The organism is Desulfovibrio diazotrophicus (genome assembly GCF_902498985.2).
In the GTDB taxonomy this organism is placed as follows: Bacteria; Desulfobacterota; Desulfovibrionia; order Desulfovibrionales; family Desulfovibrionaceae; genus Desulfovibrio; species Desulfovibrio legallii.
Window position 1 is genome coordinate 2,808,836 of sequence record NZ_OX346397.1, and the last position, 56,819, is coordinate 2,865,654.

Annotated in this window: 49 protein-coding genes (2 of these 49 running past the window's edge); 25 read left to right on the top strand and 24 right to left on the bottom strand. The window is 63.2% G+C overall.

The features are described from left to right. From J7I12_RS12130 to J7I12_RS12165, 8 genes are all read left to right on the top strand, one after another. A protein-coding gene (locus J7I12_RS12130) for an ABC transporter permease (RefSeq protein ID WP_498793764.1) crosses the window boundary here: on the top strand, positions 1-474 show its 3' portion. The gene continues 708 nt to the left of window position 1, outside the view; the window shows 474 of its 1,182 coding nt (coding positions 709-1,182); its start codon lies beyond the left edge, outside the window; its stop codon occupies positions 472-474. Between the two features lie 75 nt (positions 475-549). Beyond that, on the top strand, positions 550-2,499 hold the full coding sequence (locus J7I12_RS12135) for a glycosyltransferase (RefSeq protein ID WP_118230457.1): 1,950 nt from the start codon (positions 550-552) through the stop codon (positions 2,497-2,499). Positions 2,500-2,754: 255 nt separating this feature from the next. Next, complete coding sequence (gene rfaE2 / locus J7I12_RS12140) at positions 2,755-4,224, top strand: D-glycero-beta-D-manno-heptose 1-phosphate adenylyltransferase (protein WP_118230456.1); 1,470 nt, start codon at positions 2,755-2,757, stop codon at positions 4,222-4,224. Next, positions 4,224-5,207 (top strand): glucokinase, encoded by a 984-nt coding sequence (locus J7I12_RS12145; RefSeq protein ID WP_288907398.1) that lies wholly within the window; start codon positions 4,224-4,226, stop codon positions 5,205-5,207. Before rfaE2 ends, J7I12_RS12145 begins: the two co-directional genes overlap by 1 nt. Before the next feature lie 423 nt (positions 5,208-5,630). Then, positions 5,631-6,077 carry a Fur family transcriptional regulator gene (locus tag J7I12_RS12150; RefSeq protein ID WP_118230454.1) on the top strand — a complete coding sequence of 149 codons (447 nt, stop codon included), beginning with the start codon at positions 5,631-5,633 and terminating at the stop codon, positions 6,075-6,077. A 152-nt stretch (positions 6,078-6,229) separates the two neighbouring features. Continuing rightward, entirely contained in the window at positions 6,230-6,769 is a 540-nt protein-coding gene (locus tag J7I12_RS12155; RefSeq protein WP_118230453.1) for a bacterioferritin, read from the top strand. 22 nt (positions 6,770-6,791) lie between these two features. Next, entirely contained in the window at positions 6,792-6,977 is a 186-nt protein-coding gene (locus J7I12_RS12160; protein WP_118230452.1) for a rubredoxin, read from the top strand. A gap of 154 nt (positions 6,978-7,131) precedes the next feature. Beyond that, positions 7,132-7,902, top strand: coding sequence for a class I SAM-dependent methyltransferase (locus J7I12_RS12165; protein ID WP_302149062.1), 771 nt, complete (start codon positions 7,132-7,134; stop codon positions 7,900-7,902). Between the two features lie 321 nt (positions 7,903-8,223). Here the strand turns inward: J7I12_RS12165 and J7I12_RS12170 are convergent, their stop codons facing one another. Genes J7I12_RS12170 through J7I12_RS12180 form a run of 3 tightly spaced genes read right to left on the bottom strand, consistent with a single transcriptional unit; the run spans position 8,224 to position 10,771 of the window. After that, complete coding sequence (locus J7I12_RS12170; RefSeq protein ID WP_118230450.1) at positions 8,224-8,727, bottom strand: cob(I)yrinic acid a,c-diamide adenosyltransferase; 504 nt, start codon at positions 8,725-8,727, stop codon at positions 8,224-8,226. Continuing rightward, positions 8,724-9,728 carry an AmmeMemoRadiSam system radical SAM enzyme gene (amrS, locus tag J7I12_RS12175; protein WP_118230449.1) on the bottom strand — a complete coding sequence of 335 codons (1,005 nt, stop codon included), beginning with the start codon at positions 9,726-9,728 and terminating at the stop codon, positions 8,724-8,726. Before amrS ends, J7I12_RS12170 begins: the two co-directional genes overlap by 4 nt. A 23-nt stretch (positions 9,729-9,751) precedes the next feature. Beyond that, entirely contained in the window at positions 9,752-10,771 is a 1,020-nt protein-coding gene (locus J7I12_RS12180) for a hypothetical protein (RefSeq protein ID WP_288907400.1), read from the bottom strand. Between the two features lie 140 nt (positions 10,772-10,911). Here J7I12_RS12180 and purM point away from each other — a divergent pair, with 140 nt between their 5' ends. Beyond that, positions 10,912-11,964, top strand: a complete 1,053-nt coding sequence (gene purM / locus J7I12_RS12185) for a phosphoribosylformylglycinamidine cyclo-ligase (RefSeq protein ID WP_302413251.1) — start codon at positions 10,912-10,914, stop codon at positions 11,962-11,964. Positions 11,965-12,321: 357 nt separating this feature from the next. Here the strand turns inward: purM and J7I12_RS12190 are convergent, their stop codons facing one another. The 3 genes from J7I12_RS12190 to J7I12_RS12200 form a co-directional block, all read right to left on the bottom strand. After that, the gene (locus J7I12_RS12190) at positions 12,322-12,642 is read right to left on the bottom strand and encodes a DsrE family protein (protein ID WP_288907402.1); all 321 of its coding nucleotides are present in this window, start codon (positions 12,640-12,642) and stop codon (positions 12,322-12,324) included. Positions 12,643-12,931: 289 nt separating this feature from the next. Continuing rightward, complete coding sequence (hflX, locus tag J7I12_RS12195; protein ID WP_118230445.1) at positions 12,932-14,581, bottom strand: GTPase HflX; 1,650 nt, start codon at positions 14,579-14,581, stop codon at positions 12,932-12,934. 86 nt (positions 14,582-14,667) lie between these two features. After that, positions 14,668-15,258: an IMP cyclohydrolase gene (locus J7I12_RS12200; protein ID WP_118230444.1), complete on the bottom strand. Its 591-nt coding sequence runs from the start codon at positions 15,256-15,258 to the stop codon at positions 14,668-14,670. 108 nt (positions 15,259-15,366) lie between these two features. On the opposite strand from J7I12_RS12200, the gene J7I12_RS12205 reads away from it, so the two are divergent. Next, positions 15,367-16,173, top strand: a complete 807-nt coding sequence (locus tag J7I12_RS12205; protein ID WP_303193255.1) for an exodeoxyribonuclease III — start codon at positions 15,367-15,369, stop codon at positions 16,171-16,173. A gap of 414 nt (positions 16,174-16,587) precedes the next feature. Here the strand turns inward: J7I12_RS12205 and J7I12_RS12210 are convergent, their stop codons facing one another. Continuing rightward, positions 16,588-16,893, bottom strand: a complete 306-nt coding sequence (locus tag J7I12_RS12210; protein ID WP_118230442.1) for a pseudouridine synthase — start codon at positions 16,891-16,893, stop codon at positions 16,588-16,590. A gap of 270 nt (positions 16,894-17,163) precedes the next feature. Here J7I12_RS12210 and speA point away from each other — a divergent pair, with 270 nt between their 5' ends. Then, on the top strand, positions 17,164-19,080 hold the full coding sequence (gene speA / locus J7I12_RS12215; RefSeq protein WP_130958133.1) for a biosynthetic arginine decarboxylase: 1,917 nt from the start codon (positions 17,164-17,166) through the stop codon (positions 19,078-19,080). A gap of 280 nt (positions 19,081-19,360) precedes the next feature. On the opposite strand, the gene gap is transcribed toward speA, so the two are convergent. From gap to J7I12_RS12230, 3 genes are all read right to left on the bottom strand, one after another. Beyond that, positions 19,361-20,377 carry a type I glyceraldehyde-3-phosphate dehydrogenase gene (gene gap, locus J7I12_RS12220; protein ID WP_118230392.1) on the bottom strand — a complete coding sequence of 339 codons (1,017 nt, stop codon included), beginning with the start codon at positions 20,375-20,377 and terminating at the stop codon, positions 19,361-19,363. Positions 20,378-20,439: 62 nt separating this feature from the next. Beyond that, positions 20,440-20,994: a GAF domain-containing protein gene (locus J7I12_RS12225; RefSeq protein ID WP_118230391.1), complete on the bottom strand. Its 555-nt coding sequence runs from the start codon at positions 20,992-20,994 to the stop codon at positions 20,440-20,442. Positions 20,995-21,390: 396 nt separating this feature from the next. Continuing rightward, positions 21,391-22,473: an MltA domain-containing protein gene (locus tag J7I12_RS12230; RefSeq protein WP_242621259.1), complete on the bottom strand. Its 1,083-nt coding sequence runs from the start codon at positions 22,471-22,473 to the stop codon at positions 21,391-21,393. Between the two features lie 60 nt (positions 22,474-22,533). On the opposite strand from J7I12_RS12230, the gene J7I12_RS12235 reads away from it, so the two are divergent. Beyond that, a complete protein-coding gene (locus tag J7I12_RS12235; RefSeq protein WP_118230389.1) occupies positions 22,534-22,959 on the top strand; it encodes an acyl-CoA thioesterase in 426 nt (141 codons plus the stop codon). Positions 22,960-23,117: 158 nt separating this feature from the next. On the opposite strand, the gene J7I12_RS12240 is transcribed toward J7I12_RS12235, so the two are convergent. The 7 genes from J7I12_RS12240 to J7I12_RS12270 all read right to left on the bottom strand — a co-directional run bounded on the left by J7I12_RS12240 (position 23,118) and on the right by J7I12_RS12270 (position 32,059). Further along, the gene (locus J7I12_RS12240) at positions 23,118-23,786 is read right to left on the bottom strand and encodes a translation initiation factor IF-2 (protein ID WP_207287359.1); all 669 of its coding nucleotides are present in this window, start codon (positions 23,784-23,786) and stop codon (positions 23,118-23,120) included. A 34-nt stretch (positions 23,787-23,820) separates the two neighbouring features. Further along, complete coding sequence (locus J7I12_RS12245; RefSeq protein ID WP_118230388.1) at positions 23,821-24,309, bottom strand: pyridoxamine 5'-phosphate oxidase family protein; 489 nt, start codon at positions 24,307-24,309, stop codon at positions 23,821-23,823. Between the two features lie 516 nt (positions 24,310-24,825). Continuing rightward, positions 24,826-26,760, bottom strand: coding sequence for an asparagine synthase (glutamine-hydrolyzing) (asnB, locus tag J7I12_RS12250; RefSeq protein ID WP_302148750.1), 1,935 nt, complete (start codon positions 26,758-26,760; stop codon positions 24,826-24,828). Beyond that, positions 26,748-28,085 (bottom strand): glycosyltransferase family 4 protein, encoded by a 1,338-nt coding sequence (locus J7I12_RS12255; RefSeq protein ID WP_118230386.1) that lies wholly within the window; start codon positions 28,083-28,085, stop codon positions 26,748-26,750. Before J7I12_RS12255 ends, asnB begins: the two co-directional genes overlap by 13 nt. Positions 28,086-28,271: 186 nt before the next feature. After that, positions 28,272-29,291: a polysaccharide deacetylase family protein gene (locus J7I12_RS12260; RefSeq protein WP_118230385.1), complete on the bottom strand. Its 1,020-nt coding sequence runs from the start codon at positions 29,289-29,291 to the stop codon at positions 28,272-28,274. Beyond that, complete coding sequence (locus tag J7I12_RS12265; protein ID WP_270229128.1) at positions 29,288-30,535, bottom strand: glycosyltransferase; 1,248 nt, start codon at positions 30,533-30,535, stop codon at positions 29,288-29,290. The genes J7I12_RS12260 and J7I12_RS12265 overlap by 4 nt, the downstream gene beginning before the upstream one ends. Before the next feature lie 207 nt (positions 30,536-30,742). Further along, positions 30,743-32,059 (bottom strand): aminotransferase class I/II-fold pyridoxal phosphate-dependent enzyme, encoded by a 1,317-nt coding sequence (locus tag J7I12_RS12270; protein WP_118230383.1) that lies wholly within the window; start codon positions 32,057-32,059, stop codon positions 30,743-30,745. 314 nt (positions 32,060-32,373) lie between these two features. Between J7I12_RS12270 and J7I12_RS12275 the strand changes: the two genes are divergently transcribed. From J7I12_RS12275 to J7I12_RS12295, 5 genes are all read left to right on the top strand, one after another. Next, positions 32,374-34,335, top strand: coding sequence for an acyltransferase domain-containing protein (locus J7I12_RS12275; RefSeq protein WP_498793771.1), 1,962 nt, complete (start codon positions 32,374-32,376; stop codon positions 34,333-34,335). Further along, positions 34,332-35,810, top strand: coding sequence for a hypothetical protein (locus J7I12_RS12280; protein ID WP_498793773.1), 1,479 nt, complete (start codon positions 34,332-34,334; stop codon positions 35,808-35,810). The genes J7I12_RS12275 and J7I12_RS12280 overlap by 4 nt, the downstream gene beginning before the upstream one ends. 128 nt (positions 35,811-35,938) lie before the next feature. Beyond that, positions 35,939-37,405 (top strand): TolC family protein, encoded by a 1,467-nt coding sequence (locus J7I12_RS12285; RefSeq protein WP_118230381.1) that lies wholly within the window; start codon positions 35,939-35,941, stop codon positions 37,403-37,405. Continuing rightward, positions 37,405-38,403, top strand: coding sequence for an HlyD family secretion protein (locus J7I12_RS12290; RefSeq protein ID WP_118230380.1), 999 nt, complete (start codon positions 37,405-37,407; stop codon positions 38,401-38,403). Before J7I12_RS12285 ends, J7I12_RS12290 begins: the two co-directional genes overlap by 1 nt. A 9-nt stretch (positions 38,404-38,412) precedes the next feature. Beyond that, complete coding sequence (locus J7I12_RS12295) at positions 38,413-39,813, top strand: oligosaccharide flippase family protein (protein ID WP_118230379.1); 1,401 nt, start codon at positions 38,413-38,415, stop codon at positions 39,811-39,813. Between the two features lie 404 nt (positions 39,814-40,217). On the opposite strand, the gene J7I12_RS12300 is transcribed toward J7I12_RS12295, so the two are convergent. From J7I12_RS12300 to J7I12_RS12315, 4 genes are all read right to left on the bottom strand, one after another. Continuing rightward, positions 40,218-40,544: a hypothetical protein gene (locus J7I12_RS12300; RefSeq protein ID WP_302548478.1), complete on the bottom strand. Its 327-nt coding sequence runs from the start codon at positions 40,542-40,544 to the stop codon at positions 40,218-40,220. Next, positions 40,541-40,999, bottom strand: coding sequence for an MOSC domain-containing protein (locus J7I12_RS12305; RefSeq protein WP_118230377.1), 459 nt, complete (start codon positions 40,997-40,999; stop codon positions 40,541-40,543). The genes J7I12_RS12300 and J7I12_RS12305 overlap by 4 nt, the downstream gene beginning before the upstream one ends. 433 nt (positions 41,000-41,432) lie before the next feature. Then, complete coding sequence (locus J7I12_RS12310) at positions 41,433-42,860, bottom strand: sodium:proton antiporter (protein ID WP_302548479.1); 1,428 nt, start codon at positions 42,858-42,860, stop codon at positions 41,433-41,435. Positions 42,861-43,014: 154 nt separating this feature from the next. After that, positions 43,015-43,467, bottom strand: coding sequence for a universal stress protein (locus J7I12_RS12315; RefSeq protein WP_118230375.1), 453 nt, complete (start codon positions 43,465-43,467; stop codon positions 43,015-43,017). A gap of 555 nt (positions 43,468-44,022) precedes the next feature. Between J7I12_RS12315 and J7I12_RS12320 the strand changes: the two genes are divergently transcribed. The 8 genes from J7I12_RS12320 (at position 44,023) to J7I12_RS12355 (ending at position 52,600) form a co-directional block, all read left to right on the top strand. Beyond that, positions 44,023-45,372: an SLC13 family permease gene (locus J7I12_RS12320; protein WP_118230374.1), complete on the top strand. Its 1,350-nt coding sequence runs from the start codon at positions 44,023-44,025 to the stop codon at positions 45,370-45,372. A 75-nt stretch (positions 45,373-45,447) separates the two neighbouring features. Continuing rightward, the gene (locus tag J7I12_RS12325) at positions 45,448-46,293 is read left to right on the top strand and encodes a fumarate hydratase (protein WP_118230373.1); all 846 of its coding nucleotides are present in this window, start codon (positions 45,448-45,450) and stop codon (positions 46,291-46,293) included. Positions 46,294-46,302: 9 nt separating this feature from the next. Then, positions 46,303-46,863, top strand: a complete 561-nt coding sequence (locus J7I12_RS12330; protein WP_118230372.1) for a Fe-S-containing hydro-lyase — start codon at positions 46,303-46,305, stop codon at positions 46,861-46,863. A 58-nt stretch (positions 46,864-46,921) separates the two neighbouring features. After that, complete coding sequence (locus tag J7I12_RS12335) at positions 46,922-47,551, top strand: succinate dehydrogenase/fumarate reductase transmembrane subunit (protein WP_118230371.1); 630 nt, start codon at positions 46,922-46,924, stop codon at positions 47,549-47,551. An 11-nt stretch (positions 47,552-47,562) separates the two neighbouring features. Then, positions 47,563-49,419, top strand: a complete 1,857-nt coding sequence (locus tag J7I12_RS12340; RefSeq protein ID WP_130958147.1) for a fumarate reductase flavoprotein subunit — start codon at positions 47,563-47,565, stop codon at positions 49,417-49,419. Positions 49,420-49,433: 14 nt separating this feature from the next. Continuing rightward, entirely contained in the window at positions 49,434-50,222 is a 789-nt protein-coding gene (locus J7I12_RS12345) for a fumarate reductase iron-sulfur subunit (RefSeq protein ID WP_118230369.1), read from the top strand. Positions 50,223-50,419: 197 nt separating this feature from the next. Then, the gene (locus J7I12_RS12350; RefSeq protein ID WP_118230368.1) at positions 50,420-51,109 is read left to right on the top strand and encodes a CBS and ACT domain-containing protein; all 690 of its coding nucleotides are present in this window, start codon (positions 50,420-50,422) and stop codon (positions 51,107-51,109) included. Between the two features lie 225 nt (positions 51,110-51,334). Then, positions 51,335-52,600 (top strand): NAD(P)-dependent malic enzyme, encoded by a 1,266-nt coding sequence (locus J7I12_RS12355; protein ID WP_118230367.1) that lies wholly within the window; start codon positions 51,335-51,337, stop codon positions 52,598-52,600. A 389-nt stretch (positions 52,601-52,989) separates the two neighbouring features. Here J7I12_RS12355 and J7I12_RS12360 read toward each other — a convergent pair whose 3' ends face one another. The 3 genes from J7I12_RS12360 to nifJ form a co-directional block, all read right to left on the bottom strand. After that, on the bottom strand, positions 52,990-54,201 hold the full coding sequence (locus J7I12_RS12360; RefSeq protein WP_118230366.1) for an acetate kinase: 1,212 nt from the start codon (positions 54,199-54,201) through the stop codon (positions 52,990-52,992). A gap of 152 nt (positions 54,202-54,353) precedes the next feature. Beyond that, entirely contained in the window at positions 54,354-56,465 is a 2,112-nt protein-coding gene (gene pta, locus J7I12_RS12365; protein ID WP_130958148.1) for a phosphate acetyltransferase, read from the bottom strand. 235 nt (positions 56,466-56,700) lie between these two features. After that, positions 56,701-56,819: the end of a pyruvate:ferredoxin (flavodoxin) oxidoreductase gene (gene nifJ, locus J7I12_RS12370; protein ID WP_498793781.1), read on the bottom strand. Its footprint extends 3,418 nt past the window's final position; only the last 119 of its 3,537 coding nucleotides appear in the window; its start codon lies beyond the right edge, outside the window — the gene reads right to left on this strand; the stop codon is at positions 56,701-56,703.

Below are 56,819 nucleotides of genomic sequence, written 5' to 3' on the forward strand. Positions count from 1 at the left end.
GTGCGCGCGCACCAGGATGCGCCCTATCTGGTGATCCGCACCCAGGAAGATCAGCTCTCGCGCATCAAGACCACCTTTATGTGGGTGGAGGCTCTGCTCTGGCTGGGCATCGCCGCTTCCCTCATGCTGGGAGGCTTCGGCATCTGGTACGGCACGTTTGCCGCCGTGCGCGCCCGCACGCGCGAAGTGGGGCTCAAAAAAGCCATGGGCGGTTCGGATGCGGACATCCTGGCCCAGTTTCTGGCCGAAGCCTTGTGCAAGTCCGTAGCCGGCGGCATACTGGGCATTGCCATCGGCCTGTTGCTGGTAAAAATCGGCTCGTGGAGTCTGGGCACGGATATTTCCTACCCCTTGCTGCTGGTCAGCAGTGTGGGCAGCATTGTGTTTTCTGCGGTCCTCGGCGTGGCCGGCGGTTTGTACCCGGCCGTTCAGGCCAGTCGCATGGATGTGGTCACCGCCCTGCGGTTTGAGTAATTGCGTGTTGCGCCCGCAGGCGTTTTGCATGGCGGACGGCCGTGCGGAACCGTCAATGGCGGACAAGGTTGGAGCATGCCACCGGTAATCGTCGCCCAAAACCTGTATAAACGCTACGAAGGCTTTCCGCCGGTGCTGCGCGGGGTCAACATCACTGTGGAGCCCGGCGAGATGGTGGCCATCATGGGGCCTTCCGGCTGTGGCAAATCCACCATGCTGCACGTGCTGGGCATGCTCCACGCGCCTGACGCCGGCAGCCTGGAGATCCTCGGCGCCGACGTACTGGCCTTCAACCGGGAGCAGACAGCAGCCTTCCGGCGCGGCAACATGGGCTTCATCATGCAGGCCAGCAACCTGTTTGACCACTCCACTGTGTTCGAGAATGTGGAGTTCCCCCTCATCTATGAGCAGGTGCCGCCGCAGGAACGCTGGGAACGCGTCATCCGCGCCCTGGAGCTGGTGCGCCTCTCGGCCAGGGTCCATTACCGCAGCAACCGTCTTTCGGGGGGCGAACAGCAGCGCGTGGCCATCGCCCGCGCTATGGTCAACAATCCGCGCATCCTCCTGGCCGACGAGCCCACGGGCGCGCTGGACGCCAAAACCAGCCGTCTGATCATGGAAAATTTTCGCAACCTCTGCCACACGGGCGGCGTGGCCTTGGTTATGGTGACCCACGACCCTAAGATGGCTGAGTACTGCGACAGCATCTACACCCTTGAAGACGGCGTGCTGCAGTGCCGTCGCCACGAACCGCCGCCCCTGCCGCCTCAGGACGCGCACAATCTGCTGCAGGGCCCCGCGCCTGTGGTGCGCGGCGCGCTGGTGGCCGCACGCTTTCCCGAAGCCGCCGGTCAAGGGCTCATGTACGCGGCCCATCGTCTGCACGCGGCCGGTCTGCTCTCGCGCATCTACGCCCTGAGCGAAAGCGGCTTTCTGAGCAGTCCTGAAGGCTACGCCCTGCCTCTGGCCGTGCGCCGCATGGGTCGGCTGCGCTGCCTTGGGGCCTTTGCGGGCATGCTGCGGCATATGCGCGACACCTCGGCACAGGTCTGGGAGCTTTGGCGACAACGGCCCGGCCGGGACGGCCGCGGCTGGTGGGCGCAGCTGCAGGCCTTTTGCGCCGGGGCCCTGCTGGCCCGCTGGGGCGTGCAGGACGGCATCCAGTTTTTTTACGCGGCTGAGGCCCGTGGGCCTTCTACTGCCAGTTGGGTAGCCGCGCGCCTCATGCGGGCGCCCTTTGCCTTTGCCGTCCGGGCGCGGGATCTGGCCGCCCCCGGCAGCGACTGGGCGGCCATGGTGCACGATGCGGCCTTTGTACGCTGTGATACCGAGGCCACCCGCGCGGCTCTGATCGGGCTGCTGCCCGAAGCCGAAGGCAAGGCCATTGTGCTGCGTGACCCTCTGACCCTCACCCCGCCGGAAGACGACGCGGATATGCCCGTTGCGGGCCGTAGGGACGTCAATCTGCTGGCCGTGGGCACCCTGGCCCGGCGCAAGGGCTACGATGTGCTGCTGCGGGCCTGCGCCTTGCTGGCGGAGCGCAAGGTGCCCTTTCAGCTGGAAGTGGTGGGGCAGGGGCCGGAGCGCATGGCCCTGCGTCGGCTGGCCCGGCGGCTGGGTCTGCGTGGCCGGGTGCGCTTTGTGCCCCGTGTGCCTCACGAGAATATGCCCGACGTTTATGGCAGGGCGGATATTTTTGTGGCGCCTGGCCGCCGGACGCCTCAGGGCGATGTGGACGGCCTGCCCTCGGCCCTGGTAGAGGCCCTGGCCAGCGGCCTGGCCGTGGTGGTCAGCGATCTGCCCGGTCAACTGGAGGCCGTGCGGCAGGGAGAAAACGGCCTGGTGACGCCTCAGGAAGACGTGGAGGCTCTGGCGGGGGCGCTGGAGACCTTGGCCGCTTCGGAGGAAGAACGGCGGCGGCTCGGGCGGGCGGCCCGGCAGGCCTTGCCGGCCCTGCTGGACGGCGAGGCCACGGAAGCCCGTTTTGTGCAGCTGTTCAAATCTGCCTGCGCTGTGCAGAGGTAAGACGTTTTTCAGACCAATGATACTTTTCAGGGCAAGCGCACTGTGAAATTGTTCTGGCGGCCGCACAGACAGATCCCCGTTGCGGCGGGGCGGCAGGCGTACTGTATTTGTTCTGTTCAACACCGAAGTGAGCGTAGTAAAAACGTTGAGAATGGCTGTTCTCAGCGCTGAAAGGCCCTGGGGCAATGCTTTGTCGGAGCCTTTTCGGCGTGGCGTGCGGCAGAAGCTGTCTGAAATTGTAGTGTAGAGGTAGGTATGGATTTTAACGGCGTGCGCGTTCTGGTGGTGGGCGATGTGATGCTGGATCGCTACGTTTCCGGCGGCGCACGGCGCATTTCGCCGGAAGCTCCGGTGCCGGTGGTGGCTGTGGGGCGGCGCTGGTCCGCCCCCGGCGGTGCGGCCAACGTGGCCCGCAACCTGGCGCGTCTGGGGGTTGTGGCGGATCTGGTGGGCCTGGCCGGACGGGACGCGGATGGCGAAGAACTGCGCACGGCCCTGGCGGCCGAGGGGCTGGACGACTGCCTGATTTACTCTGCGGCGCGGCGCACCACCTGCAAAACGCGGATTCTGGCCCAGGGGCAGCAGATGCTGCGCCTGGACGAAGAAGTCTGCGCCCCTCCGCAGGCAGACGAACTGGCCCGGCTGCGGGGGCGTGTGCTGGACCTGCTGCCCCGCTGCGGGGCCGTGGTGCTTTCAGATTACGCCAAGGGCGTGCTGCTGGCCGACGCGGAAGGGGCAAGCCTTTGCGCGGCGGTGACGGCGGCGGCCGCCGTCAGAGGGATACCCGTGCTGGCGGACCCCAAGGGCGGGCAGTGGGGGCGCTACAGGGGCGCACAGTGCGTTACGCCCAACAGTGCGGAATTTGTGCGCGCCGGGGGCGAGGACGGCGGCGCGGAGCCGGACGCGGCGCAACGCGCGGCCCTGGCTGCCCGGCTTTGCGCGGACTATGGGCTGGAACGGGTGCTGCTGACCCGTGGGGCCAAGGGCATGGAGCTGTACGCGGGGCAGGGGCTGCTCTGCCGCTGCGCGGCGCGGGCGAGGGAAGTGGCGGACGTTTCGGGCGCGGGCGATACGGTGGCGGCGGTGCTGGCGGCCTGCGTGGCTAAGGGGCTCGCCTGGGAAGAGAGCGTGCGCGTGGCCAATACGGCAGCGGGCGTGGTGGTGGGCAAAATGGGCACCGCCCCCGTGACCCTGGCTGAACTGCGCGCCGCCCTGCGCGAAAATGCAGAAAATCCTAAACTCTACGCCCTGCCGGATTTACTGGAAAAAGTGGAGGACTGGCGGCGCAAAAGCGAAACCGTTGTCTTTACCAACGGCTGCTTCGATTTACTGCATCCAGGGCATGTTTCCCTGCTGCGGCAGAGCGCGGCTCAGGGCGACCACCTCATTGTGGGGCTCAACAGCGACGCTTCGGTACGCCGGCTCAAAGGTCCCAGCCGTCCCATTCAGGACGAGCGCAGTCGGGCGCAGCTGCTGGCCGCCCTGTACGGGGTGGAGGCGGTGGTGCTGTTTGACGCGGACACGCCCCTGGAGCTCATTACGGCCATCCGGCCCGACGTGCTGGTCAAGGGCAGCGACTATACCGAAGCCGCCGTGGTGGGGGCCGACGTGGTGCGGGCCGCCGGGGGCCGCGTGTTTCTGGCCGCTTTGACGCCCGGCTGCAGCACCACCGGCATTGTGCGTAAAATCGACGATGGATCCCATGCCGGGGGGCCGCGGCGCTGATGGCCGGACAGCGCATCCTGGCGGCCGACATCGGCGGCACCAACGCCCGATTCGGCTGTTTTTTTGTGGAGGACGGCCAGTTGCGCCTGGAGCGCGTGTCCTGGATGCCTTCGTCCGGTCTGCGGGATACGGAAGCTGTGTTGCGGACCTTGCAGCACCGCCTGGACCTGGAGCTCAGTCCCCAGGATGTGCTGGCCTTGGCCCTGGCGGGACCGGTGGCCGCCGAACGGGGCAGGCTGACCAACGGGTCCCTGCAATTGGACTTGGCCGTGGCGCGGCAAAGGTTCGGCTTGCGTCGCTGCCTGTTGTGCAATGATTTTGCCGCGGCGGCTCTGGCCACCCTCACCCCGGCAGGAGAAGACGCCCGGCTGGTGGCCGGAGACCGCTTGGCGGAAGGCGCAGGGCCGGAAGGCCGTGCCGCGCGGGCCGTGCTGGGGGCAGGTACGGGGCTGGGCGCGGCGCTGCTGGTCTGGACAGGGCGGCGCTGGCTGCCCGTACCTTCGGAGGCGGGGCATGCGGCCTTCCCCTTTTCTGGACGTCCGGAGCACGATTTTGAGCGATTTTTGCAAAGGGATCTGGGGCAGAGCTGGATCAGCGCCGAAGATGTGCTTTCTGGTCAGGGGCTCAGCCAGCTGCATTTTTTTCTCAGCGGCGAGTACTTGTTCCCCCCGGTGGTGGGCGCGCGGGCATTGCAGTCGGAAACGACCACTTTGCAGTGGTACGCCCGTTTTCTGGCCCGGTTTTGCCGCAACTGGATGTATGCGGCCTTGAGTCTGGGGGGACTGTGGGTCTGCGGCGGCATTGCCGCCCGTAACCCTCTGTGTCTGACCTGCGCCCAATTCGGCGAAGAATTGCAGCGCGCCAATCCCCTGCGCGCGCTGTTCGCGCCTGTGCCAGTGCGTCTTATGGAGAATGAAAACAGTGGGTTGTGGGGTGTGGCCCGCGCCGGGCAAAACCTTGTCGAAAAGGGCGGTCGGGCCTAGCGTCGATTACTTTTGAGAATAGGTAGCCTCAAAGGTTACGGCATGTTCGTTCCGGCGCAGGGGCGTGCAACTACACAGCGGTGCTGTCTTTATCCGTAGCTGGCGCTGTTGTCTTTGCCCGTAACGTCCTTTGTCGTAACGGGCCAAGCTCCTGCAGCGCACCGGCTGAAGTTACGCTTGCGCCACCATGGCGGGTGGCTGCTTACGCAGCCGCCAGGGCACTACAACGTGCAATGCCCCGGAGCCCTGTGAGGACGCCGTTTCCGGGCGGGACGGCGCGGGGGCGCAGGGGGCGTGCAAAAGCTGCAGCTTGTCCTGCCGCGCCGGTAAAAAAGTTTCAAAAAAAAATCGTTACCGCAGCCGGGGCTTGACAAACATTCTGTAGTAACGATAATGTTTATTACAAATCAGTGGAGAAGAGCTATGGCCCAAGTACAAACCCGAATGACGCGGCAACGGGCGGTAATTCTGGAAGAGCTGCGCAAAACCGCCACTCACCCTACGGCGGACGAGCTGTACAGCATTGTCCGGCGGCGTCTGCCGCGGATAAGTCTGGGTACCGTGTACCGCAATCTGGATTTTCTGGCAGACAGCGGCGAGATCCGCCGTCTGGAAACCGCCGGCAGCATCAAACGCTTTGACGGCGACATGTCCCCGCACCAGCATGTGCGCTGCGTTTTCTGCGGCCATATCGGCGACGTGATGGAAACCAGCGCAGCACCTTCGGTGGAAGGCATGCGGGTGGAGGGCTTTGCCCACATTCTCAATTCGCGCGTGGAGTACGACGGCATTTGCGAGGCCTGCGCCCGTCAGCGCGCTGTTGACGCCGCTGCGGAGCGGGGGGATGACGACGCCCGACGCACGGCTTGAGTCTTTGCGCCGACAAGGGTATGCAAAAAGGCATGCGCGGCCTCGTGGACAGCGCCGCCCGGCGGCGTTGTCCGGCGGCGCGTCCGGTCTGACTCAGGCGTGCCGTTGTACAGAATGAGGCAGCCCGCCCCATAACCACCAAGGAGAAGATCATGGCAGAAAGCAGGGAAAGCCGGAAAGAAAAAGTCGTTGAAGTGCTCAACAAGGCCCGGGCCATGGAGCTTTTCGCCATCCACCAGTACATGAACCAGCACTACAGCCTGGACGACATGGATTACGGCGAACTTGCCGCCAACATGAAGCTCATCGCCATTGATGAAATGCGCCATGCCGAGGCCTTTGCCGAACGCATCAAGGAGCTGGGCGGCGAGCCCACCACCCAGAAAGACGGCAAGGTGGCCACCGGGCAGGACGTGCCCGCCATCTATCGGGCCGACAGCGCCCAGGAAGACCATACCATTGAGGCGTACAGCCAGTTTCTGCAGGTCTGTAAGGAGCAGGGCGACATTGTTTCCGCCCGGCTGTTTGAGCGCATTATTGACGAAGAGCAGGCCCACCTGACCTACTATGACAACATCGCCGGCCACATCGAGCGCCTGGGCGATACGTACCTTGCCAAGATCGCCGGCACGCCTTCCAGCACCGGCACGTCTTCCAAGGGCTTTGTGACCGGAACCGCCGCTGCGGAATAAAAAGCGGCAAGTGAGGCAAGCTATGGCCGATACCAAGGATATGTGGCGCTGTCAGACGGTCAACTGCGGCTATGTGTATGATCCCGACCGCGGCGATCGCAGGCACAAGATACCCGCTGGAACCAAGTTTGAAGATCTGCCGGACGACTGGCGCTGTCCCGTGTGCGGGGCGGGCAAAAAGATGTTCCGTCCCCTGAGCGAAGGCTAGTTTCGGCTTACCCCTTTCCCGGCCCCGACCGCTCCAAGGCTGTCGGGGCCTTTTCGTTGGGCCTGGTTGATTGCACCCATGGCCGTCTTGGCGTATGCTGCAACAAGCAGGAGCGAGGGCGCGCGGCGCGGGCCCGCTTCCGGGAGGCGCAACAGTGCGGCGTTTTTATCAGGAAAGTTGGCAAGGCATTCCCTTTACCTCATTCTCGCATATCTCCTTTTTTCACTTGGCCGAACCCAAGTTCTACGCTGTGTTTTATGAAGAATTGTTCCGCCGTTACAAGGATTGGGACGATCTGCCCGCCCAGTGGCGCGAAAACAAGCGTAAGGACGCCCGTTGGTTGGTGGGGCAGTTGCGCGCCAAGCTGGTTCAGGAGCCGTCGGGCCGCACCGAGCCCGTGCGCGTGCTCTCCATCGGCAGCGGCGTGGGCTATATGGAAAACGTTTTACTGGACGAGATGCCCGATCTGGAGCTGCACGTCAACGAACCCAGCACCGTGAGCATGCGCTGGCTGCGGCAGCGCGTGCCCAACGAGCGTATCTACATCGGCCTGCCGCCCGCCTGTCTGCCCGCGGACGTGCGCTATGACATGATCTATCTTTCCACGGTAGATTACGGCATTCCCACGCGGGAATTCGCTCATCTGCTGAGTGAACTGCGCGCCCAGCTGCTGCCCGGCGGGGAGATCATCCTGCTTTCCGCTTCGCTTCTGGAAGAGGATTCGTTCATCGGCAGCTTTGTCAACGCCATCAAGATTTTCATCCGGGGGGCTCTGCATTTTCTGGGCATCCGGCGGCAGCAGTTCTGGGGCTGGCGGCGCACCCGCAAGGAATACCGCGATCTGTTCAAACAGGCGGGCTGCGCCAACGTGCAGGACGGTTGGCTGGAAGACGGCTTTGAAACCTACTGGATACGCGGCAGCTAGAGTATTTAACACTTGAAATGCTCGCTTACGGCAGGCAAAAGCCTGCCTTCTCGCATTTCGTGGCAAGGATTTTCAAGAAAATCCTTGCAGAGCAATTAACTCATTTCATTCGTAAACTGCTCTAGCGCACTTTCAGCCTGAAAGCGCGCTAAAAATCCTTTGCCCCCAGGTCACAGGGCTCGCCCTCTGCCGTTCTGCGTGGAAGCAGCGGTTTTTGCGGCCTGGAAGTTGTGATAATTCATTATATTTCAGAAAATTATCTGTCGAGGACGGGCCTTCTCGTTACGGACAGGCGGGGCTATACGCCTGCACCGCCGGGCCCTAATACTCAATTCCGGCCGCGGCAGTGACGCCGGTGCGCCAGGGGTGTTTGATTTCGGTCATGGAAGTGACCAGATCTGCCGTATCCACCAGCCAGTCCGGGGCGTTGCGGCCGGAGAGGACCAAATGCCGCCCGCGCGCGCGGGCCAGGGCAATCAGTTCTTCCACTTCTTCGCGGGTGAGCACGCCGGCTTTGAGCGCGTAGAGGGTTTCGTCCAGCACCAGCAGGTCCACGTTTTCCAGTTGCTTCTGAGCCCACTGCAGCACGCGCAGGGCGGCTTCGCGGTGGGCGGGGCGGTCTTCCTCCCGCCGCAGAAAGCCCGGCCCGCCGGCCATAAAGCGCGGTCCCAGCCATTGCGCCAGCATGGCCTGTTCGCCGGCCTGACCGTCGCGTTTCATAAACTGCCCAAAGGCCACAGCCAGATTTTGCCCCAAGGCGCGCACGGCCTGCCCTATGCAGGCGCTGGTCTTGCCTTTGCCGTCGCCGGTATAAACAAGGATCATGACCACACCCCAGCCAGATGCGCACCGCAGGCCGGGCACAGCCCGTTGCGCCCGTGCAGGCGCACGGCGTAGCCCGCGCGTTCCACCACGAGCGCGCCGCAGTGCGGGCAGAAGGTATTGGCGCCCACGGCGCTGGCGGCGTTGCCGATGTAGACGTAGTTGAGGCCGGTTTGGCGGCCCAGACGCCAGGCCTGCTCCAAGGTTGCGAGGGGTGTGGAAGGATGGTCGGCCATGAGGTAGGCTCCATGAAAGCCAGAAATGTGCCAGGGCGTGTCCGGTCCCAGTTCGTCGTGGATAAAGGCGGCCAGGCGGCCTAGTTCGTCGGGGCTGTCATTGACGCCGGGGATGACCAGGGTGGTCACCTCCAGCCACCAGCCCATCTCCTTTATTCTTTTGCAGGAATCCAGCACGGGCTGCAGGCGGGCATGGCAGTAGTGGCGGTAGAAGCGGTCGCTGAAGCTCTTGATGTCGATATTGGCGGCGCAGATGCGGTGCTCCAGAGCACGCAGGCAGTCCTGCGACATGAATCCGTTGCTCACCAGCAGGCAGCGCAGGCCGCGGTCCACGGCCAAGCCTGCCGTGGCGTAGACCAGCTCGAAAAAAACTGTGGGTTCATTGTAGGTAAAGGCCATGCTGGGCGTGCCGTATTCGCGCGCCAAGGCCACCAGGTCTTCGGGCATGGCCCGCTTGCCGGGTATGCGGCCATCGGCGGGCAGTTGGGAAATGCCGTCGTTCTGGCAGAAGCGACAGGAAAAATTGCAGCCTGCGCTGCCTGCGGAAAAGGTGCGCGTGCCGGGCAAAAAGTGGTAGAGAGGCTTTTTTTCCATGGGGTCGAGGCTCACGGAGGTGACCACATCGCCCACCAGCGTAACCATGCCCCCATCACGGTTGACCCGCACGCCGCAAAGGCCCTTTTCGCCCGGTTTGAGGCGACAGGCCTGGGCGCAGAGGCGGCAAACCACGGATTTGTCCGGTCGGCCTTCCCAAAGCAGTGCCTGCATATATTTCTCCTCCATGCCGGTGGTTATTGCCGCAGGGAACCCTGGGGGGGCGGCCGGTGGCGCGTGGACGACCACGGGCGGCGGTCTTCGTGTTGGCTGGGGCCGTTGTAGCCGCCGTGTGCCGCGCCGCTGTTCCCGCCGGGGCGGTCAGCGCCGAAGTTCCGGTATCCGGAGTCCTGGCCCGCGCCCTTGTGGCCGGGACCGCCCTGTGGCCGGGAAGACGACGGGTCGCCGGGCCGGGCGTGAGGTACAAAACCCTGTGCGTCATGGCCGTAGAAACCGCCGCCTTGGGGGCCCGCGCCATGGCCCGGCACTCTGTGCCGGTTCGGGCCGTTGTGGCCGGGGCCGCCGGGTCGGCCGGAATGCCCCGGCGCGTTCCATCCGGGCGGAAGGGGCTGGGGCCTCTGGCCGTCTGGGCCGTAAGGCATTTGCGGGTAGATCTGCGGCGCGATGAACAGAAAGTTGGGGTTCTGCTGCTGCGGCTGGTGGGGCGGCGTCACTGAGGTGATGCTGTCCCCGCTTTGCGGATCACGCCACTGGCGGACCTGCCCCTGGTCTGAAAAGTTGCTTCCCTGCAAATCCGCTGTGCCCTGCGTCTGCGCGTCTTCTTCTGTCCAGTCCGTCTGGGGCCAGTCCGTCTGGGGCCAGTCCGTCTGGGAAGGATCAGCGGGGCGCTGGCCTGTTTGTTGCGGGGCGTTGGGGGGCAGGTCTGCCTGGGGCAGATCCGTCGGAGCCCGATCCGTCTGCGGCGGAGACGCCGCTGGGGGCAGGCCTGCCTGAGTCCCGTTTACCTGCGGCGGGGCAGGCTGCAAGGCAAGTGGTGCTGCGCTGCGGGCGGCCTTTTCTGCGCCTGCTGTCGGCGTGGCGGCGGTGGGCTGCGCCCGCAGCACCTCTGCGTTCACGGGGGCGCGGTATTCCTGTGCGGTATGAGGGAGCGCGTCTGGCGCGGCAGCGGCGGCCAGGGTCGGGCCTGCACCCAGCAGGGCCAGGAAGAGCCCGCCGCTCAGGCGCGGGAATTTGCGGAAGGCTGCAAACAGAAGCATGGGCACACTCCGGTCTTGAAGGCAGAATAGCAGCAGGGGGCGCGTCGGTCCATGAAAAAAGCGGGGCGGGTTCGCCCAAAAAGAGGCTTGGGGTTTGCGCTGAAATCTGCTAAGGTTGGTCAAGAAGTAAGGAGGGACGGATGTCCAGCGAACGCGCAAAAGCCTATGCCCAGGCGGGCGTCAACATCGAAGCGGGCAATGCCCTGGTTTCGCGCATCAAGGATCTGGTGCAGAGCACCCAGACCCGGGGCGTCATCTCGGACATAGGCGGATTCGGCGGGCTGTTCCGTCCTGATCTCACCGGCATGGCCGAACCTGTACTGGTAGCCTCTACGGACGGCGTGGGCACCAAGCTCAAACTGGCCTTTGCCTGTAACAAGCACGATACCGTAGGCATTGACCTGGTGGCCATGAGCGTCAATGACATTCTGGTCCAGGGCGCGACGCCGCTGTTTTTCCTGGATTATTTTGCCACTGGCAAGCTGGACGTGGATACGGCCCAGACCGTGGTGGGCGGCGTGGCCGAAGGCTGTCGCCGGGCGGGCTGTGCCCTTTTGGGCGGCGAAACTGCCGAAATGCCTGATATGTACGGTCCCGGCGAATACGATTTGGCGGGCTTTTGCGTGGGCCTTGTGGACAACGCCCGGCTTATCGACGGCTCCAGCATCCAGGTGGGCGACAAGATTGTGGGCATAGCTTCTTCCGGCCTGCATTCCAACGGGTATTCCCTGGTGCGCAAAATTCTGGCCCAGAGCGGCCTTGGCCCGGACGATACTCTGCCCGGCGCAGCGGCCAGCGTGCGCGAGGTGCTGCTTGCCCCCACCACCATCTATGTGGAGGTGGTGCGCTCCCTTTTGCGCGACCTGAACATCAAGGGCATGGCGCACATCACGGGCGGCGGCTTTTACGACAACATCCCCCGCGTGTTGCCCGGCCAGGTGGAGGCCCGCATCCACTTCGGCAACTGGCAGATGCCCCCGGTCTTCCACTGGCTCAAGACGGCCGGTGGTCTTACCTGGCCGGAAATATTGCAGATTTTTAATGCTGGTATTGGCTATGTGCTGGTATTGCCCGCAGATCAGGCCGAGGAGGCCGTGGGACGCATCCGCGCCTTTGACCTGGAGGCCTGGTGCCTGGGCGACATAGCCCGCCGCAGTGCGCCCGACAGCGAACAGGTGGTCATCACGTTTTAGTGTCGGCGCGGACACAACTGCTGTCTGTATGCGCGGCTGCGCGCAGAAAAGAGCGTGTATTGCCTTTGAGAATGCATTTTACAAAGGCAATACACGCTTTACGCATTTTATTTCTGAACGAATATGCCCAAGGGTATGTCGCGCCAGAGCATGTTGATTTTGAAGAGTACGTTTTACCTGTTTCCAGCCTTCCCCGCGTTGTCGCTTACCACAGGCAACGAAATAACTTATCCTAGAGCAGTTAGCGAATGAAATGAGCTAACTGCTCTGCAAGGATTTTCTTGAAAATCCTTGCCACAAAATGCGAGAAGGCAGGCTTTTGTCTGCCGTAAGCGAGCATTTCAAGTGTTAAATGCTCTAATAGTTCAATATCCTGTCGGCTTTTTTGACCTCTTCGTAAAGAGCCTTCATGCTGGACTGTCTGACGTGCGCGCTTTCGTCCACCCCGTGGACGATCATGCACTTTCCTCAGGCGGCTATGGCGCCGTCGCTCAGGGCAAATTTTTTTGCTTCCTCCGCAATGGGAAACTGGGCGGAATCGCCCTCATACAGGTCAACGCCAGCGCCGTTAAGAAAAAGCGTGACCTCTTCGCCCGCATTGAGCAAAAAATTGCCGAAGCGCACGGCGTTCCACTTAATTTCCGGAACATTGCTGGAAAGGATGATTAATACTTGCATTGGCTTGCCTCCTCTGGCTTTGAGGGAGGATAGCCCCTGGGAGGGAAATGTTCAACCGGAGCGACAACAGCGGCTTTGTCCGCTTTGTTTTGCACTCGGTAGTTCTGAGCCTGTGCGTTCAACAACCTTGGGCGAATGCGCGGGCAGCGCACGCGCGGCCTTCCCCGCTTGTCGCTGCCACATGCAGAGCAGGCTTGTCCGCGCAGGACTCTGCGAAGGCAGAAGACGCCGGGGGGATCTGAGGCCAGTCGGAATTGTTGCCGCGGCAGCCTCCCGGGCGTAGTGGGGTTCAGGCCTGAGGGGTTTGCCCCTGCGGGACCACAAGCGCGTGGGCCGGGTGCAGCAGGCGCAGCTCCAGGGCGTCCAGCAGGGCAGGCAGGCCTTCGCCGCTGTGGGCCGAAAGGGGCAGGGCCTGGGGCAGGGCGTCGGCCAGCTGCGCACGGGCTGGGGCGGCGAGCTGGTCCCATTTGTTGAGCAGCAGCAGGCGGGGCACGCGGTCCAGGTCCATCTGCGTCAGGGTGTCTTCCACGGCGGCTATCTGCTGCAGCAGATCTGGGTGGGCGGCGTCGGCCACATGCAGCAGCAGGTCTGCGGATTCCAGTTCTTCCAGAGTGGCCTGAAAGGCCTCCGTCAGTTCTTTTGGCAGGTTGCGGATAAAGCCCACGGTGTCAGCCAGGACCAGTTCGCGCGCGGCGGGGAAGCGCAGCCTTCTGGTGGTGGGGTCCAGCGTGGCGAAAAGTTTATTTTCGGCCAGCACTTCTGAGCGGGTCAGGGTGTTGAGCAGGGTGGATTTGCCCGCATTGGTGTAGCCCACCAGCGCGGCTACGGGCAGGCCCTGGCGCGCGCGCCGGGCGCGGGTGAAGGCCCGTTGCCGGCGCAGCTGGTCCAGCGCGGTGCGGATGCGGGCCATGCGTTCTCGGATTTTGCGGCGGTCTGTCTCCAGCTTGGTTTCACCGGGGCCGCGGCCGCCAATGCCGCCCATGAGCCTATCCATGGCGCGGTTTTTGCCCACCAGACGGGGCTGGGTGTAACGCAGCTGGGCCAGCTCCACCTGCAGCTTGCCCGCGCGGGTTACGGCGTGCTGGGCAAAAATATCCAGAATGAGCTGGGTGCGGTCCATGACCTTGCGCTCGGTGATGTCCGCCAGGTTGTGCAGCTGGGCCGGGGCCAGCTCGCCGTCAAAAACCAGCATGTCCGCCCGGCCCTGCAGGGCCTGCACCTCCAGCTCCGCCACTTTGCCCTTGCCCAGAATAAGGCGCGGATTGACCTGGGTTACGCGCTGCACCATGCGCCCGGCCACGGTCAGCCCGGCCGTGTGGGCCAGAGCCGCCAGTTCGTCCAGGTTGCGCTCCTGCACTAGCCGGGGCAGGGCGGAAACAGAAACCAGCAGGGCGCGCGGGGTGTTGGCCGCCTCGCGACCCACGGCGGCCACGCGTGCCAGTTCGTCTTCCAGGGCCTGTGCCGTGGCGGCAAAGTCGGCCGCCGTGCGCGTCCAGGCCTGGGGCGCGCTCAAATGGTAGGGCAGACCTTCCACGGCGCGGGGCAGCAGATGGGCCGCCTGCCACTGTATGGGCTCGCCGGCGGGATTGACGCTGAGGGCGATAACCGCGTCCAGCCGCAGGAAAAGCAGGTCCATAAGGTCTTCTTGACTGACGCCTTCGGGGGTCAGGTGGGTGTGCAGCAGGCGCAGGCCGCGCAAACGCTCCTGCCCGCTGCGGCCGCGCGCAAGCTGGGGGATGAGGATGCTGCCGGCCTCGCCCACCAGCACGGTCTGCACCCGGCCTTTGCGGTCGATAAGCAGGCCCAGCTGTCGGCCCAGCGCGCGGGAGAGCAGGGCGATTTCACGGGCCTGCTCCGGCGTGTAGACGTCCGCTGCGGGAAAGCGGCGGTTGAACAGCCGGTTGAGCGCGGTAAGCTGGCTGGGTTTGAGGCCCTGCACGTTGCCTTCTGGCTTGGGAATGGGAAGCTCCTGCGGTTAGGTGTCTGCCGGGCGCAAAAAAAGGGCGGCCCTGGCCGCCCCTGCTTTTACGGCCGCAGATAGGAAGTGATGAGCGCGTCGTAGCGCGAGGTGGCCTCAAAAGCCCGTGATGCCATAATCTGCCGGAACTCCAGGCCCACGTTCATGTCCTTGTTGCGCAGCTCGTCCATGGCGGCGCCGTACCATTGGGGCGAGGACAGCACCAGCACGCTGTGAAAATTTTTGGCGGCGGCGCGCAGCATACAGGGGCCGCCGATGTCGATTTCCTCCACGGCGTCCTCCAGCGAGAGGTTGCGCTCCACCGCGCCGGCAAAGTCGTAGAGGTTGACGCAGACCAGGTCAAAGGGGCGGATGCCTTTTTCCGTAAGGGTCTGCATATGGGCGGGGTCGTCCTTGCTGGCCAGAATGCCGGCGTGGATTTTGGGGTGCAGAGTTTTGACGCGGCCGCCCAGAATTTCCGGAAAGCCGGTGACCGTGCTCACGGCCGTGACGGGCAGGCCCGCGGCCTCCAGGGCCTTTTGCGTGCCGCCGGTAGAAACCAGCTCCACCCCCCTGGAAGTGAGGAAGGTGGCCAGATCCACCAGGCCGCTTTTGTCCGTGACGCTCAGGATGGCGCGACGAATGGGCAGATTTTCCATAACCGACTCCTTTCCCTTCCTCATATAAACCAGAACCGTGACGGAAGCAATGGCGACGCCCCTTGCCCGCCGGCCGTGGCCCGGCTATGCTGCGCTACGGAGGAACGTATGCTGCTTAAACTTGTATCGTGGAATGTGAACGGCCTGCGGGCTGTGGCCGGCAAGGAGGCCTGGGGCTGGTTTCGCCGCACGGACGCCCAGGTGGTGGCCCTGCAGGAGACCAAGGCCCATCCGGACCAGCTGGACGAAGACCTGCGTCGGCCCGAAGGCTGGGAGGCGCATTGGGCCTCCAGCACGGTCAAAAAAGGCTATTCCGGCGTGGCCGTGTTCAGCCGCCTTGCGCCCCAGCGGGTCAGCGTGGAGCTGCCCCAGCCTGAATTTCAGGGCGAAGGCCGCCTGCTGCACCTGGAGTTTCCGCATTTTCATTTTTTTAACGGCTATTTCCCCAACGGCGGGGCTGAAGAGCTGGACGAAAACGGCAAACCCACGGGGCGCTTTAAGCGGCTGCCTTACAAGATGGGTTTTTTTGAGGCGTTTTTCGCCTATGCCGAGGCCTGCCGCAAGAGCAAGCCCATAGTGGTCTGCGGGGATTTTAACATTGCTCACAAAGCTGTGGACCTGGCCCGACCCAAACAAAACGTCAAATGCACGGGCTTTCTGCCCGAAGAGCGCGCCGTGCTGGACCGCTTCACGGCCATGGGCTATGTGGACACCTTCCGCCATGTGCACGGCGAGGAGCCGGGGCACTATTCCTGGTGGTCCTACAAAAGCCGCGCGCGGGAAAAAAACGTGGGCTGGCGCATCGACTACTTTTTTGTTTCGCAGGAGCTTGCCCCGGCCGTGCGCGACGCCTGGATAGAAGACGCCGTCTACGGTTCGGACCACTGCCCCGTGGGCCTGAGCCTGGATCTTTAGAGCATTTAACACTTGAAATGCTCGATTACGGCAGGCAAAAACCTGCCTTCTCGCATTTCGTGGCAAGGATTTTCAAGAAAATCCTTGCAGAGCAGTTAGCTCATTTCATTCGCTAACTGCTCTAGAACAGGGAACCTTTGAGAATATGTCTGCTCAAAGGTTACGGGCCCGCTCGTTCCGGCGCTTAGCCGCGCAAATACATAGGGGCGCTGTCTGCATCCGCAGCCAGCGCTGCTGTTTTGCCCCGTAACCTTCTTCGTTGTAACGGCTGTAGTTACGCTTGCGCCTCTGCGGCGGGCGTCTGCGTATGCAACCGTCAAGGCATTGCAATGCGGCACGTCCCTGGGTGAAAATTGCCCGGTGCGCGGCGGGCTTTTGCCGAGACGTAAAGGCCGTGTGTCGCCTGACGCAACGCTACTCCAGCAGGTCCAGCAGCCGGGCCACGCGCTGGGCGTTGAGGCCGGAGTGAACCTCGGCCAGCTCCCGGCTGTGGGCCTGGGCCTGGGCTTCCACATCGGCCAGAGCGGCGCGCAGTTCTGCCGTGTTGAGCATGTGCGGGGTTTCCGGCGCGGCTGGCGGCAGAGCCGGGGCGGCGGCGGTTTCGGCTCCCTGCCCGGCGGTTTCGGCCCGGTTTACGGGCAGCATGGCGTTGACCCTTTCCTGAAACGTGGGCAGCAACGGCCCCAGGTCGTTGTTGCGGACGCGAAATTGCAGTTCCATACGGACGCTCCTTGCGGGATATCAGGCGGCAAAACCGGCCGCCGTGAGCGGACGCCCGCAAGGTAGCAATATCCGTGCCTGACGGTTTTTTGCCGCGGGCAGCCACGGCAAAAAATCAACCCGAAGACAAATGCCCGTTCGGCCCGGCGTCCCGCAAGGCCCGTGGCGCTTCCATTATCGGTTTGTATTGACTTTGCGGGCGGGACCGGCATAATGACGCTTCTTTTTTTACAAGTCCGCGCGGCGCATCCGTGCGGCAAGGAGCAGGCATTGGCAAAGAACCGCGCGTTGCAGCAGTGGCGGGTGGAAGACTCCATAGAGCTTTACGGCATCCGCAACTGGGGAGCAGGGTATTTTGACGTTTCTGACGCGGGCGAGGTGGTCATCTGCCCGCAGGGCCCCCAGGGGCCGCAGGTGTCCATTCCGGAAATCATCGCCGGGCTGCGCGACCGCGGCTACGATATGCCCGTACTTCTGCGGGTGGAAAACATCCTGGATTCGCGCATCAGCAATATCCATGAATCGTTCCGCAAGGCCATTAAAAACCTCAGTTACACGGGCTGCTACCGGGGCGTCTTTCCCATCAAGGTCAACCAGCAGCAGCAGGTGGTGGAAAAGATCGCCCAGTTCGGCCCTTCCTACCACCACGGGCTGGAGGTGGGCTCCAAGGCCGAACTCATTGCCGCCGTTTCTCTCATGCGCGACCGCGAAGCCTGCATTGTCTGCAACGGCTACAAGGACGAGGAATTTATCGACCTGGGCCTGCAGGCCCGGCGTCTGGGCTTCAACGTCTTTTTTGTGCTGGAAATGCCCGGCGAACTGGGGCTCTTGCTGGAACGCAGCAAGGCCCTGGATGTGCGCCCCAACATCGGCGTGCGGGCCAAACTGGCCGTAAAGGCCGGCGGGCACTGGACGGATTCCGGCGGGGAGCGCTCTACCTTCGGCCTTTCTCCGGCCCAGGTGGTGGACGTGGTGGATACCCTCAAGGCCCACGACATGCTGGACTGCTTTAAACTGCTGCACTACCACCTGGGTTCGCAGGTTTCCAACATCCGCGACATCCGCACCGGCGTCATGGAAGGCGCGCGCCTCTATGTGGGCCTGGTGCAGGAGGGCGCGCCCATGGGCTATCTGGACCTGGGCGGCGGCCTGGCCGTGGATTACGACGGCTCCCACACCAACTACATTTCGTCCCGCAACTACACCCTGGACGAATACTGCACCGACGTGGTGGAAGCCATCATGAGCATCCTGGACGAAGAAAACGTCCCCCACCCCCACATTATCACGGAATCAGGCCGCGCCACAGTGGCCTACTATTCCGTGCTGCTCTTCAACGTCCTGGACGTGAGCACTGTGGAGGAGGTGCAGCTGCCCGAAGACCTGCCCGAAGGCACGCCCGAACCCGTGCTCAATCTGCGCGAAACCCTTAACAGCATCACCCTGCGCAATCTGCAGGAGTGCTACAACGACGCCATCTATTACCGCGACGAAATGCGCCAGCTCTTTTCTACCGGAAGGGTCAATCTGCGCCAGCGTACCCTGGCCGAGCGCTTCTTCTGGGCCATCATCCTGCGCATTGCCCAGGAAAAAACCCGCCTCAAAACCGTGCCCCGTGACTTGGCCGACATCGACGTGAGCCTGGCCGACATCTATTACGGCAATTTCAGCGTGTTCCAGTCCCTGCCGGACTCCTGGGCCATTGACCAGCTCTTCCCGGTCATGCCCCTGCACCGGCTGAAGGAATTCCCTTCCCGCCAGGGCATCATCTCGGATATTACCTGCGATTCGGACGGCCGCATCGACCACTTTATCGACCCACAAGGCATGAAGCCCACTCTGGACCTGCACCCTCTGCGCGAAGGCGAGGAATACTATCTGGGCGTCTTTCTGGTAGGCGCGTATCAGGAAACTCTGGGCGATTTGCACAACCTCATGGGCGACACCAACGTGGTTTCCATCCGTGTGGCCGAAGACGGCAGCTACGAATATGTGCGTGAAATCCGCGGCGACTCCGTGGCGGACATCCTGAGCTATGTGGAATACGACCCCCGCCGCATTCTGGAAGATCTGCGCAGCACTGCAGAGCTGGCCGTGCGCCAGGGGCGGATTACGCCCAGTGAGCGTTTTGCCGTTATGCAGGCCTTTGAGGACGGGTTGCGGGGGTATACGTATTTTGAGCGCTAACCTTTAACTTATATATATCCGGGGCGGCCACGCGCGCGGCTTTTGCCCCCTGGCTGCGTCAAAAAACGCTGCGGACCGGGTCTGTACCAGAAGAGTACTATCCCCGATTCCGCAGCGTTTTTTTCCTTGCCAGGGGCCAAAATCCGCGGCGCGTGGCCGCCCCGGATGCGACGGTGGCCGGGGTCAACAGCGCATGGTCCTCCGCGGCTGCGTCAAAAAACGCTGCGGACCGGGTCTGTACCAGAAGAGTACTATCCCCGATTCCGCAGCGTTTTCGAAGCTACAGGCCCTTGTCGGCCATAAGGCAGATCAGGTCGCAGACCCGGTTGGAGTAGCCCCATTCATTGTCGTACCAGGCCACGGCCTTGACCAAGTGTCCTTCCTGCACGGTGGTGTAGGAAGATTCCAGAATGGACGAGGCCGGATTGCCCTTGAAATCCATGGAAACCAGGGGCTTTTCATTGTATTCCAAAATGCCCTTGAGGTCGGTTTCAGCAGCCTGGCGCAGGGCGGCCAACAAGCCTTCCGTATCCGTTTCCTTTTCCAGAATGCCGGAAAAATCCACTACGGAAACCGTAGGCGTGGGCACGCGCAAAGAATAGCCGCTGAATTTGCCCTTGAGCTCCGGAATGACCTTGGCCACGGCCTGGGCCGCGCCCGTGGAGGTGGGGATGATGCTGCAGGCGGCGGCGCGGGCCCGGCGCAGGTCTTTGTGGGCCATGTCCAGGATACGCTGGTCGTTGGTGTAGGAGTGGATGGTGACCATATTGCCCAGTTTGATGCCGAAACTGCGCTGCAGCACCAGGGCCACCGGGGCCAGGCAGTTGGTGGTGCAGGAGGCGTTGGACACAATATGGTGTTTTTGCGGGTCGTACTGGTTCTGGTTCACGCCCATGACGATGGTAATGTCTTCTTCCTTGGCCGGGGCGGTGATGATGACCTTTTTGGCGCCGTTGTCACGGTGCACGGCGGCCTGAGAGGCCTTGCGGAAGATGCCCGTGCTTTCTACCACAATGTCCACGTCGTAGTCGCGCCAGATGAGCTGACGGGGGTCGCGCTCGGCAAAGCAGTGAATGTTCCAGTCGCCCACGCGCACGTCCGTGCCGTTGATGGCCACGTCCAGGTGCGCGCGGCCATAGACGGAATCGTATTCCAGCAGGTGAAAATTGGTTTCCGCATCAAACAAGTCGTTGATGGCCGTCACTTCCACTCTGTCGGCATAGGACTGATGCAGGGCGCGAAACACCTGCCGGCCGATGCGGCCAAAACCGTTGATGCCCACTTTGATCTTGCGCATTGCTGCCTCCTCACAATCTGCAAAGAAAATTTTGTGTGTCGTCGCCACCCAAGCTGTGGCGGCTAATCTTCATAGAGCGAGTAGGCGTGCTTGGCCATGAGGTCGTAGTTGTTGCGCAGGGCCTCGTGCAGCCGGGCGTTTTCAATGGCCAGGGCCGAGATGGCGGCCACGGCCTCCATAAAGGTCTGCTCATCGGGGCTGAACTCGCGCTCCACGTCAGAATAAACGCGGATCAGGCCAATGGCCTTGCCGTCCGCCATAAGCGGGGCCGAGAGCACGGAAACCAAGCCTTCGGCCTTGGCCGACTGCGGGTACTGAAAGCGCCCGTCCGAGGTGGCGTCCTTGAGGTGGATGGTTTTGCCCGCCAGCACTTCGCCGTCAAGACCGCTGCGTTTCACTTCCACCGGGCCTTTGCGCATGTAGGTGGCGGAAAGGCCGTAGGCGGCGCTGGGCAGCAAAAAACGTCCGGTGCTGTCCAGCAGGCGGATGGTGCTGGCCTTGCAACCCATGGTTTGGGCCGTTTGCTCTGTAATTCTGTGCAGCACGTCGCCGGGTTCCAGGCTGGAGTTGATGACCAGCGCCACATCCCTGAGCGCGCGGAAATAATCCTGTGCCATAAAAACCTCCTGTAAAGAACGCCTCCGGCGTGACCAGGGGCGTTGGAATGGGTAGGGAGGAAAGTCCGCCAAAGGAGCGGATTGAGCGGCGAGAAGCGCCCGCCTTGCGGGCGCTTGTTCATTTTATCACTAGGGCAGTGCCACGTTGCAATGCCCTGGCGATTGCGTAAGCGCAATTTATTTGCACCTTAAGCGCTGGAACGAGCGTGCCGTAACCTTTGAGACGGCATATCCTCAAAGGTAATCTGCCTTACAGTATGGCCTTTTTTTGCACCGGGGGCAATGGGCTCCGGGCTTGGGCATGTGGCGTGAACGGCGGGGCGCGCTGCTGCAGGCGCAGCGTTTAAAATTTCCGGGTAGCGCCTCAGGCCCGCCCGGCGCTCCACCGCCGGCAAGTTATTTTGCCAGCAGCACCCAGGCCGGGCCTTTGGCGTCCAGGTGGCTGGCCACATAGTTGGCGCGCTCGTCGCCACCGCAGAAAATATCAATGCGGTTGCGTTTGATGGCCCCGCCCACATCCTGCGCAAAGCCGATGCCGCGCAAAGGCACGCGGCCGCGTTTTTCGTCCGGGGCGTTCACGCCGTAGGCCACTACCGCGCCCAGGGGGATAAAGCCTCTGTCTGTGGCCAGGCTCAACCAGTCGTCCACCTGGTAGCCCATGGCCCCGGTAGGGCCGCGCGTGCCGAAGCGGAAAAAGACGTAGCTCGGATTTTCATTGAGAATTTCGCGCACCCGGTCGGGATTGTTGCGGAACCACTCGCGCTGTTCGTAAATGTCGCCGCGTCGGAGCAGGCCTTTTTCACGCATGATCCGGCCGGAGCTCTTGTACTTGTGTTTGTTCTGCCCGGCGTAGTTCACATAGGCCTGGGTACCATCATCAAAAATCAGGCGACCGGAGCCCTGAATTTCCAGAAAAAACACGTCCACGGGGTCGGCGGCCCAGGCCAGCTCCAGACCCCGGCCCGCCAGAATCTGTTTTTCCTCAATAGTCCTGCGGTCATAGTACCGGCCCTTCTGGGCCAGCACCTTGCTCAGTTCCGGCGGCCGGGCGTAGATGGCCTGGGTGTAGCCGGGCTTGCGCGTGCGGCTGGCGCGTACCGCCGGCTCATAGTAGCCGGAATAGTTGATGCCGCCCGCCACCTCCACCCAGCGAAAATTCTCCAGCAGCAGCCCTGGTTCGGCGTCCAGGCGGGGCAACAGAGCCTGCAGCCGGGTCAGCGTGCGCTTGAGGTCGCCCCAGGTCACGTCCAGGCCGGGCCGCTGCACGGCCACGTTGCCCTGGGGTCGGGTGTTGACATAGTTGAGGGACTTGCGCACCGTTGGGGCCATGTCCTTCCAACTGGTCAGATCCTGGTTGCGCGGGGCAAGATAGGTGACAAAAAAATCCGGGCTTTCCATGGCCACGGGCGGGCCCAGCGGCTCAACTTCCGGCGTGGGCGCTTTTTTGGCGCAGGCCGTGAGCAGCAGACCCAGCAGCAACAGTACTCCCAGCCGCCGCAAACGCGGCGGGCTGTACGCAGACCTGTAAGGAGCCAGCCTATGCATGACGCTTTTCCCATCCCCCATGTCTGGATGCCCCACCGGGTGTCCTACGGCGAAACGGACACCATGGGCGTGTTGTACTACGCCGAATATCTGCACCTGTTTGAACGCGCGCGCGGTGATTATATCCGCCGTTGCGGCATGGGCTACGCCGAGGTCGAACGCCGGGGCATCATCCTGCCCGTGCGCGAGGCTCAGTGCCGCTACCGCTCTCCCGCCCGCTACGACGACCTGGTGCTGGTGCGCGCCGGCATCGAAGAGTGGGGGCGCGCGTCACTGCGTTTTGTATATGAGATATGGAATGAGGACAAGACGCGCCTGCTCGCCACCGGCATGACCCAGCACGCCCTGGTCAACCCCCAGGGCCGCCCCGTGCCCGTGCCGGACTGGTTTCGCAGCCTGACTTTCAGCATGGAAGCGTAGTTGTTACGGCAGGGAGGCAAAATTTTTTGTGCGGTGAGGGGTACTGCCATGAACAGCAGTGCCCCTTGCCCCTATCCCTAAAATTTCTTTCCACAAGCATCGCGCCAGCCTGCGCCGGGCAGGCGCGCCCCAACCGGCACAGCGTGCCGCCAACGTCCTTATTCCGGCTTGCCTCGCCACTGCGGCGGCATGGCCTGCTGCGGGGTATGGGCCGCCTCCCCGGTGGGGCGTTCCGTCTTCCGGCGCGTGCCCGGACGCGCCAGACGGCGGGCCAGGTGCGGCGGCTCCGGCCTGACCGGGTCCGGCAATTCCGCCCCCGGCTGCGGCGGCAGGTGGGCCGGGCGGGTGCGCTGTGCCAGACGGCCGTTGCAGGCGCGCAAGAGCTGGACCAGGTCCGTAAAATCCTCTTCCACGCCCGGTCCGCTGAGCCGCCAGCGGGCCTGGCCGTGGGCCACTTTGTGGGTGCCGCGCAGTTCGCGTTCCCGCATAAACAGGCGCACGCGCCATTCCTCCGGCCTTCCGTCCGGACCGGGCAAGCGCCAGACCAGGCACTGGCCTGCCGCGTCCATCTCCACCAGCAGGCCGTCTTCTGTGGGGGCGCCTGCCTGCCGCAGCAAATCCTCCAGCGCGGCGTGCACAATGCGCAGATGCTCGCCGGAGGGCATGTTTTTCTGGTCTTCCCGCACCTGCTCTTCCATTTCGCGGATGCGCTCCAGGCAGCGGTCGCGCTCTTCCTCCAGCGTGCCCAGACCCTGCCGCGTGAGCCGCAGGCAGAACAGTACCGCCACAATGACCGCTGCGGCCGCCGCCGCCCATTCCCACAACATGCCTCACCTCCGCAACAAAAGCCTGCGGACAGGGCTACTCTGTGCCGCTGCGTTTGCCGGTGCAATGGACCACATCCACCCGCCAGACGCCCAAGGGCTTACGATAACCCTCCACATAGGCCCGGCCCTTTTCATAAAAATCTGCGGAATATTTGCCCACCAGCGCCATCAGCGCCCGTCGCCGCTCTTCGGGGTCCTCCACCAGCACCGCCTTGCCGAAAACAATGACGCTGGCGTAGCTGGTGGTGAACCGCTCCGGCGCCACCCGCTCATAGCCGATAACGGCCAGGCTCACCCGCGCGTCGCGGCGCAGGGCCGCTACCTTGTGACCCTCTGTGGCGCAGTGAAAATAAATGGCGTCGGGCTCCACCAGCACAAAGTTGAGCGGCACGGCATAAGGATAGCCCACAGGGCTCAGACAGGCCAGGGTGCAGAAGGGCGCTGCGCGCAAAATATCCAGGATTTCTTCGTGGCTCAGGGCCTTGGCGGCGCGGCGCAGAGGGGGGAAATTACATGAGGACATGGGGGCTCCTTCGGAAAGGGGAGTTCCGCCGGGGGCGGCGGGAGAGTCGGTTTTTGGTGCGTTGCGACAACCAGGGAAAAGGCATGATTGGACCCAGGCCGGGATTTTTATTGCCCTGTGGCAACTGGAGAAAAAGGCGTATCCCAACCGGGAGTTTTTGTTGCCCTGCGGGCATGGCGGCCTGGTTCTTTTATGGCGTTTGGGCCGCCTCCGGCGAGGGCAGGGGGCCAGGGGCGGGGCTGCCTCCCCTTCGGCCCCCTACAACCCCCATAACCCCCGCTTTCCCAGGGCAGCCGCGCGCAACCTTCGGGGGGGCATGACATGAATGTGGAGGTGCAGGGTGGCAAAAGCCCGTACCGTGGTCATCTGCCATGCAGATTTGTTTCGGGCAGGGTACGCCCGGCGTATTCCTTCGGGGAAGAAAGTTTTTTGAAGGATGGGGGCGTGGGGGAAGGGAACTTTTGTGAACAAAAATTCCCTTCCCCCCACAAAGCCTTTCCCTCCCCCCGCAAAGCGCTACACTCCCGGCCCGCGGCCATTGCGGCGGGCGTGCCACCAGAGTTGGAAGACCAGCAGGGTCCAGAGGGGTTTGCGCAGGTCTGCCTTGCCGGAGAGGTGGGCGTCCATAAGGCCGCGCACGGCTGTGGGGTTGAACAGCCCCTGAGCTGTGAGGGTGTCGGGCGCCAGGAGGTCTTCCATGAGGGGGCGCAGGCGGCCGCGCAGCCATTGGGCCACGGGGATCTGGAAGCCGCGTTTGTTGCGGTGCAGGATTTCTTTGGGCAACAGGTCGGCAAAGGCTTTTTTGAGCAGCCATTTGCGTTTGCAGCCGTGCAGCCGGTAGCGCACGGGCAGGCGCGCGGCAAAGGCGGCCACGTCCTTATCCAGAAAGGGGGCGCGCACTTCGAGGCTGTGGAGCATGGAGCAGCGGTCCACCTTGACCAGGATGTCGTCCAGCAGAAACTGCCGCACATAGACGTGGAAGGCGCGGGCCAGGGGCGTGGCGGCCTGCGGGGGCTGCCAGTGTTCATAGGCCTGGCGGGTGGGGGCAAAGAGGTTTTCGGGCGCGAGCAGATCGGGGGCCTGTTCCCGCAGGGCCGGGCTGAGCAGTGCGGCCTGTGTGTCCGGGCCCAGGGCCGTGAGCATGGTCTGCACCCTTTGCCAGGCCGGAGCGGCGGCCGCGCGCAAAAAGGTAGCCACGGCCAGGCGCGGATTGATGTAGCCGGCAGAAGAGGGCAGCAGGCGGGCCAGGGGCTCCACCAGGCCGCGCCGCAGCGCTGCGGGCAGGGCATTATAGCGTTCCGCCAGTTTGAAGCCGATGTAGTGCTCGTAGCCGGCCCAGAGCTCGTCCGCGCCGTCCCCGCCCAGGGCCACGGTGACTTTTTCGCGCGTGACGCCGGAAAGCAGCCAGGTGGGCGCTACGGAAGCGTCGGCCATGGGCACGTCCATGCTGCTGATGATCTCGGGCAGGGTGTCGGCGCACTGGGCGGCGGAGAGCACGCGCTCGTGGTGTTCTGTGCCGTAGGCGGCGGCGGCCAGGCGGGCGTAGCGCGATTCGTCGTAACTGGCCTCGCTGAAGCCGATGGAAAAAGTCTTGACAGGCACGGCGGACTGGCTGGCCATAAGCCCGGCCACAATGGTGGAATCTATGCCGCCTGAAAGAAAGACGCCCAGGGGCACGTCGCTGACCATGCGCCGCCGCACGGCGCGGGCCAGCAGGTGGCGCAGCTCTGCGCACAGTTCGGGCACGGGGCGGGTTTCGTCTTCGTCCGGCACGGGCATGTCCCAGTAGCGTTCCAGGCGCAGGCGGCCTTCCTCCAGCAGCAGCCAGTGGGCAGGCGGCAGGCTGACCACCTCCTTGTACATGGTCTGGGGGGTGGGGGCGTATTCGTAGGCCAGGTAGCGCATGAGAGCGGTGGGGTCCAGGGTCAGGGCCAGGCCCGGCAGCTGTTCCAGGGCGGTCACTTCAGAGGCGAAGTGGAAGCGTCCTTGCTGCAGGGTATAGAAGAAGGGTTTTTTGCCGAAGCGGTCCCTGGCGCAGAACAGGCGGCGGCGCGGCGCGTCCCAGAGGGCAAAGGCAAACATGCCGTCAAACCGGGCCAGGCAGTCCGGCCCCCAGAGGCGGTAGGCTTCGAGGATCACTTCCGTATCTGAACTGGTCTGGAAGCGTGCGCCGTGGGTCAGGAGTTCTTCCTTGATCTCCGCGAAGTTATAAATTTCGCCATTGAAGGTGACGGTAAGTTCGCCCGCCGTGCTGCGCATGGGCTGGCCGCCGCCGGACAGATCAATGATGGAGAGCCGCCGGTGCCCCAGGCATACGGGGCCGTCCAGCCAGAGGCCGGAACCGTCGGGGCCCCGGTGGGCCAGTCGGTCGGTCATGGCCCGCACCCATGGCCCGGCTTCCTGCGGCAGGGGGCTGCCGTCCGTCTGGCAGAGGCCCGCTATGCCGCACATGATTGCCGCCACTTCTGGTAATATGTGATGAAGATGTCCGCCAGGCGGCGACTGTTGCGTTCAGGGTCGAACATTTCTTCAGCCAGGCGCCGGCCGTTCCGGGCCAGGCGGCGGGCCAGGTCGGCGTCGTCGGCCAGGCGGGCCAGGGCTTCGGCCAGGGCCGGGGCGTCGCCCGGAGGGACGGCCAGGCCGGTTTCGCCGTCGCGTACGACCTCCGGCAGGGCGTTGACCGTAGTGCTCACCACGGGCAGGCCGTAGGCCAGGGCCTCGATAACCGTGTTGGGGATGCCGTCCCGCCGGCCCGATTTGTGCACAATACAAGGCGCGGCAAAGATATCGTGGCTTTCAAGAATGTGCGGCAGGTCGTTGTGCGAGATGAGCCCCGGCAGGTTGACGCGGCTTTCCAGAGCCAGTTCTTTGCGCAACTGCACGATCTGGGCGGACATGCGGCCCAGGCCCATGACGGCGCCGCCTCCGCCCGCGAGGGTGAGGGTGAAGTCCAGGCCTCTGTCCCGCAGCAGGGCGCAGGCCCGCAGCAGCACGTCAAAGCCCTTGGTCACGTCGAAGCGCCCCAGGGCCAGCAGACGCACGGGCCGGGGCATGGGGCGGACGGCCCCCGGAGGCGTCGGTTCGTCAGTGGGAGCGCTTTCCGGCGGGGCGGGCGGCAGGGTAAGGCTGTTGTAGACCAGAGCCACCTTGCCGCTGGCCTGGCCCTGGTCAAAGGCCTCAATACGGGCCAGGTCCGCCGCGTTGTTGGCGCGGATAAAAAAGGCCGCTTCCAGCTTGTCGCCCAGGTCCGGGTCCGCGGGGGCCAGGTTGTCGCCGCGGGCGGCCGTGGCAAAGGGCAGCCCCGTAATGCTGGCCGCCACCCAGGCGGCCGTGGCCGTGCCGCGCGGCCACGGGGCGTAGATCATGTCTATGCCCGCGTCCTGAAACAGGCGGCCCAGATACAGGCCCACGCAAAAGGCCCAGAAATTTTCGCCCAGCGTTTCCCAGCTCTGCCAGCGGCGACACACGCTGCGGCGCAACAGTTTCCAGGTGCGCCGGGGGTGCAGCAGGGTTTGCCGCAGCACCTCGCCCAGCACAGGGAACAACCGCCGCGCGCCCAGCACATAGGATCTCCCCGCGGCGGCGCGCATTTCCGTGGAGCACTGGCGCAGGTTGCGGCCATAGAGCGTAAAGACAGAAAGCGGCAAGAGCCGCCGCAACCCTTCCACTTCCCGAAAAATGAAGGGCTGTGTGAACAGTGGGTACCAGAGCAGCACATACGCTATGTGGGGCAGCCCTTCTGGGAACGGACGGGATTCGGCGGCGGTCTGTGACATGGGGGCGGGAACCTGCGGTTGGGGTGATGGGGCGGGAGCGGTGGGCCTTCAGCCAAAGGTGCGGGCACTGCGCGTCGAGCGTGGTGCGCCGTGCGGCAGAGCGGTCTGTCACAGTCGTTGAGGCAACAGTGCAAGCCGCGCTGCCGACAGGATGTTCAGCAAAGAACTATAGCCCCGGCGGGCACGTCAGGCAAGGGGCGCGCAGGTCCAGTCGCCCACGGCCGGAGGCGTGGGCGTGGGGGCCGTGGGGCCCATGGCGCGACGCAGCTCGTCCAGGGTCAGACAGCGCACCTGGTAGCGTTCATTGAGCCAGTGCAGCCAGGACAAAATTTTGTGCAGCAGGCGGTCCACGGCCGCCGCGTCGGGCATATGGGGCGCGCCACCGGGCATCATTTCAGAAGAATGCCAGGTCAGGGAAAGGACCCGCCCGCCCCGCGCCACAAACAGGCTGGTGATCCGGCGCATGGCCCAGAGTGGATGGTAGACGGGCAAAAGGGCCAGCGCCCCCCACTGCCGGAAACCCGCCCGCATGGCGACGCCCGCCTTGCCTGGCGCGGTTCGCAGCAGACCGGGCAGCGCCTGCACAAGCGGCGTGACCGTAAGGGGCAGCTCAAATATGGCCTTGTCCGCCACAGGCGCCCAGTAGGGGGCGGTGGGAGCGTCAAAGTGGTCCGGGCCCTGCAGGGGGGAGCGGGCACAGTGCAGGGGCCGCACCGAAGCGTCGGCCAGAACGCCGGCCTGAGCCAGCAGGGGCCAGTGGGCGCGGTGCAGATCCCACCGGCCCATGCGAAAGGAGGTCAGGGGCGCGCCCTGAAAGGATCTGCCGACGGCCATAAGGGTTGCCAGCTTGGCGGCCATGAGTTCCGGGCTCACGGCAATGGCGGGCACGGCCGCTGCCGTATCCGGCGGTTCCGGCGTGCCGGGCAGGGCCAGGGGCGGGGTGTTCCAGTGGTGCAGGTGCGCGCCGATTTCTGCATTGCAATGGTCGCGCAGCCGGGCCAGTATGGGCAGGGATGCCGGGTTGGCAAGCACACTGTGGGCGCAGAACAGGGTGGGGCGCACGCCAACGTCGCAGAGGGGGATCAGGCGCTCCAGGCAGGCCGTGTTGGCGGTGGTGCAGCCTCGACGGGCGTACTGCCCGCCGAACAGGCCTTCTTCTTCCACGTCCAGGCTGACGGTGAGGTACAGCTCCGGCCGCGCGTTCATGCCTGCGAGGAAGGGGCCTGCCAGTAGCGGCGGCCTTCACTGACATACAGATCAAGAAGGGTCGCGATGTTGCGCTCGCGGTCAAACATGCGCGTCACCCGTTCCCGTCCGGCCTCGGCCATGCTTTGGGCGCGGTCCCGGTCTTCCACCATGCGCCGCACGGCGTCGGCTAGGGCGCGGGCGTCGCGCTGGGGCACCAGCAGGCCCGTCACGCCGTCTTCCACCACCTCGGCAATGCCGCAGACGTCGGTGGCAATGACCGGCATGCGGTGCGACAAGGCTTCCATGATCACGTTGGGGATGCCGTCCCGGTCGCCGTTGGTGTGCACCACGCTGGGCATGATCAGGATGTCGTGGTCCAGCATGTAGCCGCAGATCTGATCGTGGGGGATAAAGCCCGGCATGTTTACCACATCCTGCAGGCGCAGGCGTTCGCACATGGCGGTGAGCTTGCGCCGCCACCTGCCGTCGCCCACCAGGGTCAGGGTTACGGGCACGTTTTCACGCCGCAGCCTGGCCATGGCCGTGAGCAGATAGGGAAAACCCTTGGTGCGGGCAAAGCGTCCCACGGCCAGCAGCCGGTAGGGGGGCCGCATGGCGATGGCGCACTGCCCGCGCGGGGTGAAGGTCAGGCTGTTGTAGATGGCGTGGACTTTGTCCTGCTGCTCCTGGGGGCAGAATTGGCGCAGCCAGCGCACATTGGTGTGGTTGTTGGTGCGGATGAACAGGGCGTCGGCGGATTTTTCACGCAGGAGGCCGTCTTCGGGATAAATGTCGCCCGCGCGTCCTGTAAAGGCAAAGGGAATGCCCGTGAGCCGCGAGGCCACCCAGGCCGCCGTGGCCGGGCCGTTGGCCCAGGCCGCGTGGATGAGACGTACGCCGTCCTCCCGGCAGTAGCGGGCCAGCAAAAAGCCCGCCATAAAGCACCAGAGATTCTCGCCCAGGGATTCCAGATTGCGCATGCGGTGGAAAAAGCCCTGGCGCAGCAGCCGCCAGACCTGGCGCGGCTCTTTCCACAGGGCGGTGACAAATGCGGCCAGAATGGCCCCCGCGGCCTTTGCGCCCAGACGACGCACCGGGCCGTCGTAGCGGCGCATTTCCTCGCTGCAGCCGCGCAGCTTGGCGCCGTACAGGGTGTAGGCGTGCACCGGCAGACCCAGCTTGCGAAGCTGTACCACCTCGCGAAAGATGAAGGTTTCCGAAGACAGGGGAAACCACAACAGCACATAGGCCACCGGGGGCAGGCCTGCGCCGACGTCGGAGCTTTGACCTGCCGCAGGAGGGACTGGGGCTGCAGCGCCGTTCGCGGGGAAAGCCTGGTCGGTCGCGGCAGGGAGTGTTTTGCAGGAAGGCCCCGCCGACGCGACGGTATCCGCCCGCGAAGGGGCAGATGCCGCAGTCGTGGAACCGTTGTGTATAAGACCTGTCATAGATTTTTGCCCCCAAGGGGGCTAGTCGCCCTCCGCCGCGTCGGCGTGGGTGCGTTTGTATTCGTCCACAATGGCCCTGGCTTCAGGCATGGCTTCGCGTACGGCGTCCAGCGCTCTGCGGATGTGGTCTTCGGTGTGCGCGGCGGAAAGAAAGAAGCGCAGACGGTCCGTGCCTTCTTTGACGGCCGGGAAGGTGATGGGCATGACGTAGACCCCGCGTTTGAACAGGGCGTTGGACAAAAAGCCCGCCACCATCGGGTCGCCCACCATGACGGGCACCACGGCATAGCCCTGGGCTGCGCCCGTATCCAGGCCGATCTCCGCCGCATAGCGGATGAAAAACTGGGAGATGCGCTGCAGGTTGCGCACACGCTCCGGCTCACGCAGCATAATTTCCAGCGCCTTGCGGCAGGCCACGGCAATGACCGGGGGCATGCCCACGCTGAAAACAAAGCCCGGCGAACCGTATTTGAGAAACTCCACCAGCTCGTGACTGCCGGCAATGAAGCCGCCGCAGCCGCACATGGACTTGGAGAGGGTGCTCATCCACATGTCCACGTCCGTGGGATCTATATTAAAATATTCGCGCGCGCCCCGGCCCGTGGCCCCCAGCACGCCCAGAGAGTGGGCTTCGTCCACCAGCAGCATGCAGTCGTATTTTTTCTTGAGGGCAATGATGCGGGGCAGGTCCGGAATGTTGCCGTCCATGCTGAAGAGGCCCTCGGTAACGATGATGGCGCGTTTGTGTTCGGCGCGCTTGTTGCGCAAGAGCTCTTCCAGGGCGTCGCAGTCGTTGTGGGCGTAAGAGTAGCGCGTGGCGCCCGAAAGGCGCGCGCCCTGCACCAGAGAGTTGTGGGCGAGCCCGTCATGGAAGATGGCGTCGCGGTGGCCGAACAGAAAACCCAGGGTAGAAACGTTGGTGGCGTGCCCGCTTACATAGACGATGCAGTCCTCCACACCGTAGAGCTCGGCAAGAGCACGCTCCAGCTCGCGGTGGGGCGGGCGTTCGCCGCCCACCAGACGGCTGGCTCCGGCAGAGGTGCCATAGAGGGCGGCGGCCTTGGTTACCGCCTCGGTAATTTCCGGATGGGCGTTGATGTCAAGGTAGTCGTATGTGGAAAAGTTGAGATATTCCCTGCCGTTGATAAGCGTTGTGGCCTTGGCCGCGCGTTCGTGGCAGAGAAACAGAGGATTTTCCATCCCCATCCTGGCACCCATTTCCACCAGCCGATCAAAGGCGAGTTTGGAACGCATGCGGGTGAATCCGGTGGCGTTGCCGTCTGTGGCGGATGCGGGCTTCGCCCCGTTGCCGGCCTGACAGGAATGGTCGTTCTTCATGCCTTGTCCTCGTCAAAGTTATCCGAAAAAAAGCTCCGCAGCCCCTAGGGCGCAGAGCGAGCGCCATTTATTGTAAGGAGACAGCATAGCCAAAGCGGACACGTATGGCAAGCGGGAAGGCGCATACAAAAACCTTGTGCCGTCCTGCGGCCCCGGCCGCGTCCGGCAAGCCCGCAATCAGGCCGACAAAGGGGAAAGGCCTGGACAAGAGGGTTTGGATAGTCTAGCATGCCCTGTTGGTCACCCTTATATAAATTTCTTTCCACCATCCTGCGCAAGGGGCGCTTTGCCGGCGCGCAGGCTCCGGGTTCAGCATGCAGCATCCGCCAGAATCCACCGCCAATCTCGCCGCCGTACGGGGCGAGAAACCCCAATCGCCGCTCACGGGGGACGCAGCCTCCGGGCTGGACGCCGCTCCGGATTGTCCCGTTCAGGCCCCCGCCGCCCCGGACCCTGCCGCAGAACTGGCGCTGGACGGCGTGCGCTATGTGGATCTGTGCGAGGCTGGGCGCACCTGGCGGCTCGGCAGCTGCACACCCCTCTGGCGGCAGGATCTGCCCCTCGCGGGAGGCGAACCCGACCCCGCGACGCTGGCGGCCTTGGCGGAAAAAGACGTCTGGCTTGCCCCGGCGGACGCGCCGCCGCCTCTGGCCCTCATGTGCTGCGGGCTTGGCTCCGTGTGGCCGGGCATGGGCCGGGAGCTCTACGACCATGTGCCTGCGGCCCGGGCTATGATGGACCGCATCGCCGCCGTGGCGGGCTGGGACGTGCTGGGCCTCATGGACGAAACGGATGTGGAAAAAATCAGCCGCACCCGCTGGCAGTCGCCCTACCTCTTTATGGTAGAGCTGGCCCAGTGGAGCGTCTTGGAAAGCCTGGGGCTCAACCCCGCCCTGTTTTGCGGGCACAGCCTGGGGGAGCTTATCGCCCTTTGTCTGGCGGGCATCTACACGCCGGAAGTGGGCTGGTACATACTGGATACCCGCGCCGCTCACATGGCCGAACTGGAGGCCCGCCCCGGCGCGGACACGGGCATGATGGCCGTACACGCGGAGCGGTCGGTCATTGACGAGGCCCATACTGCCTGGCCCGATCTTTATATTTCCAACTACAATACGCCGCGCCAGTATATTCTGAGCGGCCCGCGCCCTGTTTTGCTGGAAGCCCGCAAAAGTCTGCGCAAACGGCGCATCCCGGCCATGATGCTCAACGTGAGTCTGGCCTTCCACCATCCCGGCATGCGCGTGCTGCGCGACCTTTCCCTGCGCCGTCTGGGCGCGCTGGACATGGCCCCGCCCCGTCGCCCCGCACTGAGCTGCGTGACCACACAGTTCTACCCCCCGGACCAACCCGGCATCTGCCGCCATATTGCGGATCTGGACGAACACGCCGTGCGCTGGAGCGAAGCCGTGCAGGCCATCTGGCAACGCGACGGCATCCGCCATTTTCTGGAACTGGGTCCGCAGGACACGCTCTGCGGCCTTGTCGCCGATAACGAGCCCCGCGCCCTCTGCTTGGCCGTCTCCCGCAAGGGGCACGAACTGGAAGCCCTGCGGCGCGTCTGCGCCCGTCTTTATGCTCTGGGGCATTTGCGGCGCGACGCCATTGCGGCCCGCATGGCCGCCGCCCCTGCCGGCCCCCGGTCCGCCGCCTTGCGGCCTTTGCCCCACTGCGGGCTTATCCCGCTGAGCGCCACGCGGGAGGCCGCCTGCTGCGTCTGCCGGCCCGACGAGGCCGAGGGGTCGAATGCCCCGGCCACGCCCCCTGCCCAGCCCGTCCCCGCCGTGCACTGCCCCCCCGCGTTGCTGGAAGTTTTGTCCAGGGCCAGCGGTCGCCCCGTGGCGGAACTGCGGCCGGACATGGACCTGCGCTATGACCTGGCCCTGCGCTCCAGTCGCTTCCCGCTCATTGTGGAAGAGCTGGAAAAGGTCTTGGGCCGCAGCGTCAATTTTGAAGATCTGCTGCGCGCTGTCACGGTGGGCGACCTGGCCCGGCTGCTGGGTGCGGGGCAGGCTCCCGACCCCACGGCAACCGTCCGCCGTCCGGTCCGAATCTGCCCCGCGCCTTTGCAGCGGCTGGCCCCGGCGGAAGGCGACGCCCCGCTCCGCCCCTTGCCCCTGGACCCCTGCGGCGCGGGCCTGCCGCTGGCAAGCGGGCAGACCTTGGCCGTGTGGCTGGAGGACGACCGCCTGTTGCCGCGCCTTCTGCGCGGCCTGGCCCCGCTGGGGCTGACCCTGGCCGTACCTGCGCGCCTGCTGGCGGCCTGCGCCCCTTGACCGCGGGCGCGCGCCTGCTGCCCTGGGACGTCCCCCTCGGCGTTGCGACGGATCCCGCCGTCGCGGCGGCCTCTCTGAAGGCCCTGGCCTCCGTCGCCGGCACGGTGGACGGCCTGTTGCTGACGCCCCCCCCGGACACGGCGGCCCTCGCCGAGCAAGGGGCCGCACAGGTCGACCTGCTTACGGCTCTGTGGACGGCGGCCCGGCCCCACGGCCTGCGTTGGGCCTGCTGCTGCGCCGCCCTTGCGCCCACGCCGGAACACGCCGGCGGGCTGCTGCCCCTGGAGGATCGCCTTCTGGCCCTGGGCGCGCGGGATTCTGTGCCGGTGCGGGCCATACGCCTGCTGGACACGGGCCGGGCGGGGTTGGACGAATGGGGCGATCTGCTGGCCAGGGAGCTTTTGCGCGGTACGGCCGCGCGGGTGCTCTGGGCGCGGCCGGGCACGTTGCCCGACCTGCCGGACACAGGGGCCCCCAGTCCACTGCTGGAGCGGCCCCGGGCCTTTCCGCTGGTCTTTCCCGATCCGCACCCGGCCTATCGGGCCACGGCCACCCTGTTTCAGGGGGCCTGCCATTTTTCGCGCTACGCTGATCCCTCCCTGTCCCGACACGGGGGTTGCGGCCAGGCCAGGGCCGCCGGTCTGCCGGACCTGCCGTGGCTGCCTGTAAGCCGCGCTTTGGAAGCCTTGCTGGAAGGCGCGCGCCAGCTGCTGCCCTGGCTGACGGTCTGCGGTTTTTCAGACCTGCGTTTTCACGATTCGCCCCTGTTGCCGCCGGGCATTACCCGTGAATGTCGGGTGCTGGTGGAGGCTGAACCCTGGCTGGGACAGGATGCGGTCATGACCCGCCTGTGCCGGGGGCAACTGCTGACGCGGGGCCTGACGTCCAACGGACGTCATACGGACCAGTACGTCCCGGCGGCCGAAGGCCATGCCCTGCTGGCGGCGGCGGCGGGTTCCGTGCCGCCGCTCTGGCCGCGCGCCGAGGCTCAGGGAACGGGCGCAGCGCCCGCGGCTTTTTACGACGCCGCAGGCTTGGGGACGGACTGGCGGTTACTTACAGATTTTCTGCCCCTGGACGACCATTGTTTTGCCGCAGGCCTGCAGCCGGCGGGTTCGACCTCCATTGCTCCTCACGACGATTGCGGCTATACTGACGCTCTGCATGTGGTGGAGGGGCTGGTGCAGGCCGCCTGGCTGGCCATTGCCCATGATGCCGGCGCGCCCGGCGCTGTTGTGGACCCCACCGCCGGGCTGCGCGGCTGGCGGCTGGCGGCGGCGGGTTTTATCCGCTGGCGGGGGGCAGGGGCCGTCGGGCCCTGGCGGCTCATGCTGCGGCGTTCTTGGGCGGACGCCAATCTGCTGCGTTTTGACGCCCAGGCGCGGGACGCGGAAGGGCAGGTCTTTCTGACCCTGCACCATCTTGAGTTCGACCGTCTGCGGCCAGAGGCCGGGAGTTCGGCCCGCGAGGCCTGATACAATTTCGCGTTTCTGCGTGACGCTTCACGCGGGGGCGCAGGCACGCGGCAATGTCGGCCGCGTTTTCGCCCATATCCTTCCATCCGCCCGGCCCAGGTCCGGCGTGTTATTGCAAAGGATACCAGATGCAACGTGCGCACACTACCATACCGGGGCCTTTGCCGTTGTTGCTGCTGCTTATGGCGTTGAGCCTTGCACTCTGCGCCTGTGCCTCCAGCAAGGCCGGGCTCAAATCGCCGGAGCTGCCCGCCCGGCACTGGCTGGAAGAGGCCCCGGGCGTGCCCGTGGAAAACAAGGCCAAACTGGAAGCCGCGGTTCCCAATCTTTATGACCCCTCCAAGGTCTTTTCTTTTGAGGACTGCGTATTCCTGACCATTCAGCAGTCCCCCCTGCTGGTCAACAGCGCCGTGGAGCTGGAAATTAAGCGCGTGGCCCTGACCAACGCCGTGTGGAAGTACCTGCCCGAACCGCGTATGACCCTTACCGTGTCCAACAACCTCACCCGTTATAATATGGACCACAAGGACACGCCCGGCGACTACGGCCAGACGAAATTTCAGGTGGGCTTTTACGCCGCCTTCCCCAATCCGGTGGCCACCTATTTTGAGCATCAGGTGCAGAAGGCCATGGTCAACCTGGCCATTGCCACTCACCGCAAGGCCGTGGGCGAGGCCATCTACAAGATTGCCCAGGCCTACCTGCAGCTTCAGGCCCAGAGCAATATTGTCAAGGCCCAGCAGGAACTGCTGCCCCTGGGTAAGGAACTGGTGGACTACTGGCAGCAGGTGGAATCAGTGGAAGGCCGCCAGGGCGTTTCGCTGAACCTGGCCCAGCAGCACCAGCGCGAGCTGGAACTTATGCTGGAGCAGACCCGCATGCGTGAAACCATGCAGCGTACCCAGCTTAAGATTCTGGCCGGCGTGGAGCCGCAGCAGCGCCTTAATGTGGATACCGACAGCGCCGACGGCATCCTGGCGGGCTTTGACGGCCGCAAACTCACCTGGGACAATCGTTGGCCCGCCACTGAGGACGACCTGCTGTTGCGCGGCCAGGTCAAGCTGGCGGACTACAACATTATGGTGGCTTGGGCCCAGTATCTGCCCGATATGAGCCTTTCCCTCAACAACAATCCCCCTTCCGGGCAGTATCAGCCCGCCAGCGGCAGCGAAGACACCTTCCTCCATTTCAACATCAGCTTCCCTCTGGTGGACTGGGGACGTCGTTACCGCGGCGTGCAGACCGCCCGCATGCAGAAAGCCCAGGCCTTCCACGAGATGGCCCGCAAACGTACGGACTACTCCAACAACTGGCTGCAGGCCGAACAGCGGGTGTCTCTGGCCGAAACCGAACTGAAGCTGGCCAAGACCCGTTTGGACACCGCTGCCATGCAGTACAAGGAAGCGCACATTTCGTTTAACGAAGGCATTGAACAATTCCCGGAAGTGGCCAAGCGGCATGAAGCGGAAGTTCAGGCCCGTGTGGCCTACATCAAGGCGGATCTGGAATGCCGCCTGGCCCGTCTGGAATGGATGTATGTGGCCAACCTGCTGCAGGAGCGTTTTCTGGGGCTGCCCGCCAAGGAGATACTGTAATGCTGCGTGCCCGTACTCTTTGCCGTGCGGCCTCGCGCCGCGCCGTCTTGTCGTTTGTGCGCGTCCCGGCCGTGTTTTTGTTGGCCGCTTTGCTGTCTGCACAGCCGCTGACAGCGCCCCTGGCTGCACCGTCCGTCAGCGCGGCCGAGGCGCAGCCTTCCATCGGCAATGGCGCCACTATCCTCACGGGCAAGGTGGTGACCACCGTCACCCGCGCCGTGCCTGTGCCCTTCAACGCCGTGGTGGATCAGGTGCTGGTCAAGCCCGGCGATGCGGTGCACAAGGGCGCGCCTCTTTTGCGCTACCACCTGCAGGAAGAAGCGGAACGTGTTCTGCAGCGCGAAGTCACCACTGGCGCGGGCACTGAAGACCTCAAGGGGCAAGCGCTGGATCTGGAGCGTCGTCTGGCCGAAACCTCGGCCCAGCGCAACAAAACCCGCCAGCTGGTGGCCTCCGGCCTGGGGTCGCGTCAGGCTCTGAGCCGCCTGGAGGACGACGTTCACTCCCTGCAACGACGCATCGAACTGCTGCGCACCACCATCAGCAAGACTGAAAGCAACTTTGCCGCCCGCCTCAAGGAGCTGGGGGGCTATTTTGGCGCACCCATCCGCGAAGGCGAAATTCTGCCCGCTACCCTCACCCTCACCGCCCCCATTGAGGGCTATGTGCTCTCGCTGGACACCACCCTCAACGCCGGCACCTTGCTGCCCGCCGGCAGCGCGCCCATCCGCGTGGGGCAGCTGGACCCCGTGCTCATCCAGGTGCCCGTCTACGAGGCCGAAATCAGCGCCATCAAGGAGGGAGACGCTGTGGAGGTGGAAATTCCCTCCCTCAACAACAAAAAGTTTCTGGGCAAAGTGAACGAAATATCCTGGGTTTCCAGTGATATGAGCGTGGCAAACCCCTCCTACTACACCGTTGAGCTCACCGTGCCCAATCCCGGGCTGGAGCTCAAGCCCGGCTTCAAGGCCGTGGTGCGGTTCAAAGGGAGCAGGTAAGCCCGGTTCATGAAGCTCAAGAGCATTCCTCGCAGGCTGGGCTATATTCTGGGCGCGCAGTGGACGCGCGACCTGGCCTGGACAGGCTTCACCATCCTTCTGGCCCGGCACAGCCCGGACGTGCTGGGTCAGATAGTGCTGGCCCTGACCTATGGCTATCTGGTCAAGACCGTGGCCGACGTGGGTCTGAACGATTTTCTGCTTTCCACCTTCGCCCGGCGCGAAGGCCACCCCCGCGCCCTGCTGGGCGAAGTTACCTGGCTCAAGCTCGTGGTTTTGCTGGCGGCCTTGGGCGTCACCTGGCTGGTCACCGGCTGGCAGCACTATACGCCGGAGCTGCGCCTGGTGGTTATGTGCATTGCCCTGGGCCTGGGGCTGGACGGCGTCAGCGATTCCTTCTTCGCCCTTTGCCAGGCGCGCGGCCGCCAGGATGTGGAAATGCGCATCCGCGTGCCTGCCTCTCTGGTGGGCATCGGCTTTGGCATCGGCTGCGTACTTTTTGATGCCCCGCCCCTGCTTATTGCCCTTTATAAGCCTATCGAATCCCTGCTTTTTATCGCATTTGCCCTGACGGCCTTGCGCCGTAACCCCCTGGCCGGCGTGGGCTGGGAGAACATGCGCCACCTGGCCCGTCAGATGAAAAACGGCTTTATCTTCACCTGTATGGCCGCCTGCGCCATGTTTTACAACAAGATCAACGTCATTTTTCTCAAGCAGTACGGCGGCAATGCTGATGTGGGCGGCTACGGCGTGGCCTGGGAAACCGTGGAAGGTCTCTCCGTGCTCGTTTCCAGCGCCCTGCTGGGCAAGGTCATCTTTCCCCTCCTGGCCCGCTACTGGGAAGAAGACAAAGCCGCCTTCAGCCAGCTGGCCGGGCAGACCGCCCGCACCCTCTGGGCCGCCGCCCTGCCCGTCATTTTTCTCATCTGTGTGGAAAGCGACCGCTTCCTGCCCCTCATCTACGGCCCCAACTACCAGAGCGCCGTCACGGCCCAGCGCCTGCTCACCCCCTGTCTGGCCACGGCTTTTCTTCACAATCTGGCCGCCTACGCCATGATCGGCATGCGCCGTCACCGCTTGCTCCTGGCCTTCTACGTCAGCGGCCTGGTCTGCAATCTCATCTGCTGCTTTGTGCTTATCCCCCGCATGCCGCTGGAGGGCGCGGCGCTCTCCCTCACCATCACCAAGGTCTGGGTGGCTCTGCTCACCGTGGGCTACTTTCAGTGGGTCGCCCGCCCCATGCGCCTTGGCCAGTGGGCTTTGCTTCTGGGGGCTGCCCTGGTCAGCGTGGCCCTGTGGTGGGCCTGCGGCCACGTGGTTCCGCGTGAGCTGGCCGAGTTGGCCGGCCTTGTCCCGCTTCTGGCCCTGTTCTGGTACTGGCGACCGCCCCCGCCTTTTGAAAAGGCGTAGGGGAGAAATGCGTGTGGGGTAGGGGTGTTGGGCGCTGCTGCCCGTAGCCAAGGCAATTTTACTCTACCAGGGGGCGCGGTTGCACAGGCAGGCGGATCGCCAAGAGGCGTACGGGCAGGGTAGCCCGTTGCGACGGTATATACGGGCAAGGACGGCGTTCGGTTTATTTATGCTGTGCAACGCCGGAATGCGCGTCTTGAAATTTTGAAAATATATTTCTTCAGAGATGCAATGCCCAGTGGTTGCATAAGCGGACGCCCGCCGTGGAGGCGCAAGCGTAGCTTCAGCCGTTATGCCGAAGGAAGTTACGGACAAAGACAGCAGCGCTGTGTCTTTGCGCGAGAACGCTTCGGAACGAACGTGCCGTAACCTTTGAGAATATATACTTTTCAAAGGTATCTGCCCTAGGGCTGCGTGGGGCGGGCGGCCATGGGGGCATTTTGTGCCGGTGGGGCCGTTTCTGCAGGGGTCTCGGCGGGTTTTTGCGGGCGTAGAGCTTTGGCAAATTCTATGAGGCCGCGTTGGGTATTGCCGAAGGCGCGCGGCACGTGGGGGGCGTTGTTTGCGGGGGCAGCAGCGGCCTTGTCGCCCGCAGCGGCCGGCCCTGTGGCTACGGCTGGGTGGAGCTCCCGTTCCACCAGGGCAAACACGGCCATGCCGGCCACGCCTATCACCACCATCAAAGCCAGAAAGGCCGCAGACCGCAACAGCATGCGCGTGCTTTCCGTCATGAGTGCGCCTCCGCAACAGGTTGGGCGGGCAGGATGTCCAGGCTGTCGCCGGGGCGTACCGTGCCGCCGCGCAGTACGCGGGTGAAAATGCCCTGTGTGGGCATAATGCACTCGCCCATGGTGTGGAAAATCTGACAGTGGCTGTGGCATTCCTTGCCGATTTGCGTCACTTCCAGCAAGAATTCTCGCCCGGCCAGACGCGTGCCCACGGGCAATGCAGCCAGGTCAATGCCGTCCACAATAAGATTTTCGCCAAAACAGCCGTCCGCCACCTTGGCCCCACGGGCCTTAAAAGCCGTAATGGCCTGCCAGGAAAGCAGACTCACCTGACGGTGCCAGGGCCCGGCATGAGCGTCGCCTTCAATGCCGTGTTGCGTCGCCAGTACGGCTTGCCCCACGGGTTTTTTGGCCACGCCTTTTTTTGTGCTGACGCACACGGCCACAATACTGCCCATATTTTTGCTCCTTTCTTCGGCCGATGAGGCCGCCATAGCGGGTATAGCTTAGCACAGCCCGGGCCGCCGCGCCAGTGGGGCGGCTTGAGAAGCGTCGCCGCGGCCTCTTCTGACCGGGCCAAAAGCGCGCCTTGCCTGACCCCACACGGCGCGGCATGCCTTACCCTTTGGGCAGGACCGGATGCCGCACGCTCCCCCCTATGCCCCCTGCACTGTTCAGTAGTCGGAAAAGGTTTTTGCTGGAACGGGCGTGGGGAGAAGGGATGTTGCGTTCACAAACGTTCCCTTCCCCCACACGGATGCCCGTTTTAGAGCAGTTAGCGAATGAAATGAGCTAACTGCTCTGCAAGGATTTTCTTGAAAATCCTTGCCACGAAATGCGAGAAGGCAGGTTTTTGCCTGCAGTAAGCGAGCATTTCAAGTGTTAAATGCTCTAAAAGAACAGCCAGGTAATGAGCAGGAAGGCTGGGATCAGGATGCCCACGGACCAGGCCATATAGCCGAAGAAGCTGGGCATGCGCACGCCCTGGTTTTCGGCAATGGAGCGGACCATGAAGTTGGGCGCGTTGCCGATGTAGGTATTGGCCCCCATAAAGACCGCGCCGGCCGAGATGGCGGCCAGGGTGCCGGGGATGTCGTTCATGAGGTGCACGGGGTCGCCGCCGGCGGTATTGAAGAAGACCAGGTAGGTGGGGGCGTTGTCCAGAAAGCTGGAGAGCGCGCCCGTAAGCCAGAAGTACATGGCGTTGTTGGGCTGACCGTCTGCAGTGGTTACCAGCTGGATAAGCCCGGCCAGAGCGCCGTCCGTCCCGGCCCGCAAAATGGCGATGGCCGGGATCATGCTGAGGAAGATGCCTAGAAAGAGCTTGGCCACCTCTTCAATGGGGGCCCAGGTAAAGCCGTTGCGTTTGCGGCATTCTGCGGCGGTAAAGCGCAGAGAAAGGCCGGCAAGGCAGAGCAGCAGCACGTCGCGCAGCAGGTTTTGGCCTTCTACGGGCACACCGTATACCGTAAACAGTTCGCCCAAGGGGCAAAGGCCGGAGGCCAGCACCACCAGCACCACGCCCAGCAGGAAGAGCAGGTTGATTTTGCCGTCAAGGCCGAGCTTTTCTCCGTTGCCGCGGTCTGCGGGCGCGGGTTGGGGCTTGCCTTCCTTGGCGTAGAGGGCCGCATCCAGCCCGAAGTAGAGGCAGAGCAGAATGAGTGAAATAAGCGCTGTTTTCAGAAAGAGGTTGGTGGTGGTCCAGAAGAAGCTGACGCCCTTAAGAAAGCCCAAAAAAAGCGGCGGGTCGCCCAGAGGGGTGAGGGAGCCGCCGATGTTGGCCACCAGAAAGATGAAAAAGACCACGCTGTGGGCCTGGTAGCGGCGGTGGGCGTTGGCCCGGAGCAAGGGGCGGATGAGCAGCATGGCCGCGCCGGTGGTGCCCATCCAGCTGGCCAGCACGGTGCCCACGGCCAGAAGGCCCGTGTTCCCCAGTGGCGTACCGGTAAGCGAACCTTTAAGCCGCACGCCGCCAGCCACGGTAAAGAGGGTGAAAAGCAGAATAATAAAGGGGATGTAATCCAGAAGAATGATGTGCAGAAATTCGTAGAGGGCCGTGGAGGCGCCGTAAACCAGGGCGCAGGGGATCAGAAAGGCCAGGCCCCAGAACAGGGAGATCTTGCCGAAGTGGTGTTCCCAGAGGTGGGGAGCCAGCAGAGGCATAAGGGCGATGGAAAGCAGCATACAGGCAAAAGGTATGGCCCAGTAAACGGCCAGTTCCGCTCCGGGAACGGTGGGGTGCCCCTGAGAGGCCAGCGCGGCTGCGGGCAAAGCGAGCAACGTAACAGAAAAGGTCAGAAAAAAAGGAAGTTTTGGCATGATTGCTCCAGCAGGTGGGTTTAAGGCCGTGCCATTTTACAATAGATTGGGCGGCTGCACAGGCGTATGGCCGATGCGCGGCGTCGGCGCGGCATCTTTTATCTTTGCGGCGCCCCATTCGCAAAGATCATAGTCCTACAAGGCGGCGTTTAGCTCAGCGCCGGGTCTGCAGGTGCGTTTTGTTGGCCAGCAGCACGGGCACGTCGGCCTTGTGCAGCACGTCGTGACTCACGCTGCCGAGGGCCAGGCTTTTCAATTCGCCCCTGCCGCGTGTGCCCATGATAATCAGGGTGCAACCCAGTTCTGTGGCCGTGTCCGCAATGGTCTGGCCGGCGGCTCCATAGCGGAAAGCCGTTTTGAGGTTCAGGTCGCTGTGCTGCAGCAGGCTGCGGGCGGCTTCAAATATTTTGGCGCTTTCCGCTTTGTGTTGCGCCTCCAGTTCCGCGCGCTGTTGGCCGCCGATAAGGGCGGGAATGGGGTCCACGCAGTACAGCAGGGTGATGGTTTCTTTGCCGGGTATGGCGGCGGTGAGCTGTTCGGCCACGCGGCAGGCGAACAGGGCGTCGTCCGAGCCGTCTACCGGTACAAGGATGTTGGAAAATTGCATCTCTGCTCCGTTGGGTTGGAGGTTGCAGGGCCAAGGCCCGCCGCCGACTATGCCGACGAATTATTTTTGTAAAATGTGCTGGTTGGCATGGATGCTGGCTAACCAAATGCAGGTCACTACATAGCAGGATCCCCTGGCAGAGGCAAAGCTGTTTTGGCGCGCAGAGCGCGGACGCGGCAGCCTCAGGGGGCTGGTGCACAGCAAATGAGGCCAAGGAATACTCTGTCAGCAGTCTTGTGATAAATAATTCACAAGTTGTTCTCAGTTTATAGTATGCCAAAATGCTGGAAAATGCCAAGTTTTAAAAGGACAGTTGTGATTTTTTGTACATGTTTGCCATAAAAAAATTTTTCTGCCTTTCAGTTTGGAATTTTTGAAAAAAATATAAAACTGTTCATACAAACAAAATAAATATATTGCATTAACATAGAGATAGTGTCATGTATCCTGTAAGGTTAGTATATTAAGTTTTATTCGTCTCTCGCATCCCGCAAGAATCCATTGCGGGCCTTGCAGAGACCCCACCAAACTCTATTCCCACTTGGAGGTTGACGGATGAAACGAATGTTCTTACTGGCGGTGGTTGTGGTTGTGGCAATATGTTTGCTCGATCAGGACGCAGTTGCCGCGCAGCCCTTGGGCATCACGCTGCCGGAAGACCCCACAAAGGCATACATCACATTAGGTATTTTGTTTGTGGCGGCCATCATGTTTTTTACCGAGGTCGTCCCGCTGCCCGTCACCGCCCTGCTGGTGCCCATCGCCCTTTCTCTCACCCATGTGATCACCTCCAAAGTGGCTTTCAGCTATTTCGGCAATCCTACCGTAGTGCTGTTCATGGCCATGTTCATTGTGGGCGAAGCCACGTTCATTACCGGCTTTGCCGACAAGGTGGGTGCGTTGGCGGTAAGGCTTTCCAAGGGCAATCCCATTAAATTGCTGGTCTACGCCATGGCCGCCGTGGGCCTGCTTTCCACCGTGCTTTCCAACACCGGCACCACCGTAGTGGCCGTGCCCATGGTTATGGGCATGTGCCTCAAGGCCAAGCTGGCTCCCGGCAAGGTGCTCATGCCCGTGGCCTTTGCGGCATCCCTGGGCGGTACGGTCTCTCTGGTGGGCACGCCGCCCAACGGCATCATCAACTCCATGCTGGCCCAGACCGGCCAGACCCCCTTCGGCTTTTTTGAGTTCGGCCTTATCGGCGTGCCTCTGCTGGCGGCCGGCCTGATCTATTACGCGCTCATCGGCCACCGTTTCCTGCCCGACCGCCAGCCGGTGGACGACGATGTGGTGACGGAAGGCGCCCAGCACCGGCGTGAGAATAAAATGTGGCACGCCATGATCATTTTTGCCTTCGTGGTCTTCATGATGGCCAGCGAATTGATGCCCTTGACCACGGCGGCCATGCTGGGCGCCTGCCTGATGATCATCACCGGCTGCATGACTATGCGCGAAGCCTTCCGCAGCGTGGACTGGACCACCATCTTTTTGTTTGCCGGCATGCTTTCCATGTCCGCGGCTATGGACAAGTCCGGCGCGGCGGCCATTGTGGCCAACGCCGTGGTGAGCATGGTGCACGACCCCTGGATGCTCATGCTGGTCTGCTGCGCGCTCACGGCCCTGATCACCAACTTCATGTCCAACACGGCCACGGCGGCCCTTATGGCCCCTCTGGCCCTGCCCATCGCCATGGGCAGCGGCATTTCTCCCTTGCCCATAGCCATGGGCATTGCCATGTCCGCTTCCTGCTGCTTCCTGACGCCCATCGCCACGCCGCCCAATACCATTGTTCTGGGCCCCGGCCGCTACTCCTTTATGGACTACGTCAAGGCTGGCTGGCTGCTGCAGGTTATCAGTCTGCTCATGTGCTGGCTGCTCATTCCGCTCATCTGGCCTTTCCATTAGGTCGGGTGTTATACGGTTGCGGTCGACGCCTTTGTGACGCCGGACCGTGGGAAAACAATAAAACGAGGCAATGTTATGAGGGAAATTCAGTATGAGGACATTGCGCGGGCCGTGGCGGATCTGGCCGTAGAGGCCTGTTACCGCCTGCCTGCGGACATGAAGGCGGCCATGTGCAAGGCGCGGGAAGACGAACCCTCGCCCGTGGGCCGCAATATTCTGGACCAGCTTCTGGAAAATGCGGATATCGCCGCCAAGGGCGAAGTGCCTCTTTGCCAGGATACGGGCCTGGCCGTGGTCTTTGCCGAGGTGGGGCAGGACGCGCACATTGTGGGCGGGGCCTTTGAGGATGCCGTCAACGAGGGCGTGCGTCGGGGTTATGTGGATGGCTATTTGCGCAAATCCTGTGTGGCCGAACCGCTTTTTGAGCGCAAGAACACCGGGGACAATACCCCGGCGGTGCTCCACACCCGGCTGGTGCCCGGCGACCATCTGCGTCTGCGTCTGGCCCCCAAGGGGGCCGGATCCGAAAACAAGAGCGTGCTCAAAATGCTGGTGCCTGCGGACGGCATTGCAGGCGTGCGCAAGGTGGTGCTGGACGCTGTTTTGACGGCGGGCCCCAATTCCTGTCCGCCCCTGGTGGTGGGCGTGGGCCTGGGCGGCACTATGGAGATGGCCGCCATTTGCGCCAAGCGCGCCGCCGCGCGCGACCTGGAAAGCCGCAACCCCGACCCCCGCTACGCGGCCTTTGAGGACGAACTGCTGGAGTTGATCAACAAAACCGGCGTGGGCCCGCAGGGCCTGGGCGGGGCGACCACGGCCCTCAAGGTGCATGTGGAGTGGGCTCCCACCCACATTGCTTCGCTGCCTGTGGCCGTCAACATCAACTGCCACGCGGCGCGTCACGCCGAAGTCGTGCTTTAGGAGGGCGCCATGTCTGACGCAGTGAAAAAAATACGCGCGCCTTTTGACGAGGCCACGGCCCGCTCCCTGCGCGCCGGCGACAGGGTGCTCATTTCCGGCACCATTCTGGCCGCGCGCGACGCGGCCCACAAACGCCTGGTGGAAACTCTGGATAGGGGCGAAGCCCTGCCCGTCAGCCTGGAGGGCGCGGTGGTCTACTATGTGGGGCCCAGCCCTGCCCGGCCAGGGCACGCCATCGGCGCTGCCGGGCCCACCACTTCGGGGCGCATGGACGCCTATACGCCCCGTCTGCTGGACCAGGGCCTCAAAGGCATGATTGGCAAGGGCTACCGCAGCGCAAAAGTGGTGGAAGCCATGAAAAAGCACGGCGTGCCCTATCTGGCGGCCGTGGGCGGGGCGGGCGCGCTTATCGCGCGCGCCGTCAAAAAATATACCGTGCTGGCCTATCCCGACCTCGGCCCCGAAGCCGTGGCCGCCATGGAGGTGGAAGACTTCCCGGCCATTGTGGTTATCGACAGCACGGGCGACAATTATTACGAAACAGGTCAGGCCCCTTACCGACATCTGTAACCAAGGCGGTTATCACATCATGACTGCTTCCAACCCATCATTTGCAGAAGGAGTTGCCATGACTTCAAACAGAGTCCCTCTCGAGGGCAAGACGCGCCTGGATTTCTGGCAGGCGGCCTCGGGCGCGCTTCTGGCCCTGTTTGTGTGCGTGCACCTGGTGCTGGAGGGCACCGTGGTCATCAGCCCGGCTCTGACCAACGGCATAGCCTGGCTTCTGGAGGTCACCTGGCTCGCGCAGATCGCCGCCCCCGTCATCCTCTTGCTCATTGTCTTTCATTTTTACATTGCGGCCCGCAAAATGCCCTTCCGCGCGCATGAGCTGGGCATTTTTGTACAGCACAGCAAAAGCCTGAAGGATTTTGACACCTGGCTGTGGCTGGTGCAGGTCTTCACGGCCATCGTCATTTTGCTGGGCGCATTCTACCATGTGTACACCGTCATGACCGACCTGCCCATTAACGTGGCGGGCAGCGCCAAGCGGCTGCACAGCGGTTGGCTGGCCTTCTATGTGGTCTTTCTGCCCTGTGTCATCCTGCATACGGGCATCGGCATCTACCGTATCGCCGTGAAATTCGGCATCTGCACCAAGAGCTCAAAGCCGCAGTGGCGCAAATGGACCTGGATTGTCATGGCTTGTTATCTGTTGCTCGGCGCGCTGGCCCTGACCCGCGCCTGGTTCCAGGGATAAGGGGGTGCCGCATGCGTATTTTTGAATCTGACGTTCTGTGCATCGGGGCCGGCCTTGCCGGAGAGCGTGTGGCCGTGGAGGCCGCCCAGGCCGGGTTCCGGGTTATTTGTCTTTCTGTGGTGCCGCCCAAGCGTTCGCACTCATCGGCGGCTATGGGCGGCATGCAGGCGGCCCTGGGCAATTCCATCATGGGCGATGGCGACTGCCCCAAAATCCATTTTGCCGACACCGTTAAGGGGTCGGACTGGGGCTGCGACCAGGAAGTGGCCCGCCTTTTTGCCGAAACTGCCCCCATCGCCATGCGTGAAATGGCCTGGATGGGCGTGCCCTGGAGCCGCGTGGTGCCGGGCGAGCACACCTACTTTAAAGGCGGCAAGCCGTTTCAGGCCACAGAAAAGAAGGAAAACGAGGGCCTGATCCACTCCCGCGCCTTTGGCGGCACGGCCAAGTGGCGTACCTGCTACACTTCGGACGGCACGGGCCACGCCGTGCTCTTCACCCTGGACAACCGCTTGCTGCAGCTGGGCGTGGAGGTGCACGACCGCATGCAGGCCGAAGTGCTGGTCCACAACGGCGAACACTGCATGGGCTGCGTGGCCCGCGACCTGCGCACCGGCGAGCTTACGGGCTACTTCGCCAAGGCCACGCTCATCGCCACGGGCGGCTACGGCCGCATCTACCGGGCCACCACCAACGCGGTCATCTGCGACGGTGGCGGTCAGATCACAGCCCTGGAAACCGGCCTGGTGCCCTTGGGCAACATGGAGGCCGTGCAGTTTCACCCCACGGGCACGGTGCCCACGGATATTCTGGTCACCGAAGGCTGCCGCGGCGACGGCGGCACCCTGCTGGACGTGAACGAATACCGCTTCATGCCCGACTATGAGCCGGAAAAGGCCGAGCTGGCCTCGCGCGACGTGGTTTCCCGCCGCATGACCGAACACATGCGCAAGGGCTACGGCGTCAAAAGCCCCTATGGCGAGCACCTCTGGCTGGACATCCGTCACCTGGGCGAAAAGCACATCACCACCAACCTGCGCGAAGTGTACGACATTTCCACCCACTTCCTGGGCGTGAACCCCATACACCAGCTCATCCCCGTGCGGCCCACCCACCACTACAGTATGGGCGGCGTGCGCATCAATAAAGATGGTCACGCCTACGGGCTCAAAGGCCTTTTTGCCGCCGGCGAGGCCGCCTGCTGGGATATGCACGGCTTTAACCGCCTGGGCGGCAACTCCCTGGCGGAGACCGTGGTTTCCGGCCGCATTGTGGGCAAGAAGCTGGTGGAATTTCTGGAGGGCTACGAAACGGTGTTTGCTACCGCCTCCATGAAGGAAGGCATGACGCGAGTGCAGGACCGCATCACGGCACTTTTGCGCGGCACAGGCGACGACTGCTATACCCTGCGCAACGAGATGCAGGACGTGATGATGGAGCACGTGGGCATCTTCCGCAACGGCAAAGACCTGCAGGAAGGCGTGGACAAGCTCCAGGCTCTGCTGGAGCGCTGCAAAAACATGCGGCTTGCCGGCGGCAATGTCCCCGGGCCCAATGCCGAGCTTTCCATGGCCCTGCGCGTGCCGGGCATGCTCAAGCTGGCCCTGTGCACGGCCTACGGCGCGCTGATGCGTACCGAAAGCCGCGGCGCGCACGCCCGGGAGGACTACCCCGAACGCAACGACAAGGACTGGTTGGTGCGCACCCTGGCCTATTGGAATGAGGGCGACAGTCTGCCCACGCTCAAGTATGAACCCGCCACGCCGTTCTTCATCATGCCTCCGGGCGACCGCGGCTACGGCGGCGGCAAGATCATATCCGGCGACATCAGGGAAGACCAGGTCGTTTCCTACGACCAGAAAGGCTAAGGGAGGAGAGCATAATGGGACGTAATCTTACCTTCGAGATCTTCCGCTTCAATCCGCTGGATCCGCATTCCACGCCACATATGCAGACATTCCAGCTTGAAGAGCACCCCAGCATGACGCTCTTCATCGCCCTGAATATGATCCGCGAAAAGCAGGACGCCACCCTGCAGTTTGACTTCTGTTGCCGCGCCGGCATCTGCGGCTCCTGCGGCATGGTCATCAACGGTCGTCCCGGCCTGGCCTGCCACACCCAGACCTGCGACCTGCCGGACCACATCAGCCTGCACCCTCTGCCGGTGTTCAAGCTGCTGGGCGACCTTTCTGTGGATACGGGCACCTGGTTCCGCAATGTGGGCCAAAAGATCGAATCCTGGATCCATACCAATAAGGGCTTTGACCCTGCCGCCCAGGAAGAACGCATGAGCAACGACCTGGCCACCCAGATCTTTGAGCTGGACCGCTGCATTGAATGCGGCTGCTGCGTGGCGGCCTGCGGCACGGCCCGCATGCGCGAAGACTTTATCGGGGCCACGGCCATCAACCGCATGGCGCGTTTCTACATTGACCCTCGCGACAACCGCACCCCGGCGGACTACTACGATCTCATCGGCGACGACAAAGGCGTGTTCGGCTGCATGGGCCTGTTGGCCTGTGACAGCGTGTGCCCCAAGCAGTTGCCCCTGCAGGATCAGCTGGGCATCATGCGGCGGATGGTCACTATGGAATCGGTGCGGGGCATCCTGCCCGAAAAGCTGCGCCGCAAAATGCAGGGCTGCGGCTGCTCCGGGAGCTGTTCCGCTTGACGCGTAACGGCATTTTCCTTCCGGCGGGGATCCCCTCCCCGCCGCAGGCCTTGTCTTTGGGCACAATCCTTGAGGCTGCGCCGCTGGCCGGATGCAACGCCGTCGGCGCAGCCTGCACTGGCAAGTACAGGATTTGGCCTCTTGGAATATTGAGAATGCAGATCCTCAAAATTAACTGATCGATAAGAGGGGATGTCATGCTTATACTCGACTGGATGAAGCAAAATGTTGTCACTATTACGCCTGAAACAACTCTTCTGCAATGCAAAAAACTTCTCAGAGACCACCATATCAACCGTCTTCCCGTTGTGGACAAGGACAATGTGGTGGTGGGCCTGATCTCCTCTTCAGATCTTAAGGCTTATGCGCCCCTGCATACCACGGGCTATGAAATTTTGGAGGCCATGGACATCATCTCAGAAACTACGGCTAAAGACGTTATGGTGGTGGCCCCCACCACCATCTATTACGGCAATACCGTGGAGCAGGCAGCCAAACTCATGTTCGACAAACATGTGGCCTGCCTGCCTGTCGTCAATGAAGAGGACAAGCTGGTGGGCATCCTCACCGGCTGGGACGTCTTCCACGCCTTGCTCACCATCAGCGGCGCGGAACAGCCCGGAGAAGAAGCCGGTTTTGTGGTGCCCAATCAGCCCGGCACCATCCGCGCCCTGCTGGAAGTGCTCAAAGCCAACGGCATGAGCGTCATTTCCGTGCTTTCCGCCACGATAGAGAACGGCATGCGGCAGGTCAAAATCCGTTTCCGGTCCCCCGATTCCGCAGCTCTGGACGCCGCCATAGAGAGCTTCAAAAAGCTGGACGGTCTGCGCTACTGGCTGCGCGACGGCAAATTGTATATGAAAGACGAGGAACGCCCCAAGGCGTAGCCCCGCGCGGGCAGCCCGCCGCGATGTCGCCCCAGGGGAAAATTCCGGGGGACTGGCGTCCTTTCGGACTGTCCGGCGGAAAAACCGTAGCCGGAATGTGGCGTGCCGCCCCGGAGTCTCAGCGTGCGGCTTTTGGTCAAGACGCGTAAGTGGAACCGCCGCAGCGCTGGACCACACGGATACGCGGCGCATGCGCCTTATTCATCACCATTCAAGGAGTGAGCCATGTCTCGGATCAAGAATCTGAAGGAAGAAGCCCTGGCCATGCACAAGGACTATCAGGGCAAGATAGAAGTGCGGGTCAAAGTGCCCGTGCGCGACAACGACGACCTTACCCTGGCCTATTCGCCGGGCGTGGCCGAACCCTGCATGGAAATCCACCGTAATCCCGATACCCTTGATACCTACACCAACCACGCCAACTTCGTCTGCGTGGTTTCCAACGGCACCGCCGTGCTGGGGCTGGGCGCCATCGGCGCCGCCGCCGCCATGCCCGTTATGGAGGGCAAATCCTTGCTCTTCAAAACCTTTGGCGACGTGGACGCCTTCCCCATCTGCGTAGACACCAAGGATACCGCCAAAATCGTGGAGCTGGTGGAACTCCTGGCCCCCACCTTCGGCGGCGTGAACCTTGAGGACATCAAGGCTCCGGAATGCTTCATTATTGAAGACAGCCTCAAGAAAAACGGCGTGTTCAAGGGCCCCATCTTCCACGACGACCAGCACGGCACCGCCGTGGTCACTCTGGCCGGCCTCATGAACGCCCTCAAACTGGTGGGCAAAAAACTGGACGATATCACCGTGGTCACCAGCGGCGCGGGCGCAGCCGGCATTGCCATCATCAAGCTGCTCATGGCCCTGGGCCTCAAAAACGTCATTATGTGCGATTCGCGCGGGCCTATCTGGCAGGGCCGCGCCGAGGGCATGAACCCCTATAAGGAAGACATTGCCGCCCGCACCAACCCCAATAGAATCAAGGGCGGCCTGGCCGACGCCATCAAGGGCGCGGACGTCTTTATCGGCGTTTCTGCCCCCAATACCCTCACCGAAGAAATGATCCGCAGCATGGCCAAAGACCCCATCGTCTTTGCCCAGGCCAACCCCATCCCCGAAATCTGGCCTATCCAGCGCGCCAAGGACGCCGGGGCCAAAGTGGTGGCCACCGGCCGCTCCGACTGCCCCAACCAGATCAACAACGTGCTGGCCTTCCCCGGCATTTTCCGTGGCGCTCTCGACGTCTGCGCCACCGATATTAACGACGCTATGAAGATCGCCGCCGCCAAGGCCATCGCCGCCTTGGTCAAGCCTGAAGAACTCAGCCCGGAATACATCGTCCCCTCCACCCTCAACCCCGAAGTGGCTCCGCAAGTGGCCGCCGCTACCGCCAAAGCCGCCATAGAGAGCGGTATTGCCAGAAAACCGCAGGATCCCGCCGTGGTGGCCGAAAATCTGCGTAAGCGTCTTGCCGGCCGCCAACTGCAGCGCGGGTAGAGCAGTTAGCGAATGAAATGAGCTAACTGCTCTACAAGGATTTTCTTGAAAATCCTTGCCACGAAATGCGAGAAGGCAGGCTTTTGCCTGCCGTAAGCGAGCATTTCAAGTGTTAAATGCTCTAGTAAGAACAGACGGAGAGGAAAGACTTGCGTTTTTGCGGGGAGAAAGGGGGATAAACAGCGGCAGCGTGTTGCGTGTGTCTGCAAAGGGCAAGGCCCGCGGCCTGGACCGGGCCTTGCCTGACAGGCGCTTCCGCCGCCGGGCGGCGCGGGGAACAAAAGGGGGAAGGGAGCCTCTTGAAAAAAGCTCCCTTCCCCTCACGGCCTTGTAAGTACTCTTTATTTGCGCGGTTAGCGCCGGAATGAGCATTTCAAGTGTTAAATGCTCTAGTGGCCCAGCACTTCCACTGTGGCCAGGGCGATCTGCAGTTCCTCATTGGTGGGGATGACCAGCACGGGGATGCGGCTCTCCGGCGTGGAAATGGTGCGCGCGCCGGGCTTGCGGGTGCTGTTTTCCTTCTGGTCCAGCGTAACGCCAAAGGCTTCCAGCCCTGCGCAGACTTGGGCGCGCACGATATCGTCGTTTTCGCCGATGCCGGCGGTAAAGACCAGAGCGTCCGCCTTGCCTTCCAGCAGCACCAGATACGCGCCCAGGGTCTTTTTGATGCTGCGCACCAGCAGGGCCAGAGCCAGGGCGGCGCGCTGGTCGCCTTTTTCCACCTGGGCGTGCACGTCGCGCATGTCCGTATAGCCGCAAAGGCCCAGCAGACCGGATTTTTTGTTCATCAGGGTGTCGGCTTCGGCCGGGCTCAGGCCCTTTTTCTCCATGACAAAAGGCACAATGGCCGGGTCGATGCTGCCGCAACGGGTGCCCATGACCAGACCTTCCAGCGGGGTCAGGCCCATGCTGGTGTCAAAACACTTGCCGTTTTTGACGCAGCTCATGGAAGAGCCGTTGCCCAGATGCATGGTGATGGAGCGCAGCTCGCCCAGCGGCTTGCCCAGGTATTCCGCCGTCTTGTGGGCGATGTACTTGTGCGATGTGCCGTGGAAGCCGTAGCGGCGGATTTTCAGCTCTTCATACAGCTTGTAGGGCAGGGCGTACATATAGGCTTCCTGCGGCATGCCCATGCCGAATTCCGTGTCAAACACGGCCACGTTGGGCACGCCGGGGAAGAGCTCTTCCGCTACTTCAATGCCCATGAGGTTGGCCGGGTTGTGCAGGGGCCCCAGGGGAAAGCACTCCCGTATAATGCCCTTGATGCGGTCGTCCACGCGCACGGGCTGGCTCACGGCTTCGCCGCCGTGCAGCACGCGGTGCCCGATGGCGTAGATTTCGCTCTTGTCTTTGATAACGCCCTTCTGGGCATCGGTGAGCAGGGCGATGACCAGCTTCATGGCGTCCACATGGGTCTTGAACTCCGCCTCGCGGATGAGTTTTTCTTCCTTGTCCGTATCCGGGGCGATTTTGTGGGTCAGGCGACCGCCCCCCTGGCCGATGCGTTCGGCCAGACCGGAGCAGAGCACGCGGCGGTCGTCCATTTCCAGCAGTTGGTATTTGCAGGACGAAGAGCCCGCGTTGATGACCAGAACTTTCATAGCAGTACCTTTTTGCATTGGAGCGCGCTGCCGGGCAGCGTGCATCCTTGCCTGTTGCGGCACCCAGGCCGTGAGAAGGGAAATCGGCGGCAAGGAGGGCTGCGCCCCCTTTGCCGCCGGAGGCATCTTCTACCAGTATTCCGGTCGCCCGCTTACGCTTTGGCGGCCTTTTTTTCTGCCGCGGCCTGTACTGCGGTAATGGCCACGGTGTTGACAATATCAGGCACGGTGCAGCCGCGCGAGAGGTCGTTGACCGGCTTGTTCAGGCCCTGGAGCACGGGGCCGATGGCCACGGCCCCGGCGGCGCGCTGCACGGCCTTATAAGTGTTGTTGCCCGTGTTCAGGTCCGGGAAGATGAACACGGTGGCGCGACCGGCCACCTGGCTGTCGGGCATTTTGGTCTTGGCCACGCTGGGGTCGATGGCGGCGTCGTACTGCAAGGGGCCTTCCAGGGCCAGGTCCGGGGCCATTTCTTTGGCAATGCGGGTGGCTTCCACCACCACGTCCACATCCGCGCCCTTGCCGGAGGTGCCCGTGGAGTAAGAGAGCATGGCCACGCGCGGTTCAATGCCGAAGACCTGGGCCGTGTGGGCCGAGGCTATGGCTATTTCCGCCAGTTGCTGGGCCGTGGGGTTGGGGTTCACGGCGCAGTCGCCGAAGGCCAGCACGCGGTCTTTGAGGCACATGAGGAAGACGGACGAAACCACCGAAAAGCCGGGCTTGGTTTTGACGAACTCAAAGGCCGGGCGGATGGTGTGGGCCGTGGTGTTGATGGAGCCGGAAACCATACCGTCGGCGTCATCTTTCTTGACCATCATGGTGCCGAAGTAGGTGGCGTCGGTCATGGTGTCGCGGGCCTGTTCCGGGGTGATGCCCTTCTTTTTGCGCAGTTCGTAGTAGGTGGCGGCGTAGTCGTCAAACTGGGGCGCGTGCATGGGGTCGATGATGGTGGCCTTGCTGATGTCCAGGCCCAGGGTGCTGGCCTTGGTGCGGATTTTTTCCACATTGCCCAGCAGAATGATTTCGGCCACATCGCGGCGCAGCAGAATGTCCGTGGCCCGGAGGATGCGTTCTTCCATGCCTTCGGCCAGGACAATGCGCATTTTGTCCGTTTTGGCGCGTTCGATAAGCTCAAACTCGAACATCATGGGCGTGATGCGGCTGCTGCGCTCGCCGCCGATGCGGCTGGTGATTTCCTTGCCGTTGACGTGGTGCTCAAAAAGCCCCAGCACGGTGTTGATCTTGCGCAGGTCGCCGGGCTCAATGGGGGCGATAATGCCCTGCAGGGCCAGTACGGCCTTGTAGGTGTGGTCCTGAGTCATAAGGATGGGCAGGGGGGAGCCGGTCCAGCCCTCAATGAACTTGCAGACCCGTTCTGAAGGGCGCAGCCCGCCCGTAAGCAGCACGCCGGCGATGTCCGGAGTGGAGGAGGAAAGGCGCGAGGCAATGGCCGCCAGCAGCACGTCCGTGCGGTCGCCGGGGGTGACCAGCAGCTGGTCTTTGGCAATGTAGCCCAGCACGTTATCCACATGCATGGCGGCGATGAGGTAGTCGCCCACCAGGGCATCCAGGCGGTTTTCACCAAAAAGCACCTGGGCGTTGAGGCCTTTTTTCACGTCGCGCATGGTGGGCTGGCCGATGGTGGGGTCGTTGGGCACGGAGTAGATCAGCGCCGGGCGGTCGTCCGTGCTGAACTGGCCGCGCAGTTCGTCCAGTTCGGTCTGGCTCAGGTTGCGGCGGTTGATGATGGTGGCCACCACGTCCAGGGCATGGGGCTTGAGGCTGTCCATGGTGATCTGCAGCGATTCGCGGATGTCTTCTGCGCTCACGTTGTAGCCGCTGGTAACCAGAATGACCGGGCAGCCCAGGTTGGCGGCGATTTCGGCATTGAGCTCAAATTCAAAGACAGGGTCTTTGGCCAGAAAGTCGGTGCCCACGCAGAGCACGAAATCGTGGGTTTCCAGCAGTTTTTTGTATTTCTGGATGATGTGTTCAATAAGCAGGTTGCGGGAGCCCTGATTGATGATCTGGCGGGCTTCGCGCTGGGTGTAGGCAAAGGTGTCCGCGTAGTCCATGTTGAGTTTGAAATACTCAAGCATGAGGTTGATGTCGGGGTCGCGGTCGTCCCAGAGGGGTTCGTTGATGATGGGGCGGAAAAAGGCCACCTTGCGCATGCTGCGGCTGAGCAGCTGCATGGCCCCCAGGGCAATGGCGCTTTTGCCCGTCATGGGGCCGGTGGCGGTGATGTAGAGACCTTTAGGCATGGTGCCTCCAGCGGTTGGCCGTCGTGCGCGCAGACGGGGATTTTCCGGCCCGGGCCGTTGCGCGGCCCGCCGGACGCCGCTGCGCAGGCGGAGGAACACAAAAAGGGCGCGGGCTTTGCCGCGCCCCGACCACATGTATATGTCCGGCGTTGCCCGCGTCCGCCGTTTCCGTGGCGTCGTCCCCGGCAGGACGGCGTCGGGTCCGGGCGGACGCGGGCATCATTACGGTTGTTCCCTACTTGGCCTCAGAGGGGTCGGGGTAGGGCATTTCAGCCATCTGCTTGAGCATGGCGTAGCGCTCCGCATAGGCTTCGGCCAGTTCGGCGCGCAGCTTTTTGGAGGCTTCGGGGTCTT

Excerpts from the sequence above, each read along its gene's own strand:
- gap (WP_118230392.1), bottom strand. The coding sequence starts at position 20,377 with ATGCGCAAGATCAAAGTGGGCATCAACGGTTTTGGCCGCATCGGCCGG.
- J7I12_RS12360 (WP_118230366.1), bottom strand. The coding sequence starts at position 54,201 with ATGAAAGTTCTGGTCATCAACGCGGGCTCTTCGTCCTGCAAATACCAA.
- J7I12_RS12335 (WP_118230371.1), top strand. The coding sequence starts at position 46,922 with ATGACTTCAAACAGAGTCCCTCTCGAGGGCAAGACGCGCCTGGATTTC.
- J7I12_RS12235 (WP_118230389.1), top strand. The coding sequence starts at position 22,534 with ATGCATGACGCTTTTCCCATCCCCCATGTCTGGATGCCCCACCGGGTG.
- J7I12_RS12160 (WP_118230452.1), top strand. The coding sequence starts at position 6,792 with ATGGCCGATACCAAGGATATGTGGCGCTGTCAGACGGTCAACTGCGGC.
- J7I12_RS12255 (WP_118230386.1), bottom strand. The coding sequence starts at position 28,085 with ATGTCACAGACCGCCGCCGAATCCCGTCCGTTCCCAGAAGGGCTGCCC.
- J7I12_RS12355 (WP_118230367.1), top strand. The coding sequence starts at position 51,335 with ATGTCTCGGATCAAGAATCTGAAGGAAGAAGCCCTGGCCATGCACAAG.
- J7I12_RS12300 (WP_302548478.1), bottom strand. The coding sequence starts at position 40,544 with ATGACGGAAAGCACGCGCATGCTGTTGCGGTCTGCGGCCTTTCTGGCT.
- J7I12_RS12155 (WP_118230453.1), top strand. The coding sequence starts at position 6,230 with ATGGCAGAAAGCAGGGAAAGCCGGAAAGAAAAAGTCGTTGAAGTGCTC.
- pta (WP_130958148.1), bottom strand. The coding sequence starts at position 56,465 with ATGCCTAAAGGTCTCTACATCACCGCCACCGGCCCCATGACGGGCAAA.
- J7I12_RS12200 (WP_118230444.1), bottom strand. The coding sequence starts at position 15,258 with ATGGAAAATCTGCCCATTCGTCGCGCCATCCTGAGCGTCACGGACAAA.
- J7I12_RS12270 (WP_118230383.1), bottom strand. The coding sequence starts at position 32,059 with ATGAAGAACGACCATTCCTGTCAGGCCGGCAACGGGGCGAAGCCCGCA.
- J7I12_RS12245 (WP_118230388.1), bottom strand. The coding sequence starts at position 24,309 with ATGTCCTCATGTAATTTCCCCCCTCTGCGCCGCGCCGCCAAGGCCCTG.
- J7I12_RS12260 (WP_118230385.1), bottom strand. The coding sequence starts at position 29,291 with ATGAACGCGCGGCCGGAGCTGTACCTCACCGTCAGCCTGGACGTGGAA.
- J7I12_RS12310 (WP_302548479.1), bottom strand. The coding sequence starts at position 42,860 with ATGCCAAAACTTCCTTTTTTTCTGACCTTTTCTGTTACGTTGCTCGCT.
- asnB (WP_302148750.1), bottom strand. The coding sequence starts at position 26,760 with ATGTGCGGCATAGCGGGCCTCTGCCAGACGGACGGCAGCCCCCTGCCG.
- J7I12_RS12295 (WP_118230379.1), top strand. The coding sequence starts at position 38,413 with ATGAAGCTCAAGAGCATTCCTCGCAGGCTGGGCTATATTCTGGGCGCG.
- J7I12_RS12320 (WP_118230374.1), top strand. The coding sequence starts at position 44,023 with ATGAAACGAATGTTCTTACTGGCGGTGGTTGTGGTTGTGGCAATATGT.
- J7I12_RS12150 (WP_118230454.1), top strand. The coding sequence starts at position 5,631 with ATGGCCCAAGTACAAACCCGAATGACGCGGCAACGGGCGGTAATTCTG.
- J7I12_RS12275 (WP_498793771.1), top strand. The coding sequence starts at position 32,374 with ATGCAGCATCCGCCAGAATCCACCGCCAATCTCGCCGCCGTACGGGGC.
- J7I12_RS12345 (WP_118230369.1), top strand. The coding sequence starts at position 49,434 with ATGGGACGTAATCTTACCTTCGAGATCTTCCGCTTCAATCCGCTGGAT.
- J7I12_RS12340 (WP_130958147.1), top strand. The coding sequence starts at position 47,563 with ATGCGTATTTTTGAATCTGACGTTCTGTGCATCGGGGCCGGCCTTGCC.
- J7I12_RS12180 (WP_288907400.1), bottom strand. The coding sequence starts at position 10,771 with ATGCTTCTGTTTGCAGCCTTCCGCAAATTCCCGCGCCTGAGCGGCGGG.
- amrS (WP_118230449.1), bottom strand. The coding sequence starts at position 9,728 with ATGCAGGCACTGCTTTGGGAAGGCCGACCGGACAAATCCGTGGTTTGC.
- J7I12_RS12315 (WP_118230375.1), bottom strand. The coding sequence starts at position 43,467 with ATGCAATTTTCCAACATCCTTGTACCGGTAGACGGCTCGGACGACGCC.
- J7I12_RS12135 (WP_118230457.1), top strand. The coding sequence starts at position 550 with ATGCCACCGGTAATCGTCGCCCAAAACCTGTATAAACGCTACGAAGGC.
- J7I12_RS12210 (WP_118230442.1), bottom strand. The coding sequence starts at position 16,893 with ATGGAACTGCAATTTCGCGTCCGCAACAACGACCTGGGGCCGTTGCTG.
- J7I12_RS12325 (WP_118230373.1), top strand. The coding sequence starts at position 45,448 with ATGAGGGAAATTCAGTATGAGGACATTGCGCGGGCCGTGGCGGATCTG.
- J7I12_RS12170 (WP_118230450.1), bottom strand. The coding sequence starts at position 8,727 with ATGATCCTTGTTTATACCGGCGACGGCAAAGGCAAGACCAGCGCCTGC.
- J7I12_RS12305 (WP_118230377.1), bottom strand. The coding sequence starts at position 40,999 with ATGGGCAGTATTGTGGCCGTGTGCGTCAGCACAAAAAAAGGCGTGGCC.
- J7I12_RS12290 (WP_118230380.1), top strand. The coding sequence starts at position 37,405 with ATGCTGCGTGCCCGTACTCTTTGCCGTGCGGCCTCGCGCCGCGCCGTC.
- J7I12_RS12285 (WP_118230381.1), top strand. The coding sequence starts at position 35,939 with ATGCAACGTGCGCACACTACCATACCGGGGCCTTTGCCGTTGTTGCTG.
- J7I12_RS12225 (WP_118230391.1), bottom strand. The coding sequence starts at position 20,994 with ATGGCACAGGATTATTTCCGCGCGCTCAGGGATGTGGCGCTGGTCATC.
- J7I12_RS12330 (WP_118230372.1), top strand. The coding sequence starts at position 46,303 with ATGTCTGACGCAGTGAAAAAAATACGCGCGCCTTTTGACGAGGCCACG.
- J7I12_RS12145 (WP_288907398.1), top strand. The coding sequence starts at position 4,224 with ATGGCCGGACAGCGCATCCTGGCGGCCGACATCGGCGGCACCAACGCC.
- J7I12_RS12350 (WP_118230368.1), top strand. The coding sequence starts at position 50,420 with ATGCTTATACTCGACTGGATGAAGCAAAATGTTGTCACTATTACGCCT.
- J7I12_RS12205 (WP_303193255.1), top strand. The coding sequence starts at position 15,367 with ATGCTGCTTAAACTTGTATCGTGGAATGTGAACGGCCTGCGGGCTGTG.
- purM (WP_302413251.1), top strand. The coding sequence starts at position 10,912 with ATGTCCAGCGAACGCGCAAAAGCCTATGCCCAGGCGGGCGTCAACATC.
- J7I12_RS12240 (WP_207287359.1), bottom strand. The coding sequence starts at position 23,786 with ATGTTGTGGGAATGGGCGGCGGCGGCCGCAGCGGTCATTGTGGCGGTA.
- rfaE2 (WP_118230456.1), top strand. The coding sequence starts at position 2,755 with ATGGATTTTAACGGCGTGCGCGTTCTGGTGGTGGGCGATGTGATGCTG.